Origin of the sequence: Chryseobacterium sp. CFS15 (assembly GCF_031118795.1) — a bacterium.
GTDB classification, from domain to species: Bacteria; Bacteroidota; Bacteroidia; order Flavobacteriales; family Weeksellaceae; genus Chryseobacterium; species Chryseobacterium indoltheticum.
In genome coordinates this window covers 57,672-115,342 of sequence record NZ_JAVHYL010000003.1, presented here as the reverse complement: position 1 = coordinate 115,342, position 57,671 = coordinate 57,672, and the positions used below count along the sequence as shown (strand labels likewise).

At 33.2% G+C, this 57,671-nt stretch carries 49 protein-coding genes and 1 pseudogene (2 of these 50 cut by a window edge); 21 read left to right on the top strand and 29 right to left on the bottom strand.

Annotated features, from left to right (window positions below):
* On the top strand, window positions 1-309 hold the 3' portion of the coding sequence (locus tag OH814_RS05690; RefSeq protein WP_308827477.1) for a site-specific integrase. 945 nt of this gene lie to the left of the window's left edge; the window shows 309 of its 1,254 coding nt (coding positions 946-1,254); the start codon falls outside the window, past its left edge; the stop codon is at window positions 307-309.
* A gap of 360 nt (window positions 310-669) precedes the next feature.
* Here OH814_RS05690 and OH814_RS05685 read toward each other — a convergent pair whose 3' ends face one another.
* Window positions 670-939: a helix-turn-helix domain-containing protein gene (locus OH814_RS05685; protein ID WP_308827476.1), complete on the bottom strand. Its 270-nt coding sequence runs from the start codon at window positions 937-939 to the stop codon at window positions 670-672.
* Between the two features lie 381 nt (window positions 940-1,320).
* Between OH814_RS05685 and OH814_RS05680 the strand changes: the two genes are divergently transcribed.
* The 3 genes from OH814_RS05680 (at window position 1,321) to OH814_RS05670 (ending at window position 3,333) form a co-directional block, all read left to right on the top strand.
* Entirely contained in the window at window positions 1,321-1,707 is a 387-nt protein-coding gene (locus OH814_RS05680; protein ID WP_308827475.1) for a single-stranded DNA-binding protein, read from the top strand.
* Window positions 1,708-1,749: 42 nt separating this feature from the next.
* Window positions 1,750-2,823, top strand: coding sequence for a DUF932 domain-containing protein (locus OH814_RS05675; protein ID WP_308827474.1), 1,074 nt, complete (start codon window positions 1,750-1,752; stop codon window positions 2,821-2,823).
* 66 nt (window positions 2,824-2,889) lie between these two features.
* Window positions 2,890-3,333, top strand: coding sequence for a JAB domain-containing protein (locus OH814_RS05670; RefSeq protein WP_308827473.1), 444 nt, complete (start codon window positions 2,890-2,892; stop codon window positions 3,331-3,333).
* Between the two features lie 262 nt (window positions 3,334-3,595).
* Here OH814_RS05670 and OH814_RS05665 read toward each other — a convergent pair whose 3' ends face one another.
* The 11 genes from OH814_RS05665 to OH814_RS05615 all read right to left on the bottom strand — a co-directional run bounded on the left by OH814_RS05665 (window position 3,596) and on the right by OH814_RS05615 (window position 12,562).
* Window positions 3,596-4,051: a DUF3872 domain-containing protein gene (locus tag OH814_RS05665; protein ID WP_374990555.1), complete on the bottom strand. Its 456-nt coding sequence runs from the start codon at window positions 4,049-4,051 to the stop codon at window positions 3,596-3,598.
* A 14-nt stretch (window positions 4,052-4,065) separates the two neighbouring features.
* Complete coding sequence (locus OH814_RS05660) at window positions 4,066-4,557, bottom strand: conjugal transfer protein TraO (protein WP_308827472.1); 492 nt, start codon at window positions 4,555-4,557, stop codon at window positions 4,066-4,068.
* Window positions 4,558-4,621: 64 nt separating this feature from the next.
* Window positions 4,622-5,521, bottom strand: a complete 900-nt coding sequence (traN, locus tag OH814_RS05655; RefSeq protein WP_308827471.1) for a conjugative transposon protein TraN — start codon at window positions 5,519-5,521, stop codon at window positions 4,622-4,624.
* Window positions 5,522-5,542: 21 nt separating this feature from the next.
* A complete protein-coding gene (gene traM, locus OH814_RS05650; RefSeq protein WP_308827470.1) occupies window positions 5,543-6,835 on the bottom strand; it encodes a conjugative transposon protein TraM in 1,293 nt (430 codons plus the stop codon).
* Window positions 6,832-7,110 carry a hypothetical protein gene (locus OH814_RS05645; RefSeq protein ID WP_159478896.1) on the bottom strand — a complete coding sequence of 93 codons (279 nt, stop codon included), beginning with the start codon at window positions 7,108-7,110 and terminating at the stop codon, window positions 6,832-6,834. Before OH814_RS05645 ends, traM begins: the two co-directional genes overlap by 4 nt.
* A gap of 10 nt (window positions 7,111-7,120) precedes the next feature.
* On the bottom strand, window positions 7,121-7,744 hold the full coding sequence (gene traK / locus OH814_RS05640; protein ID WP_115929551.1) for a conjugative transposon protein TraK: 624 nt from the start codon (window positions 7,742-7,744) through the stop codon (window positions 7,121-7,123).
* Window positions 7,745-7,759: 15 nt separating this feature from the next.
* Window positions 7,760-8,752 (bottom strand): conjugative transposon protein TraJ, encoded by a 993-nt coding sequence (gene traJ, locus OH814_RS05635; RefSeq protein ID WP_072960872.1) that lies wholly within the window; start codon window positions 8,750-8,752, stop codon window positions 7,760-7,762.
* Window position 8,753: 1 nt separating this feature from the next.
* Window positions 8,754-9,386, bottom strand: coding sequence for a DUF4141 domain-containing protein (locus OH814_RS05630; RefSeq protein ID WP_115929550.1), 633 nt, complete (start codon window positions 9,384-9,386; stop codon window positions 8,754-8,756).
* A 20-nt stretch (window positions 9,387-9,406) separates the two neighbouring features.
* Window positions 9,407-11,917, bottom strand: coding sequence for a TraG family conjugative transposon ATPase (locus tag OH814_RS05625; protein ID WP_308827468.1), 2,511 nt, complete (start codon window positions 11,915-11,917; stop codon window positions 9,407-9,409).
* The gene (locus OH814_RS05620) at window positions 11,914-12,246 is read right to left on the bottom strand and encodes a DUF4133 domain-containing protein (RefSeq protein WP_308827467.1); all 333 of its coding nucleotides are present in this window, start codon (window positions 12,244-12,246) and stop codon (window positions 11,914-11,916) included. Before OH814_RS05620 ends, OH814_RS05625 begins: the two co-directional genes overlap by 4 nt.
* A gap of 10 nt (window positions 12,247-12,256) precedes the next feature.
* Window positions 12,257-12,562 carry a DUF4134 domain-containing protein gene (locus tag OH814_RS05615; RefSeq protein ID WP_159478904.1) on the bottom strand — a complete coding sequence of 102 codons (306 nt, stop codon included), beginning with the start codon at window positions 12,560-12,562 and terminating at the stop codon, window positions 12,257-12,259.
* Between the two features lie 167 nt (window positions 12,563-12,729).
* Here OH814_RS05615 and OH814_RS05610 point away from each other — a divergent pair, with 167 nt between their 5' ends.
* Window positions 12,730-13,596 carry a DUF4238 domain-containing protein gene (locus tag OH814_RS05610; RefSeq protein ID WP_308827466.1) on the top strand — a complete coding sequence of 289 codons (867 nt, stop codon included), beginning with the start codon at window positions 12,730-12,732 and terminating at the stop codon, window positions 13,594-13,596.
* 26 nt (window positions 13,597-13,622) lie between these two features.
* On the opposite strand, the gene OH814_RS05605 is transcribed toward OH814_RS05610, so the two are convergent.
* From OH814_RS05605 to OH814_RS05595, 3 genes are read right to left on the bottom strand one after another with little or no spacing between them, the layout of a single operon-like run.
* A complete protein-coding gene (locus OH814_RS05605) occupies window positions 13,623-14,255 on the bottom strand; it encodes a conjugal transfer protein TraD (RefSeq protein ID WP_308827465.1) in 633 nt (210 codons plus the stop codon).
* Between the two features lie 2 nt (window positions 14,256-14,257).
* Entirely contained in the window at window positions 14,258-14,656 is a 399-nt protein-coding gene (locus OH814_RS05600) for a DUF3408 domain-containing protein (RefSeq protein WP_308827464.1), read from the bottom strand.
* Window positions 14,657-14,666: 10 nt separating this feature from the next.
* Window positions 14,667-15,434 carry a ParA family protein gene (locus tag OH814_RS05595; RefSeq protein ID WP_308827463.1) on the bottom strand — a complete coding sequence of 256 codons (768 nt, stop codon included), beginning with the start codon at window positions 15,432-15,434 and terminating at the stop codon, window positions 14,667-14,669.
* A gap of 600 nt (window positions 15,435-16,034) precedes the next feature.
* Here OH814_RS05595 and mobA point away from each other — a divergent pair.
* Together mobA and mobB are read left to right on the top strand one after the other, a co-directional pair.
* Window positions 16,035-16,466 carry a conjugal transfer protein MobA gene (gene mobA, locus OH814_RS05590; RefSeq protein ID WP_308827462.1) on the top strand — a complete coding sequence of 144 codons (432 nt, stop codon included), beginning with the start codon at window positions 16,035-16,037 and terminating at the stop codon, window positions 16,464-16,466.
* A 7-nt stretch (window positions 16,467-16,473) separates the two neighbouring features.
* Complete coding sequence (mobB, locus tag OH814_RS05585) at window positions 16,474-17,757, top strand: conjugal transfer protein MobB (RefSeq protein WP_308827461.1); 1,284 nt, start codon at window positions 16,474-16,476, stop codon at window positions 17,755-17,757.
* A 12-nt stretch (window positions 17,758-17,769) separates the two neighbouring features.
* On the opposite strand, the gene OH814_RS05580 is transcribed toward mobB, so the two are convergent.
* Window positions 17,770-18,777 carry a PDDEXK nuclease domain-containing protein gene (locus tag OH814_RS05580; protein ID WP_308827460.1) on the bottom strand — a complete coding sequence of 336 codons (1,008 nt, stop codon included), beginning with the start codon at window positions 18,775-18,777 and terminating at the stop codon, window positions 17,770-17,772.
* Window positions 18,778-18,956: 179 nt separating this feature from the next.
* On the opposite strand from OH814_RS05580, the gene mobC reads away from it, so the two are divergent.
* Complete coding sequence (gene mobC, locus OH814_RS05575; RefSeq protein ID WP_308827459.1) at window positions 18,957-20,954, top strand: conjugal transfer protein MobC; 1,998 nt, start codon at window positions 18,957-18,959, stop codon at window positions 20,952-20,954.
* Between the two features lie 169 nt (window positions 20,955-21,123).
* Here mobC and OH814_RS05570 read toward each other — a convergent pair whose 3' ends face one another.
* From OH814_RS05570 to OH814_RS05555, 4 genes are all read right to left on the bottom strand, one after another.
* Window positions 21,124-23,193 carry a DNA topoisomerase gene (locus tag OH814_RS05570; protein ID WP_308827458.1) on the bottom strand — a complete coding sequence of 690 codons (2,070 nt, stop codon included), beginning with the start codon at window positions 23,191-23,193 and terminating at the stop codon, window positions 21,124-21,126.
* A 23-nt stretch (window positions 23,194-23,216) separates the two neighbouring features.
* Complete coding sequence (locus OH814_RS05565; RefSeq protein WP_374990560.1) at window positions 23,217-24,611, bottom strand: DUF3945 domain-containing protein; 1,395 nt, start codon at window positions 24,609-24,611, stop codon at window positions 23,217-23,219.
* Window positions 24,612-24,706: 95 nt separating this feature from the next.
* Window positions 24,707-25,321, bottom strand: coding sequence for an alpha-ketoglutarate-dependent dioxygenase AlkB (locus tag OH814_RS05560; RefSeq protein ID WP_308827456.1), 615 nt, complete (start codon window positions 25,319-25,321; stop codon window positions 24,707-24,709).
* A gap of 95 nt (window positions 25,322-25,416) precedes the next feature.
* Window positions 25,417-26,199 (bottom strand): LexA family transcriptional regulator, encoded by a 783-nt coding sequence (locus OH814_RS05555; RefSeq protein ID WP_308827455.1) that lies wholly within the window; start codon window positions 26,197-26,199, stop codon window positions 25,417-25,419.
* Window positions 26,200-26,260: 61 nt separating this feature from the next.
* On the opposite strand from OH814_RS05555, the gene dinB reads away from it, so the two are divergent.
* The 4 genes from dinB to OH814_RS05535 all read left to right on the top strand — a co-directional run bounded on the left by dinB (window position 26,261) and on the right by OH814_RS05535 (window position 32,369).
* A complete protein-coding gene (gene dinB / locus OH814_RS05550; protein WP_308827454.1) occupies window positions 26,261-27,403 on the top strand; it encodes a DNA polymerase IV in 1,143 nt (380 codons plus the stop codon).
* 12 nt (window positions 27,404-27,415) lie between these two features.
* Window positions 27,416-30,490, top strand: coding sequence for a DNA polymerase III subunit alpha (locus tag OH814_RS05545; RefSeq protein WP_308827453.1), 3,075 nt, complete (start codon window positions 27,416-27,418; stop codon window positions 30,488-30,490).
* 91 nt (window positions 30,491-30,581) lie between these two features.
* Window positions 30,582-31,190 carry a hypothetical protein gene (locus tag OH814_RS05540; RefSeq protein WP_308827452.1) on the top strand — a complete coding sequence of 203 codons (609 nt, stop codon included), beginning with the start codon at window positions 30,582-30,584 and terminating at the stop codon, window positions 31,188-31,190.
* A gap of 18 nt (window positions 31,191-31,208) precedes the next feature.
* Window positions 31,209-32,369, top strand: a complete 1,161-nt coding sequence (locus OH814_RS05535; RefSeq protein WP_308827451.1) for a hypothetical protein — start codon at window positions 31,209-31,211, stop codon at window positions 32,367-32,369.
* A 39-nt stretch (window positions 32,370-32,408) separates the two neighbouring features.
* Here OH814_RS05535 and OH814_RS05530 read toward each other — a convergent pair.
* Window positions 32,409-32,506, bottom strand: a pseudogene (locus tag OH814_RS05530).
* Window positions 32,507-33,310, bottom strand: coding sequence for a hypothetical protein (locus OH814_RS05525; protein WP_308827450.1), 804 nt, complete (start codon window positions 33,308-33,310; stop codon window positions 32,507-32,509).
* Window positions 33,311-33,510: 200 nt separating this feature from the next.
* On the opposite strand from OH814_RS05525, the gene OH814_RS05520 reads away from it, so the two are divergent.
* A complete protein-coding gene (locus OH814_RS05520; RefSeq protein WP_308827449.1) occupies window positions 33,511-34,770 on the top strand; it encodes an exodeoxyribonuclease VII large subunit in 1,260 nt (419 codons plus the stop codon).
* 232 nt (window positions 34,771-35,002) lie between these two features.
* On the opposite strand, the gene OH814_RS05515 is transcribed toward OH814_RS05520, so the two are convergent.
* Window positions 35,003-36,829: an NERD domain-containing protein/DEAD/DEAH box helicase gene (locus tag OH814_RS05515; RefSeq protein WP_308827448.1), complete on the bottom strand. Its 1,827-nt coding sequence runs from the start codon at window positions 36,827-36,829 to the stop codon at window positions 35,003-35,005.
* A 188-nt stretch (window positions 36,830-37,017) separates the two neighbouring features.
* Here OH814_RS05515 and OH814_RS05510 point away from each other — a divergent pair, with 188 nt between their 5' ends.
* Genes OH814_RS05510 through OH814_RS05490 form a run of 5 tightly spaced genes read left to right on the top strand, consistent with a single transcriptional unit; the run spans window position 37,018 to window position 45,413 of the window.
* On the top strand, window positions 37,018-40,890 hold the full coding sequence (locus OH814_RS05510) for an AAA domain-containing protein (RefSeq protein ID WP_308827447.1): 3,873 nt from the start codon (window positions 37,018-37,020) through the stop codon (window positions 40,888-40,890).
* The gene (locus OH814_RS05505; RefSeq protein WP_308827446.1) at window positions 40,891-42,255 is read left to right on the top strand and encodes a hypothetical protein; all 1,365 of its coding nucleotides are present in this window, start codon (window positions 40,891-40,893) and stop codon (window positions 42,253-42,255) included.
* 5 nt (window positions 42,256-42,260) lie between these two features.
* Window positions 42,261-43,724 carry a phospholipase D-like domain-containing protein gene (locus OH814_RS05500; protein WP_308827445.1) on the top strand — a complete coding sequence of 488 codons (1,464 nt, stop codon included), beginning with the start codon at window positions 42,261-42,263 and terminating at the stop codon, window positions 43,722-43,724.
* A complete protein-coding gene (locus OH814_RS05495; RefSeq protein ID WP_308827444.1) occupies window positions 43,717-44,298 on the top strand; it encodes a hypothetical protein in 582 nt (193 codons plus the stop codon). Before OH814_RS05500 ends, OH814_RS05495 begins: the two co-directional genes overlap by 8 nt.
* A complete protein-coding gene (locus tag OH814_RS05490; protein WP_308827443.1) occupies window positions 44,298-45,413 on the top strand; it encodes a Card1-like endonuclease domain-containing protein in 1,116 nt (371 codons plus the stop codon). The genes OH814_RS05495 and OH814_RS05490 overlap by 1 nt, the downstream gene beginning before the upstream one ends.
* 13 nt (window positions 45,414-45,426) lie before the next feature.
* Here OH814_RS05490 and OH814_RS05485 read toward each other — a convergent pair whose 3' ends face one another.
* From OH814_RS05485 to OH814_RS05465, 5 genes are all read right to left on the bottom strand, one after another.
* Complete coding sequence (locus OH814_RS05485) at window positions 45,427-48,777, bottom strand: DEAD/DEAH box helicase family protein (RefSeq protein WP_308827442.1); 3,351 nt, start codon at window positions 48,775-48,777, stop codon at window positions 45,427-45,429.
* The gene (locus tag OH814_RS05480) at window positions 48,767-50,626 is read right to left on the bottom strand and encodes a hypothetical protein (RefSeq protein ID WP_308827441.1); all 1,860 of its coding nucleotides are present in this window, start codon (window positions 50,624-50,626) and stop codon (window positions 48,767-48,769) included. The genes OH814_RS05485 and OH814_RS05480 overlap by 11 nt, the downstream gene beginning before the upstream one ends.
* 7 nt (window positions 50,627-50,633) lie before the next feature.
* Window positions 50,634-51,908 carry a DUF6361 family protein gene (locus OH814_RS05475; RefSeq protein ID WP_308827440.1) on the bottom strand — a complete coding sequence of 425 codons (1,275 nt, stop codon included), beginning with the start codon at window positions 51,906-51,908 and terminating at the stop codon, window positions 50,634-50,636.
* An 11-nt stretch (window positions 51,909-51,919) separates the two neighbouring features.
* Window positions 51,920-52,615, bottom strand: coding sequence for a hypothetical protein (locus OH814_RS05470; RefSeq protein ID WP_308827439.1), 696 nt, complete (start codon window positions 52,613-52,615; stop codon window positions 51,920-51,922).
* Window positions 52,616-52,700: 85 nt separating this feature from the next.
* Window positions 52,701-53,393, bottom strand: coding sequence for a hypothetical protein (locus tag OH814_RS05465; RefSeq protein WP_308827438.1), 693 nt, complete (start codon window positions 53,391-53,393; stop codon window positions 52,701-52,703).
* Between the two features lie 181 nt (window positions 53,394-53,574).
* On the opposite strand from OH814_RS05465, the gene OH814_RS05460 reads away from it, so the two are divergent.
* On the top strand, window positions 53,575-54,852 hold the full coding sequence (locus OH814_RS05460; RefSeq protein ID WP_308827437.1) for a DUF3945 domain-containing protein: 1,278 nt from the start codon (window positions 53,575-53,577) through the stop codon (window positions 54,850-54,852).
* Window positions 54,853-54,893: 41 nt separating this feature from the next.
* Here OH814_RS05460 and OH814_RS05455 read toward each other — a convergent pair whose 3' ends face one another.
* Window positions 54,894-55,775, bottom strand: coding sequence for a hypothetical protein (locus tag OH814_RS05455; RefSeq protein WP_308827436.1), 882 nt, complete (start codon window positions 55,773-55,775; stop codon window positions 54,894-54,896).
* Window positions 55,776-56,053: 278 nt separating this feature from the next.
* On the opposite strand from OH814_RS05455, the gene OH814_RS05450 reads away from it, so the two are divergent.
* Both OH814_RS05450 and OH814_RS05445 read left to right on the top strand, forming a co-directional pair.
* The gene (locus tag OH814_RS05450; protein WP_308827435.1) at window positions 56,054-57,115 is read left to right on the top strand and encodes a hypothetical protein; all 1,062 of its coding nucleotides are present in this window, start codon (window positions 56,054-56,056) and stop codon (window positions 57,113-57,115) included.
* Window positions 57,115-57,671 carry the 5' end (the start) of a hypothetical protein gene (locus tag OH814_RS05445; protein WP_308827434.1) on the top strand. The gene runs 976 nt beyond the window's last position, so 557 of the gene's 1,533 nt are visible here — the first part of the coding sequence; its start codon is at window positions 57,115-57,117; its stop codon lies beyond the right edge, outside the window. The genes OH814_RS05450 and OH814_RS05445 overlap by 1 nt, the downstream gene beginning before the upstream one ends.

Below are 57,671 nucleotides of genomic sequence, written 5' to 3'. Positions count from 1 at the left end.
GAAACAAATCTGGTCCTTCCTGTTAAATCAAATCAAAAAATGAACGAATACCTAAAAGAAATTGCATCGATTTGCGAAATTGAGGGAGATTTAAATACCCATAGAGCACGCAGAACATTTGGTAGCACAGTGACCTTGAAAAATGGTGTTCCAATTCATGTTGTAAAGGAAATGATGGGACATCATTCAGTTACGCAAACTGAAGATTATGCGATTACAACCCAAGAAATGATTAACAGAGAAATGCAAATTTTAAAAGAAAAATTTAAGGCTGAAAAAAATGTAAAGGATTATAAAGATAATGAGTAGGAGATAATGCCTAAACGAAAGAGAGCTTAATAGTTAAAGCTCTCTTTTTATTTGCTGAATTAGTCAACATCGAACTTAGTCAAGATTGCATCCGTATATAACTTCTGATTTTTGGATGATAGGAAGGATAATAAATGATATAACCAATTGCCTGTAATTCTTTAAAATATTTATGATATGTGGGTAGAGTTAAGATGTGTGATTTCTTCATAAGTATACTTCTGCTGACTCTAATGGTTTTTGTCTCGTTTTGATCTATACCTAATTGCATAATTGCCATAAGAAGAACAAGATGCCATACATTTAGTCTTTTGTCCTCCGAAATTCTTTTCAAAAATGTTTTCCAATACTTATCCATTATCATTCTGTTTTAAATAATAGTTCTAAATCTTTTTTGTTGTAGTAATAAGAGCCCAGTATTTTTTTATACCTGATTTTTCCTCCAATACGAAGATTTTGCAAGGTTGCAGGTGATATTGCAAGTAGTTTCCGAATTGCCTTACTTCTAAGCCAATCCCATTCATTTTCATTTTTATCTACGGTCTTACTGTTTTCTGCAAATATTTTATGTAATTCATCAAACAATTCTTTTTTAAATCCTATTAAATCATCTTTTGTTAAATATTCCATGTTATTGATATTATTTAATAAAATTATTTCTAACAGTTCGTAAGTACAGAATATTTCACTTTCAAGGGGTACTTTGGCTGCTCCTGTCTGATTGTTTAGTTGAAACGTTTACATTTTTCATAATCAACCGGTAAAAAGGCAGCTAAGGTATTGTTGACAGCCATTTCCTGTTGCCAGCAAAAGACTACGGCATAAACGGTTTCCTCCCTAAAGGTACCCTCCAATTATTCCGTTTCCTTTTGCTCTTGTTCATTGCCAACACTTCATATCTGCTTTCTTTTTTCCGGTTTTCTTTTGAAAAATATTCAGCGAAGCCCTGAGAGGCTTTAGAGATTGGAAGAGAGAAGAAACGACTTCAATGTATAATCAAAAAAAACAGTTATGAACATTATCGGAAGACTGACAAAGGATGCGGAAGTGCGCAACGTGTCAAATGAGAAACAGGTAGTCAATTTTTCAATTGCAACCAATGACAGCTATCGCAACAAAAAAGGTGAAAGAATTGAACAAACCACTTTTTTCGACTGTAGCTATTGGATCTCTATTAAAGTTGCTGAACTTCTAACTAAAGGAACTTTAGTTGAATTAATAGGACGAGTTTATACTCGGGCTTGGATAGGAAAAGATGGCGAAGCTCATGCAGGACTGAACTTTCACACTTCTGAGATTAAACTGCACAGCAGTGCTAAAAAATGGAAAAGTGAAAAAAAAGATCAGGACGGAGAATCAAAATGCAGTAAAAAGGATAAAGAAGACCTTCCATTCTAACATTATTACTTAATACTTTTTTAACATTAAAATATTATTATCATGGCACATAATTTAAATTTCAACAACAGAACAGGAAAATATTCATTTTTCAGCGTAAAGGAAAAAGCATGGCATAACTTGGGGCAGATTGTTGAAGAACATCCAACAAGTGAGGAGGCAATAAAATTTGCTGGTCTAGATTATGACGTAGAAAAATCTCCACTTTTTACCAAAGGTTCAGGAATTATTGATAATGCAAACGGAATAGAAATATCAAATACAGAGTTAGAAGTTCTCAACTACTATGCAAATATCCGAACGGATAATAATACAGTTTTGGGAGTGGTGGGTAAAGACTATCAAATTGTACAAAATCGCGAAGCTTTCACATTTTTTGATGCTATCGTAGGCGGTGGAGATGGTATTTTATACGAGACTGCCGGAGCATTGGGAAACGGTGAACGCATATTTATAACGGCAAAACTACCTCATTATATAAGAGTGGGAAATGGAGACGATATTACAGAAAAATATATTTTTCTTACTACTTCACATGATGGAAGTGGAAGTATAACAGCCGCATTTACTCCTGTACGAATTGTTTGCCAAAACACCTTAAATGCTTCTCTTAAAAATATGAGTAATGTAGTACGGATAAGACATACTGCAGGAGCAAAGCAAAGATTAGAAGATGCTCACAAAGTCATGGGATTAGCTAACAAATTAAGTAATGAACTGGAAAATACATTTAATCATTGGTCAAAAATTACGGTTGGTGACGAGCAGATCAAAAAATTAATTCAGTTGGCATTATGTCCCAATAAAGAAACCTTAAATCATTTACAACAAGGAAATTTTGATGAAATATCAACAGTTTTTAAAAATACAGTTGATGATGCATTTGCATATGCAATGATCAGCGAAAGCCAGCAAATGGATACTACAAAAGGGACTTTATTCGGGGCTTATAATGCGGTAACAGGGTACTTTCAAAATGTCCGAACTTATAAAAGTGATGAAGCTAAATTGCAATCCATTGTTTTAGGTGGAACAGCACAATCTAAATCTCAGAAAGCTTTTGAACTCTGTGAAACTTTTGCTCGTTTGGGTTCTGATTCACTAATAATGAATTAGCTGTGAACTATCTAATCTATTCTAAGCACGGGAAATCAAAGTCTCAGCCGTGTATGAGCAAAAATTATGAATTATAATATTGTCAATGAAATAAAGTTAACATATACCAGGAAAGGAAATTGCGAAAAAACGATTCTAACCTCACGTGACGCAGTGCAGGTATTTCGCCAATATTTTGATTCTGATGAAATAGATTATAGAGAATCTTTTTTCGCTTTATATTTAAATCAAAGTAGTAAGGTTTTAGGAATAAGAAAGATTTCTGAATCCGGAATTTCTTCAACTATAGTGGATATTCGGATAATTATGCAAACAGCCCTTCTCTGTAATGCTTCATCTATAATTGTAGCACACAATCATCCATCTGGGAATTTAAAACCTTCTAATGAAGATTTAAAAATTACAAAGAATATTAAAAATGCATCCGAATTCTTAAATATTAAATTACTAGATCATTGCATTTTAACATCGACAGATTATCTGTCATTTGCCGATAACGGATATTTATAAAATTTCTAACTAATAAAATAAACGACAATATTGAATTGTCGTTTATTTAAAATTTTCGGCGAAAAGACAATTCCTTCCTGTAGTCGGAAACGTCTTTTCGCAAGCCATTAATAGTAACCTTTTTGAAAAAATTTAAGTGAGAAAATTTTTTCAAAAAGGTTACTATTATTTTGCGAGGCTATTTGTTATAGCCTGTAATTGGCGGAAAAATAAAAGGCTATTTCTGATGAAATAGCCTAATACATTATACATTGAATTCTATCTATACAGTTCCTGCATTTTGAGGACTAAACTGTATGGTCAGCTTTTCATTACCCATATTGTCTGAAATCCAAATATCAAAACTTTGAGATACTGTTGATTCAGAAGTATAATATAACCTAAATTCCTTTTCAGCCAGGAGATATGAATCATTAGGTAAGAAAGGAGGTTCATTGAATAAACGTAATGTACCCTTCCCATCTGACTGAAAATATCTGAAGAAATACTCAGTTTCACTGTAGTTTCCAAAAGGAATAATGCGACATCTGATCTCCACAGTTTCTCCGTTAGCAATGTATTTTGAAACAGGCATTATCTGCACTTCAAAAGGAAAATTTTTCTGTACCTGTAATTCATCTTCTGAACAAGAGGAAAAACAAAGTTCGACTGCAAATAAGGTTGCCATAAGATACAGAGCAGCAATAAAATGTTTTTTAATATTGATTAAATTTTTCATAGTAGTTTTTTATTTTATAAGTTAATTTTGAATCCAAGACCAACGCTAGGTCTTATTTTTTCAAGTGAAGTATTCCATACTATTTTTGCTTTATAAAAGCCCGTTAAAACAATGCGATCTGACAGATAGGTTTCAATACTCAGTCTTGCACTTCCCCCATACACCAATGATGATTCATTCAAGAGTAAGGCTCCGTCATACAGTAGTGTTTCGCCTTTATTAATATTCTCATATCCTCCGGTGGCAGAAATTGTGGAATTGATTAAAAAGCTTTTTGTCCGGTCAGCAATCAAATTAAAACTATAACCGACTTCAAGACTGTAGTTTTCAACAGGGACGTCAGCCGTTTTATAGGAAATAATCTGTCTGCTGTATTCAAAGGAATAAATCGAATGGTTCCCTTTTTTTGAATAGATAATAAAATCGGTATTGAAGAAATAATTTCCGGATGACTTTTTCAACAGTAATCCTGTATTGATTCCGATACTTTTTTGCTTCGGTAACATTCTTTGTGCTTTGACTGCGTAAAAACATAAAAACACTGTTATTAACGATAATAAACTCTTCATGTTAGTTTAGTTTTAATTGAATATCATTGACCACTTTGGCACTGATCAAATCTGAATTTTCTATCTGAATCTTCTGATGTCGTCCGCCATCTTTTTCCATCAATTCAATCTCTAATATCTGATCTTCTAAAAGCGTAAACTGGTCCATGAGATAAAGAAATTCACCGTCGGATTGGTAGTTGACTGTAGAGTCACGAGAATAAGTCCGGATAGGAGATAATACCTTATCCTGAACGACAGTTCTTTTTAGATTCTTTTTGTCGGTAATTTTGAAAGTGGCAAAATCAACGTCAAAAGAAACATTGCTTTTGTTTTTAATTTGAAAAATAAAATAAAACTTTCCTTCGTGTACATACAGAGATTTTAACAGAAACTGAATTCCAAAGCTTTTTGAACCAATGTGCCTTACTGTTCTTTTGGGAAGTTGGTACAAGGTTTTTATCAATAGTTCAGTCAATGATGAAGATTCTCCCTTAAGTTCTTCAAACAGGACATCTGTAGAGTATTCTTTTTCCTGATTTCGCTGTAATTTCAGAAGGTCATAATTCAGAGTGTCTGGATAAGAACTGTAAAAAACATCAAAATTGTAAAATTTACCATCCTCAGTAATGACCGAAAAGTTTGTTTCTTCCTCGAAATCTCTTACTGAGGATTTTATTCTGAGAACATTCGCTACATCTTCCGCTTTATTGGCAATCAAATTTTCGCTTCCCAGATCCACGTATCGTATGGGAGATGGAAATAATAAATGTGTTGTTTTATTGTAGGTAACTTCCATCTTGTAAGGTTCCAGTTTGGCCTGAGAAAGCGATGCGAAACCTGAATTTTCCTGAGCTGCTAATCTGCAGATACCGAAGAGTATCAACAGAACCGAGAAAAATATATTAAGTCGTATTTTCATTAATTTTAATTTAAAGGTTAATTATTTTTTTGAAACTAAAAGCACCTGATGCCCTGCCTTAACAGTAACTTTAGGCTGTCTTACTTTCTTTTGAAAGTATCCTGAAACTCCCTGAACCAAACCTCTGGTGAGATCGGCAGCAACCTGTTGTCCTGCCGATTGGGTCATCATAATATTGGTGCCGGAATTCTGGCTCATGTTGGATGCTATATCCTTAATAGCGGTCAGTTCTGACGAGTAGGGAATGTAAAGCCCCAACTGCCCATCATTATCATGAATATTAATCTCGACAGGGGTTATAGTGCCTTTGTATTCAATGCTTGAAATTGCGAGTAACAGTCTTCCTCCCTGAAACTTTCCTGCTGCTTTTAACACAGTACCTGAAGGAATGGTTGTCTTTCCAAGGAGCAAACATTGTGTTAGTCGTAAGGGCACCATACTTTCATTTACCAATGTCATGGTTTCATGTATTACTGCATGGATACTGTTGTTATTTTGGGATACAGTATTTTCCTGTTCATTCTGTAACCCCGCAAATCGATTATGACTGATGGATGCTGAAAACGTACTGTCTGAAGGTTCTCGATACAAACTGGATACGACGTTGCGTTTTTGAAGCTGTACTGCCGTTATTTTAACTTTGTTTTCTTCAGGCTTTGCCTCAGAGGTTTTCTTTGGTTCAGATTCTTCTTGCTGTTTTGGCGCAGGTAGATATTTTGCAGCCATCTGATAAGACTTTTCCATCAATTCTAACTGATCATTAATTCCTACAGTACTTGGAACTGCATCCTTATGTGAAATTTCATTCTTAAGCCTGTTAATTTCCCTTTTTAATTGGGTAACCTCATGGTCGTCTTTGCTGTAAAATGAGCTTAATGTTTGTTGTGCATTACGGTAGCTGTTTAAAGCATTCTGATCTGCGTTCGTATTGTTATAAGATTCTGGAGATAGAGCGGTCAGCTGATTCGAGCCGTTTGATTCACTCCAATAATTTGAGAGGCTTGTCATAGCATTTCTTTTTTCTTCATTTTTCTGCTCCAACAATTCTAGCTCATACGCCTTCTGCTTATCTGCTTGTAATTTGTCATCCGTGGCTTGTGGCACTTCAGCATTTAAACCTACCTCTTGATTAGTTGTTTTATCATCTTTTGGTTTAAAAACCAGATACAAGGATCCCATACAAACAATGAACATTAAAAAGTAGATGATCGGCTTTTTAAATTTTTCCCACCCTGGCTTACGATCCAAAGGTTCATTTTCGTCTGAGGAAGGTATACTTCCTTCAGTGATTCTGATTTGACTTGTCTCTTTCATGGGGATGTTTTATGGGGTGAATAATTAGCTGGGTTTTCAAGCGGCTGATGTTGCATCTTTATCTCCTTTGGAATGTTATTGATATGTCCAACTGAAAGAATGGTTCGACTTTTTGAATCTTTTGACCATAGATGAATAACCGTTAAAATCGTCATTATCGCATACCCTGCAAAAAATATCTTGGTCAAAGAGCGTTGTCGTTTGGTAGATAAGGATTTCCATTTCCGTTCTGCTTTTTTAACGAATTCCTCTATTTTTAATCTTATTTTTTTCATATAACTGTTTTTATCGGTTAACAGTTTCAACATCTTTGTTCTCAATGACATTGAATTTTTCAATCGTAAACCCCTGAGGGTTGCTGTCTGACCTGACGGAATTGACCAGTTGACAATTCGTTACAAGATTTCGGATCGTTAAATTACTTGCGCGGATAATGAATTGCTTCCCATAAGTCTTTACAGCATAGGGATAGTTGTTAAAATCTGCTACTACACTGTCAATTTCAACGCGCTGTTGAATATTTCCGCTGATGATCCTGTTGTAATACCCTTTCTCAGAGAGATCCTTATAGTAATTGAATGCAGATTGGTCGGCCATATTAAAAGCTCTTTTTACATTGCTCTCAATAGCACTTTTATCAGGAGCTACTGTAAAAAAGAGTTCGTGAAAACGTCTTACATGTTCTCTGGCTTCTACAGGTCTGTTGATAGACATATCCTGGGATAGGGCAACCATCAGTGATTTACCATTGTCAAGGACATATATCTTTTGTCTTTGTTCTTCTGCAAAACTGTACGATTTGTACACAACAATGCCGACAACTCCAAAACAAAGGATGGCAAAAACAAAGGTGAACAATCTGATTTGCTTAAAACTGTTCTCTATATTTCTTAAGGTTTTAAATTCCATTTTTTTGTTTTTTGATTATTTAAGGAGTTGTCCTGAAATATTACCTGCCGCTGCGCCAGCAGTAGCACCCGCAACATTTCCTGACTTTTGTGCCATCTGGGTAACATTACGCATAAAGTTTCCGGCTCCGCCCGCCTGAATGATCCAGCCTGTAACGGTAGGCACAGTGAAATAGCCAATGATTCCAATGATCATGTAGATAATGTAGACCGTATTGGAAGTATCTGGAATAAAGTTGGGATCTGCCAGCATTTCAATATCCCTTTCTATAATAAGGGATTGAATCTTTGCCAGGATAGCACTGAACATATCAGCCACCGGTAACCATAGGTATACACTGATGTATCTGGTCAGCCATTGGGTAAGCGTAGACTGAAAACCATCCCAAACCGATATGGCAAATGCAATAGGACCAAGGATCGAAAGCACAATGAGAAAGAAAGTTCTGATTGTATCAATCACCAATGCCGCTGCCTGAAAGAGTATTTCCAGAAACTCTCTGAAACCATCTCTGATATCTTTTTTAATGGCAAACATTTCCCGCTCTATATACATTCCAGACATCGTCACCAAATCAGAAGGTGACCATCCCAGTTCTTCCAATTTTTTGTCAAATTCTTCATCAGAAATGAGATATGCCATTTCAGGATTTCGAAGCATAGCCTCCCTTTCCAGCAGATCTTTTTTCTGCTGGAGTTCATTAAGATCTAATACCTGACCCTCCAGCATGGAGTGGCTGCCCTGAACGACCGGACTTAATACTCCGTTGATGCTGCCCAAGACAATTGTTGAAAAGAACATAATGCAGATTCCGATGGCAAATGGTCTGAGCATAGGAAACAGATCAATCGGTTCGGCACGGCTTAATGCCTGCCAGACCTTTACGGCCACATAAAATAATGCTCCCAGCCCTGCAACTCCTTTTGCAACTGCTGCCATGTCAGCACACATCGGCATCATCTCTTCATACACAGAACGAAGCACCTCATGTAAATTAGTAGGTTCCATCTTACCAGTATTTTTGGTTAACAGTACCATACAGGTTGAGAACTCTCTGCGCGTTGTTCTGCTTTTTGGCTCTCAGATAACTGACAGAGATATTCTTATTGGTGTAATATCTTACCAGATTATGATAATCTTTCACCTCTTTATATACTCTGTCAATAATTTCCATTCTTTCCTTATCATTCAATGATAGATTGGTAGAAGTGACAATCTGTTTTAGTTCTTTAAGCAGTTCAGTGCTTTCGTTCAATAGTGTTGAATAGCCGTTAGCGATAGCGGTCAACTCCTGAGCATTGAAATTGGGATCATTCAGCATCTTTCCAAAATTATTGACATACATTTCGGAAACATCACCCACCAATAAAACAGTCTGCTGAACTTTACGGGCATCTTTTACTAAATTGTTTACTGCTTTCAGTTTGTCATAATATTCCTTACCCTGCTCATACACCTTTTTAACTTCATTGAAGTTCTTAACTACATTCGAAACAGTCGATGAGGTCTGTACAATTTCATTGGCGGAGTTGAGTATTCCTGAAGCCAGATTAGCAGGATCCGTAACCACAAATTGCGCTTTTGCAAATGATGTTATAGCTAATACAATAACCATAACTGTTGTAATGATTGAATTTTTCATTGTTGTAAAATTTTAATGATTTAAGTTTCTTTTGTATTCGATTTGATTCTCTTAAGAGAAATCCTCTTGATGGCATGCTCTACATTGCCATCAAGTTCAGAAGCCAATTGCATGACTTCCATTTTCTCCGTTTCTTCTGTGGTATAGGCCAGATATTCTTCTGTGGAAACTTCCGTGGCATATACAGCAGAGTGCGTTCCTCCTAATCCGATCCAGACTTCTTTATACAGCCTTTTCGGATCATTATTCATATTGATGGAAAGAACCTGTGCTTTTTCTTTGTCTGTAAGACCCAGCATAGACTGAATATCATCAAACTTGTTCATGTATTTCCGCTGATCCAAAAGGATCTTACAGTCTGAATTGTTGATGATGCTTTCCTTAACAATAGGAGACTGAATGATGTCATCCACCTCCTGTGTAACAACAATGGCTTCTCCAAAGAATTTTCTTACAGTTTTGAAGAGATATTTGATGTATTCAGCCATTCCTTCTTTAGCAATTGCCTTCCAGGCTTCTTCAATCAGGATCAGTTTTCTGATTCCTTTCAGTCTTCGCATTTTGTTAATGAAAACTTCCATGATGATAATGGTTACAATGGGAAAAAGGATTTTATGATCCTTGATCGCATCAATTTCAAAAACGATAAATCGCTTAGAAAGAAGATCTAATTGCTTTTCTGAATTCAATAAGTAATCATATTCTCCGCCTTTATAATAAGGCTCTAAAACATTCAGAAAGTTGGCAATATCAAAGTCTTTTTCCCTGACTTTTTTTTGCTCTAATACTTTTTGATAATCATTTTTTACATACTCGTAAAAGCCATTAAATGAAGGGAACTGCTCATTATTTTTGATTCGATCAATATAGCCGCTGACTGCATTTGATAAAGCAACTTCTTCGGAGCGGGTTGGCGGTTCATCATCTCTTTTCCATAGTGTGAGAATAAGTGTTTTGATGCTTTCCCGTTTTTCTATATCAAAAACTCCATCATCAGTATAGAATGGATTGAAAGCAATCGGATTGTCTTCTGTATAAGTAAAGTAAACTCCATCTTCATCCTTTGTTTTACCTTTGATCAGTTCGCATAACCCCTGATAGGAATTTCCGGTATCAACTAACAGAACATGGGCTCCCTGCTCATAATACTGTCTCACCATATGGTTGGTGAAAAAAGACTTCCCACTCCCCGAAGGTCCCAAAATGAACTTGTTTCGATTGGTAATGATTCCCTGTTTCATCGGAAGATCTGAAATATCCAGATGGATAGGTTTTCCCGTCAATCGGTCTGCCATCTTTATCCCAAAAGGTGAAGGGGAATCCTGATAATTGGTTTCTTCAGTGAAAAAACATAAGGCAGGTTCTATAAACGTGTAGAAACTTTCTTCACTTGGAAAATCTCCTGCATTCCCGGGAATTCCTGCCCAGTACAATGTTGCAGTATCTGTTGTGTTGTGACGGGGCTTGCATTCCATCAATGCCAAAGCGCTGCCGGTATCATTTTTTAATTGTTTGAGCTCCGCAGGACTGTCAGACCAACACATCACATTGAAATGGGCGCGAATAGACTGTAATCCGAAAGAGTGCGCTTCATTGAGATACTTTTCAATCCATTCTTTATTGATCTGATTGGCTCTGCTGTATCTTGCCAGAGAATGCATATTCCTGGCAGACTTTTCAAACTTAGTAAGATTGTCTTCACTATTGTCAATAAATAAATACTGATTGTAGATGTGATTGCAGCTGAGTAGCAGTCCAACCGGAGATGCAAATGAGAGTAAGCAGTCACTTCTGTCAGTACTTAACTTTTCGTATCTGCTGTGCGAAGAAACTGTACCCGGAAGATCATCCGTATCCGAAAGAGTGTGCATGCTGATGCGGTTGTTACCTATACGCATTTCTTCTGCTCCTAAGTTGAGGTCTTGGAGAGATGGATTAATTTCTCTCGACAGAGTCAGATACTGTTCTAACAATCCAGATTGTTTTTCTGTTCCTGTAATTTCATCAGCGGTCATCTTTTCTAAGAAAATAGATCCACTGTCGTTCATAATCCTTTCAAACTGATCAACCGCTTCCATGAATCTGCTGATCACTTCTTTATCCCTGATCTCTTTTGGAATCAAAACTCCTTTACAAAATGATGAGAAATTACTCTGCGTTCTCATCCTTTCCTTTGTAGTTTTGGTAAGAAACAGATAGCAATAATGATTCAGGAAAGGTCTTTCGTTAAAGTGCCTTTCAAAAGACTTGGATAGAAAACTTTGATCGTCATTAGATAAATCGGGACGGTAATTTTCCTTGATAAACCAATCCTGTTTGTGAACGATGCTGTAATCAGGTAATGTCTTTATGGCTTTAAACCAAGCCGAATGGATAGCTTCATACTCAGCTGACGCTACCGTAAACAGTTCCGGAAGACTTACCTTGAAACAAACCGTAACATCAGCATCTTTTGAAATAATGCAGTTCTCTTCTACACCTAGCAGTGGAAATCTGCTTTCCAGCGTTGTCGCTTTGGATTGATTTCTCATGCTATAGTTTTTTTAGAGTGTACCTTGATATACCTGAAAATGGATTTTCGGCTGATAATGTACCTTGGATGCTTCTTTTTTGCTCCCAATTTCATTAATCCATGTTCTCCATACTTTCTGTTGAGAGAAAAGGTCTTCCAAATGAGAAGACCAGAAGTAGTTCCTCCAAGAAGTAAGCAGATATAGGTATTGACACCAGCCATATACATGATCATGATGAATACGAGTATTCCTAATAATCCTCCTGCAAAAATGAACAGGTACTGTGCTTTCAATCCTTTGAACTCAACCGTTCTTCCTATTCCCTTGTTGATATGATACGTAACCATAACTGATGTTTTAAAGGAAGAATGAACGGAGGATGGTAGCTGCAACAATTAAGAATATACACGCTCCAAACCAGCTGGCAGCAGTTTTACTGGTATCAGGGTCACCACTGCTGAATTTGTTGTAAACCTTGACCCCGCCAATTAAGCCCACTACCGCACCAATAGCATAAATCAGTTTCGTTGCAGGGTCAAAATAGGAAGTAACCATTTGAGTGGCTTCATTGATTCCGGCAGAACCATTTCCCTGAGCATTCGTACTCAGTCCGATTAACAGAAGCAATGCTGTTAACACGATTTTTTTTCTTTGTCTTTTCATAATGAATAGATTTTTTATGATTATGAAAACCCGTGCTTTACGGGTTCTGAGACAAAGGTGTTTGGTATGGGATTGCCACCTGGGAATTTGGTGTTTTCAGGAATTGTTTGGCTCTATAATGCTTTATAAAGAATATTTTGATTACTTTCAAAAAATAGTACTTAACCATGAAAGAACAATCAAAGAGACATCACTACATACCCAAATTCCTGAGTAAGAATTTTAGTGATGAAAACAATATGTTGTGGGTATATAACAAAGAATCCAAAAGAATTATCAGTAAGATGCAAAGTCCTAAAGCTATTTTCTTTGAAGATGGCAGGAATCTTTTTGATATAAATGGGAGTAAGGGGGATAATATCGAAAGGATGTATGAAGAAGTAGATACTTTACTGTCTAAAACTTTAACAAAAATTTTAAAAAGTCAGCAGATGAGTGGTAGGGAACTTACATGGATGATTTATTTGGCTAATTTAACAAAGTGGAGAGTTCCAAAAGTTGATGATATTGCTAAAAATCTTGTTAAAGATATTCCTATCGAACAATTGGGTTTAGCAATACGTCCAATTGATTCAAGTAAGGAAATAACACAAGAAGTTATAAATAATTTAAATAAGAAAGAGATCATTCAGGAAACAAAACGAATTCTTCTGTCAATACAGCCCATTTCAAATGAAGAAAGTTTAGATGAGATCCATAAGAATTGCTTTATCACTTTTTATGATAAGTTTCCCTCTCTGATAGGAGATTGTCCTATTATTGAAGAAGACAATACAAACTATAAAACTATGGGAAACTTTATATTTCCATTGAGTGATAGTGCTACTTTAGTTTGTAAAAAAGATGCGAAAAAAGAAATAAAAAGCGATTTCTTCTATCTCTGGAAAGATTTGAACATTTTTCATTTATCACAAAAATATGTTGCTTGTAAAAATAGTGAACAATTAGAAAAAATGGAAAAATTGTATAGAATAATGGCAGAGAAAGGTCAACTTCATTTTTTACAAAGAGCTGTTTTTGATGAAATAGTTTAGTGCTGTCATAAAGAAAATAGGGAACTTCAAATGAATTTCCCTATTTCAAAATCATTGAGATCACTTTTCCGCACATCGGAAGAACCGGATATTCGTTCATTTTCAAAAGAATTATCTAATAGTATTGCTATTTTATGGGAATCATTTTCCATAGAATTCTCAAGTAAGATATATAATTCGGTTCCATAAGTTTTCTGAATGATCGCTGCTGCTGTTTCCTTTTGAGATGCGGTAAAACTATTTTGTTTTACAAACATCTCCACAGTGCTTAGTTCTTCAAAGGTAACCCCTTGGGCACAACTGTTATCCTCACCAATTATTCTATATTTTTTCCATTCTTCTTCCTCTTCAATAAAATCAGGTTCACTATTAAAGGCATATTCCGGCTCTTCCTGCGGATTTAATAGACTGATATTTTCACTGATATCATATTCTATGTCTAAATTAGAGGGATCAAAACCAAGTTCAATTTCTTGTCTTTCAGAGGAAGTCATTGTCATAGAATGGAGTGAGGTTTTTGCTTCACCCATAATATTGGGTTGCTTTTTATTATTTGCCTGTCTTTCAGTTTTATGAGAATGGTATTGTTTTCGGATAATTTTGTCATGGAGTAATAGCAGAATTATGGTCAGGAGACAAATAATGATGAGAGTTTCCATAGTTATAAAATGGGTTTAAAGTGATTGTTAAAGTAATCAGTAATTTCGTTTCCGTATTCCAAAAAATGCTGTTCTAGAATATTGTCGATATAGGAATAGAGGGTTGTCCTTTCTTCTCTGGTGAGCTGTACAATTCGCAATAATCTTTCATGGTACTCTGGACGTATGTAGACCACTTTACCATTACGTCCTGAAGGAAAGCGATTCGTTAAAAAGATCTCTTCATAGTTCAGTTTTTTAGAAGAATTGGTTTTGGTTTTTTCTTTAGATTTTTGAACGGCTTGTTTGGTTACATGATTTTGTTCATCAAGAGCGGTTTGTTCACCACTGATGACCTGCATTAAATATTCTTCATCAACGGTAGTCTTTTCTAAATCTTTGTTGTCATTGTTTGTAGCCATCTTTCGGGTTTTATAAGTTTGTGATTCTTAGAAATTCTTCAACAAACAGATCCATTCTTGTCGCTTTTAAAAGCGGATAGTCTGCTGGTAAAAGTGTTGATCTGAAAATACTGTTTCCAATATGGTCGGATTCCTTGCGAAATCGTTTACTATCCATGATTCGCGTTTCGATTATATTCATCTGAAGAGTCGCAATTGCTTTTTCGTAGATTTCATATAACCCTGTCTTTTCCCGTCCATCAATCTGATTCCAGAATAACCACAACTCCTGTTGTGGAAGATCATGCTCACCGGAAGGAAGAGCCATAAAAGCTTTGGTAAATCCTAACGTACTTTCTACGACCAAACGGTCAGCAGTCATTGGGGCAAAAATAAAATTCATGGATTTCAAGGTTGTCAGAACCCCTTTGGTATTGGCGGTACCAGGCAGATCGTAAAAAATAATATCTGGAACTACAGTAGTTTGTTTAATATATCGGGTAGATTCTTCTATTGCATTTTCTGCCTTACAGCGTATAATCGGATATGCTTTCTTATTGATCAGTTGGAATTGTTTCATAGCAGCTTTCTTATGGTAGTCGTTGAGCATAATTGCTTTTTTATCACGTTCTCTCATATTGCTTAGACTGTATTGTGGAAAATCACAATCCATGACTAAAACATTATATCCCAAGCGATAATGTAATACGCTGGCAAGTAATATGGTAATCGTCGATTTTCCCACACCTCCTTTTTGAGTGGAGAAACTTACTTTTAAAGTTTTTTTTGTTGCTTTCATGATGCATATGTTTATTGTTGTTTTGTAATTTTTCTTGGTAAGAATCTGTATAGGTTGATTTATATGTAGGCGTACTCCTGTATTATCTTAAAAATCTAAAGATGTATACATTTACATCAATTTTACTGCTCATCTTTACAATTGTTTTGTCGAGAATATGCCTCGCTTTGAATATTTGTAACTGCTTTTCTGCTTTTATAGTTTTAAAACTTTACATTTTTATGATTTAGCCGTTTCATCCTCAACTTTATATTTTGCTGTAAAGGAAAGAGTCTTCAAAACCAGTGCGGATTTTCAGGTAATTAATAGTGTTATTTGGCATCAATTGGAAGGGAGTAATATTGTATATATCTGCTAGCTTCTATTTACCTTGTTGTATTGATTTTTAGTAAGAGTTTGTTGTTTAGTACAACATCTGAAAGATGTGGATCGGTTGTTACAAAAGTTTTTGTAGTGCAGTAAATATAGTGTTCACCTGAACACGGCAAGTTGTGTTTTGAGTGCCTCATAACTGTTTTTTGTGCCTCAAAACAACTTGCCCTGCCGGGAGCTTTGAAACACTCTCCGAAGTCGAGGTTTATAAACTTTAAATGGATATCTATGAATGATCAGAAAAATAATAAGAGAGGTAAAGGAGGGCGAAAGCCAAAGATAAACCCTTGTAATCACCGGTATGTTTTTAGGCTGGATGATGAAGACAATAGCAAATTTCTGTCTTTGTTTGAAGCCTCTGGAATAGACAATAAAGCTAAATTTATAACGTCCGTATTATTTTCTAAAGAAATAAAAACTGTAAAAATTGATAAGGGGAGCGTTGATTTTTACATGAGACTGACTTCCTTTTATTCGCAGTTTAGAGCAGTGGGTGTGAATTACAATCAGGTGGTTAAGTTATTATATACTCATTTTACCGAAAAAAAAGCCGCAGCATTTTTGTATCAGCTGGAGAAACACACTGTTGAACTTTCGGTTTTATGTCGGAAAATTATCGAATTGGCTAATGAATTTACTAACAAAAATATAGAAAAATGATGGCTCAATGATTGCAAAAATTGGCAGAAGCAGTAATTTATATGGTGCCTTAGCCTATAATCATCATAAGGTTGAAAAGGGATTAGGACAAATTTTGTTGATGAATAAAATGGTAGAATCTCCAGATGGGACGTATACAATACCCCAATTATTGAAATCTTTCGATCCTTATCTGGCTGCCAATGTAAAGACGGAAAAGCATACCTTACATATATCGCTTAATCCCGATCCGAATGACAAGGTCAGCGATAAGGATTTTATGAAGATGGCAGAAGAGTATATGAATGAAATGGGGTACGGAGAACAGCCCTACATGGTGTTTAAACATCATGATATCGACCGTACTCATATTCATATTGTCTCAGTATGTGTTGATGAAAATGGCAGGAAAATATCAGATCAATTTGAGAAAAGGCGGTCAATGAATATATGCAGACAACTCGAAAATACCTATAATTTATGGTCAGTTACAGAAGGGCAGAAGGTGAAAAATAACATGGTTTTCAAACCGATTGATTATCAGACCGGAAATGTTAAACATCAAATTGCTTCTGTGATCCGGAATATTGCGGATGTATATTCCTTTAAAACACTTGGAGAGTACAATGCTCTGCTTTCATTGTTCAATATAGCAGTTGAAAAAATTGAAGGTGAATTGCATGGAAAGCCGCAGCGAGGTTTGGTATATTTTGCATTGGATAAAAACAAAAATAAAATTGGAAATCCATTAAAAGCTTCACGGATTGGAAAAGCGGCACAGTTGTCTGCAATGGAATCTCACTTTTTAAAAAGTAAAGAATCTACTCTTCAATCGAATAAAACAGAAATAAAGGGCTGGATTGATAATGCCCTCAAAGTGAGTATTCATGAAAAAAGTTTTGTTGAGAAATTAAGATCTGTAGGCATTAATACGGTAATCCGAAGAAATGAAACCGGACGTATTTATGGAATGACATTTATCGATCACAACTCCAAAACAGTATGGAATGGTTCAAATTTGGGAAAAGAATATTCCGCTGCTGTTTTTAATGATTTATGGAAGGATCAGGAGTATTTAAAAAGACCCTCTAATGAAAAGAAGGCAGAAACGGAATCACTCCCAGTAAATCAGATTTTACCTCGTCAGCTACATCCTCTATTTGAGTTTTTAAATGATAATAATGATTATATATATGATATTGGATTAATGGATTCATTTCCCGGACTGTTACCAACAGTGCAGGGAGAGGACTATGAAGAACAGGTTTTTTCACAGCAAATGCGGAAGCGGAAAAAAAGAAGAAAAAGATAGTCTGATGATTTCTTAACCTTCTTTTTGCATAATAGCTTGTATTTTTTGCTGCAATTCCTTTTTGTCAGGTAAATACAATTGGTATTTGGAAACAAATATTTTATTAGATATACCACCCGTTGCATATTCGACCAATACTTCATCTTTTTCGGCGGAAAGGATAATTCCTATGGGCTCGTTATCATCCACTACATTTTCTTCAGATTTAAAGTAATTCAGGTATAAATTCATTTGCCCTATATCATTGTGCTCGACCTGTTTTATTTTTAAATCAATCAACACAAAACACTTTAGGATACGATGATAGAATACGAGATCAATATAAAAATGACGGTTACGAAGTGATATTTTATACTGTCTTCCTACAAATGTAAAACCTTTCCCCAGTTCTAAAAGAAACATCTGCAGGTTGTCAATAATCTTCTGTTCCAATGCTTTTTCGGTCACACGATGACTTTGAGGTAATTTAAGAAAGTCCAGTACATAAGGATCTTTTATAGCCTCTGTGGAATCGGTTATGATGTGACCTTTTTCAGCCAGTTGCAACACTCCCTTTTTATCTTTGCTCAATGCCAGCCTTTCAAAAAGGGAAGAGTTGATCTGCCTTTCCAGTTCGCGATAACCCCAATTTTCCAGTACTGCCTGTTTTTCATAAAACTTTCTTGCCGTATCATCGGAAATTCCCAACAAAGTAACCAGATGAGTCCAGCTTAATTTGGCAGGCACTGCCTGCCATTTTTGATAGGTCAAATAAAATCTGCGCATATCCAAAATATTACGCCTGCCAAATCCTTTTCCATAACGCAGCCTCAGATCTTTTGAAAGCGTTGCCAGTAAATTACTTCCGTATTCCGCACGTTCTTCACCATGTTGCTCGTATTCCACGATATGCCTGCCAATTTCCCAGTTGGCTTTCACCAGTTCAGTGTTAACTGCCTTAACCGCATTTTGTCTTGCAATCTCAATAGCGGATCCGATACTGTCCAGTAATTCAGTGTATGTTGATTGTACAGGTTTCATTGATATTTTGTTATAGGACAAATGTAAAAAAATCCTTGGTCAACAACTGCTATGATTCATGAGAAAGTAAGCTTCAGTACGGTGCCAAACGCTTCCTTATAACGCCTGACACTGCCAGTGTAGAAAGCACACTTCTCTCACTAGGTAAATTCATCATCCTAACTCTAAAAATAAATGATATGCAGGGTGAAGATGATCTACGGGGCTTAGCTAAAATTATGGCTTTTATGCGTGCCGTCAGTATTTTAATAGTACTGATGCATTATTACTGGTATTGTTATTCCTTTTTTCATGAAAAAGGATGGACATTGGAAGTCATTAACAGAATACTGCAGAATTTCCAAAAAACGGCAGGCTTGTTTTCTCATAGTCTCTATACAAAAGTTTTTACCATGGTATTACTCTCTTTAAGCTGTCTGGGAACAAAAGGAGTAAAAGACGAGAAGATAACCTGGTCTCAGATTATCAGTTTTATGGCAGTCGGAACGTTACTGTTTTTCTTCAATACTATTTTGCTGAGATGGGGTGGAGTAGGTATTCTTTTATATATGCTTTCAATGTTAGTAGGATATATCCTCCTAATGGTGTCAGGGGTATGGATGAGCCGCTTGTTAAAACATAACCTGATGGATGATGTATTCAATAATGAGAATGAAAGTTTTATGCAGGAAACCCAATTGATGGAAAATGAATATTCTGTCAATCTTCCCACTAAATTCTATTACAGAGGGAAATGGAATCAGGGTTGGATTAATATTGTCAATCCATTCAGAGCAACCATTGTATTGGGAACTCCAGGATCAGGAAAGTCATATGCTATCGTCAATAATTATATCAAACAGCAGATCGAAAAGGGGTTTTCCATGTATATCTATGATTTTAAGTTTGATGATCTTTCAACAATTGCTTATAATCATGTATTGAAACACCAGGATAAATACAAAGTAAAACCGAAGTTTTATGTTATTAATTTTGATGATCCCCGAAGAAGCCATCGGTGTAATCCTTTAAATCCTGATTTTATGACGGATATTTCAGATGCCTATGAAGCAGCCTATACCATCATGCTCAATTTAAACAGAACCTGGATTCAAAAGCAAGGAGACTTCTTCGTGGAATCTCCCATTATTCTTTTAGCTGCTATTATCTGGTTTCTGAAAATATATGAAAAGGGTAAATACTGCACTTTTCCTCATGCCATTGAACTACTCAATAAAAAATACTCTGATGTTTTCACTATCCTAACTTCTTATACTGATCTTGAGAATTATCTTTCCCCTTTCATGGACGCGTGGCAAGGCGGCGCACAAGACCAGCTTCAGGGACAGATCGCCTCTGCTAAGATTCCTTTATCACGAATGATATCTCCTCAGCTATACTGGGTCATGACCGGAGATGATTTTTCATTGGATATTAACAATCCGAAAGAACCGAAAATATTATGTGTAGGGAATAACCCGGATCGGCAGAATATCTATTCGGCAGCATTGGGGTTGTACAATTCCAGAATCGTAAAACTCATCAATAAAAAAGGACAACTAAAGAGTTCAGTGATTATTGATGAATTGCCTACGATTTATTTTCGGGGATTGGATAATCTGATTGCAACCGCAAGAAGTAATAAGGTAGCTGTCTGTCTGGGGTTTCAGGATTTCTCCCAGTTGACAAGAGATTATGGGGATAAAGAAAGTAAAGTGATTCAGAATACAGTGGGGAATATATTCAGTGGTCAGGTTGTGGGAGATACTGCTAAAAATCTTTCGGAACGATTTGGAAAAGTCCTGCAGAAAAGACAAAGTATGACCATCAACAGAAACGATACATCCACTTCTATATCTACGCAACTGGATAGTTTGATACCGGCTTCTAAAATTTCAACTTTAAGTCAGGGAATGTTTGTAGGGGCTGTATCTGATAATTTTGATGAAAGGATTGAACAGAAAATGTTTCATGCAGAAATAGTAGTGGATCATGAGAAAGTAGTTGAAGAGACTAAATCTTATCAGCGGATACCAGAGATTTTATCATTTGTAGATGAAAAAGGAAAAGACCGATTCACATCAATTATTGAAGAGAATTACAGAAATGTTAAGCAGGATGTTATGAGGATCATTGAAAATGAAATTGAGCGTATAAAAACTCACCCTGAGCTACAGCATTTAATACCAAAAGAATAAAGTAAAAATCCCCGGAGACCGGGGATAAAAACTAATAACCATGAAAACTCAAATTAAACATGAGAATCGGGTGCAAATTTACTGTAAATAAGTTTTTTTTCCGATTCACATCATCTATGAGTTGTATTATAAATAAAGTTTGCTTCGTTTAAAGGGGAGAATTAACCTATCAATTTCTTTCAAATTCAAATGAACTTTCAATTTTGTCATTTAGGATGATATGAGCATTAAAAGTTTTTCCTGACTTACTTTTCATTCCCTTTATTAATGAAGTTCTACCGGTGTTAACAAGGCTTTTTATATCATTCAATGAGATTTGTATACCGCAAATATTTCTAAACTGCAACCAACTGCAATGAATATCAGAACATTTCACAATATGATCATGAATAATCAAATATTGCGTTTTACATTTTGGACATATAATATTGGGAAGATGAGGTTGTTCAATGTTGATCTGTAGTAATTCCTCAGTAACAGATTTTGTGTAGCTTTCGATTTGTTTTTGAAATTCAGCAGCCTTGGATTCATTATTTTCTATACGCTGCATTTCTAATTCCCATTCTGCTGTTAAAGAAACATCGGCTATTTTCTTATCTTTTATCAGGCTATGAACATGTAGACCTTTATCAGTTGGGATGATTGATTTTTTATCTCTTGTGATGTAACCCCGATGAATTAACGTCTCAATAATAGATGCCCTTGTTGCAGGTGTGCCAATACCTATATTTTTTAATATTTTCCGCTGTTCTGTTTTTTCAATATCTTTTCCTGCATTTTCCATTGCAGACAATAAGGTTCCTTCAGTATAAAGGCTTGGAGCCTGGGTTTTCTTTTCGATGATCGTAATCCCTTTAATTTTGAGTTCTGCACCTTCCCTGATTTCAGGTAACTCTTCTATCGGGTCAAAATCATCTGAAAAAATACCGGTAATATTACACCAACCTTTTTGTAAGATTTTACATCCCTGAGCTACAAAATCGAAATGAAGCACCTGTAAACCAACATCTGTAATTTCTTTGATACAAGGCTGTGAAACAGCCTCCAGTAATCGAAAAGCGATCAGTTCGTAAATAGCATTCTCTTTTGCCGTAAGTGCTGAGGGAATTTTCTCAGTAGTGAGCAGTCCATGATGATCAGTAACTTTCATATCATTCGCAATTCTTCTGCTGAAATTTCCCCAAGGAAGTGAACCTGCTGCATTTTTATATGGCTCCTTTTCCTGAAGGATTCTGATGAGATCAGGTATTTCCGGCCATAGATCTTCCGGGATGTATTGACTTCCCGTGCGAGGATAAGTAATAAATTTATTCTCATAGAGACTCTGAGCAATATTCAGCGTTTCCTCTGCACTGAAATTTAATCTCTTGTTTGCTTCTTTTTGCAGACCTGTCAAATCAAACAGGAGAGGAGATTGCTCTTTTACTGTTTTTACATCAATAGAGGTAATCGTTGCTGTTGTCGGGTTTCTTTCCAAAGATTTTACAATATCTTCAGCTTGTTTTCTTTCTGTGAATTTTAGTTTTCCAAGACTCTTAAATTCTATATAATCTTTTTGATGCCGCAACTCAATCTGCCAGTATTTCTGACTGATGAAGTTTTTGTGTTCATGATAACGTTTGCAGATTATATCTAATGTCGGAGTCTGAACCCTGCCTAAGGAATATAATCCGCTACCTGCAGCTATAGTCAATGCCTGAGTGGTATTAATCCCTAATAACCAGTCAGCTCTGCTTCTGCATTGACCCGCATGAAATAAGCCATCATACTGACCTCCGGGCTTTAAATTTTGAAAACCACTTTTAATGGCTTTTTCTGTTAAGGAACTGATCCATATTCTTTCAAACGGTTTTTTGCAATTCAGATATTCATAGATATACCTAAAGATAAGTTCTCCTTCTCTTCCTGCATCTGTAGCGACAATAATACGGTCACATGCAGCGAATAACTTTTCAATGATTTTCAATTGTTTGGATGCTCCTGGGTCCACGATAAACTGCTTGCCCTTTTTTACTTTTCTGATGGTTAATTTGAATGGTTCGGGTAAAATAGGTAAAGCCTGTTTATTAAAGCTTGAAATACCATAATCTTCAGGCATCGCCAATGCCAGTAAATGACCAAAAGACCAGGTAACGGCATAGCCATTACCTGTTATATATCCATTTTTCTTTTCAGTTGCTCCCAAGACCATTGCTATTTCTCTGGCAACACTGGGCTTTTCTGCTAATATTACTTTCATATCGATCGTTATTAAAGCTTACATCAGACGCCACGTTTTCTTGTACGAGACTGAGGTTTATCTTGTTTTGCCTGCTGATTTTTATCTTTAGGGGTTTGTTGTCCTTTTTGTAACGGTTCTTTTAAGTTCTTAGTCGCTTCATTGGTTTTACCTTCTGAATTAACTGCAGTTTGTGTTTTGTGTCCTTCCGTAGGTTTTGCCTGTTCTCCCGCTTTATTTGGATTTTGAAATGAAAAATCCACTTTTCCTGTCTCTTGATTTAGGGTAATATATCCCTGATAAGGCTGGCCTTTTTTATCCAGAAGTCCATCCAGATAGATGGTTTGTCCACCTTTAAATTTCTCATACTGTTCATCACTTAAGTCTTTGCCTCTGAATGTTCTTGAAGTTTCCGAATGAGATTGTTGCTGACGCTCTTTATGATCGAACAGAAATTCCACATATTTTTTATCCGCATTAAACTGAACATGTGCATTAAAGGGCTCTCCTTTGGTAGAAATCATACCTTCCAGATATAATGCCTTACCTTCTATCAAAGTTTGCTTTTGCTCTTCATTTAATTTGATACCTTTAATCTCTTCGGGAATTTTAATATTTTCAACTTTATAAGCAACCAGTTCATTTGTGAGACGGTCTCTGCTGATAACGGAAGGAATAATTTCATCAGTCTTTGGATTAATAAGTTCCACAACACGTCCCATATTCCCGTTTTCCTTTAAATTTTTTTTGTCTTCTGCAGTAAATTCATGACCTAAGAACTTAAAATTAAAATTGGGTTCTTTTCTGATTCCATGAATATTGATGACTACATCTCCGGCATCGTTGGTATTCAATGAAAGCCTGGCATCCATTCTGGTAAGGGCTGTTCCAAGATTGATGGTAACAGGAACAAGTCCGTTGGTTTTAAATCCTTTTAACATAGGATCTAAAGCATTTGCTTTTTCTAATTTTTCTTGAGTTAAGCCGAATTTTGACATCATATTCCAGTCGATTTGATCAGCCGAATACTGATATTCTTTTTCTGATAAAGGGTTTGTACTCATCGTATTGGTATTTGGGGTTAATATTTTGTAAGTGTTTAGAAATTCTTCACCCTCAGTACTGGGGTGGGTAAGGTGATGCTGGATCTGTTTTCCTATATTTTCTGATTCTTTAAGTGGCGATTTAAAAAAGTTGAATAAAGTCGGATTTTTAAGTTGACTCAAAAAATTGGAGAAAAAGTTGGAGAATAAATCACCCTGTTTATCAATCTTTAGAAATTGATTCTGATTCTTCTTGGTGTTGGGTACTGTTTTCAGATCTCCTTTATCGTCTATTGTTTTCACAGCTTCAATCTTATTGGTTTTGGGATTGAAAACCAATAGAATATTGATTAAAGAAGGATCCGGATGTTGAGTGTTTTGAATGTCTTCCATGATGCTAAATATTTAATTTAACATCGAAGTTAGCGGACTAAGCTCGTTAAGAAAATAGGTTGGAATGAAGTGGAAGCCTTTGGCTGTAAAAGGTTGTATCAGATATTGTTAATTAATCTGAAAGTAAGATTGATGCGCTCTTTCATAGGAATGACTGATTTAGCAATTCGATGCTCCCAGTTTTCCTGAAGATCACCTTTCATAATAAGCAGCGAACCATGAGGAAGCGGCAGACTGTATTTACTCTGATGGTGGTCTTTCTTTCTGAAATCGAAATTTCGGGTTTGTCCCAAGCTGATTGAAGCAATGACTGGTCGCTTCCCATATCTGCTTTCTTTGTCCCTATGCCATGCAACAGAATCATTGTTATCTCTGTAAAGGTTCAATAATACACCATTAAATCTGTATCCGAACTCATTTTCAATTCTTTCTTTTAACGAAAGTAGTTCAGGAGCCCATGGATTGGTTTTTGATGAGTTATTATCTGCTGTTTGATAAGATTTATTGTCATCACCGTACCAAGCCGTCAGTCTTGGAGTCAAAACTGTTTTATCATACATTTTTTGAGTACGCTGTTCCCAGGGAGTATTCTCTAATAGTACTGCTTTAAGTGTATCAGCCTCTTCCGCACTTAAAAAATGCTCTCTGTATTCCAAAAGATCTTTTGGAAATTCATAAAATTCTTCTGCATCAAATAAACTGAGCTGGCTCATTGTCAATTTTTAATAAAATTTTTATTTTTACAAGATCCCGATTCATCGGGGTTTTTTTTCATCATTTGTGTTTTTGCTTCCCTTCGGGGAAGTTTTTATTTTGTTTTCATATTAAGAAGCCTGTTTTCTAGATTACTGATACTCCGCTTAGCATCATCGACCAGATTTTTCAGACTCTCCTCATCAGGCAGATAATGCGGTTTGTAATCCTGGGGTAAAATTCCTCTGACATACCGCCATATTTCTACAACATCTTTAAGAAGAATATCATATGGCTCATAAAACATATTATCCGCAGCAACAGTAATTGTTCTGGAAGTTCGTTTAACAAAAGTTTTATAGGTGATTCCCTCAGTTGTAACAAAAATATATTCTTTTTTAGCTTTGAGATCTTCAGGTCTTTCCACATATTCCCCAATAATAATTGACTGATCTGCAAAAGGAGGCATAGAATCTCCATCCGCAAGAAAAGCTCTGAACTTGCCATTTTTCAGAAATGGAAGCTGCATCTTCTGAAGGCTTTCCATATATTCAGGGTCGCTGTATCCGTTCAAATAACCCATAGAAGCTTTTTGAGGAACAATTTCAATAAAATTATTACCATTTGAATCTACTACAACAGGAAGAATGATTTTATTACCCGGAAGCTTAACAATATCATCTAAAGGATATTTACGAATATCAATACTGACCAGTAAATCAATACTGACTTTATGATACTTTGAAATCCTTAATAAGATTTCAATCGGTGGTTCAGAGCGACCATCTTCGTACTTCGCATACCGTTCACGGGTAATGGTAAGGTCAGCTGAAATCTTTGCCTGAGAGATTTTTTTCTGATCTCTCAGAAACCTGATGTTTTCTGAAAAAAATGACATTGGTATAATTTATACCAGCAAATATATAAATTTTGAGACAAATAGTATCTAATTTTGTTGCATGAATCGTTCGATAGTACATATGGATTTGGATACTTTTTTCGTCTCTTGCGAGCGGAAAAAGAATTCAGAATTGGTTGGAAGACCGATCATCATTGGAGGTGGTGACCGTGGAGTGGTGGCATCCTGCTCATATGAAACACGATTCTTTGGCGTACGATCAGCTATGCCTATCAAGATGGCTTTACGCTTATGCCCTGAAGCAATGGTTATCAAAGGTGATATGGATATGTATCTTACGATGTCCCAATTAGTCACCGAAGTAATCAGAGATAAAGTTCCGGTAATGGAAAAAGCAAGTATTGATGAGTTCTATCTTGATCTCTCAGGAATGGATAAGTTTTTTGGCTGCTATAAATGGACTCAGGAAGTGGCACAGGCAGTTACAGACAACACAGGACTTCCCATCAGTTTTGCACTCTCTACCAATAAAACTGTGGCTAAAATAGGAACCGGGGAATCTAAACCTGTCGGAAAACTGGAGGTTAAAGAAAAAGATGTTCAGCCTTTTCTGAATCCTTTATCTATTAAGAAGATTCCAATGGTAGGCAATGAGACATTTCAGTTACTGTCAAGATTAGGAGTCCGTACCATTGAAACGCTTTCCCAGACCCCGCCTGATGTATTGCAGCAACTGATTGGCAAAAACGGAACAGTGCTCTGGAAAAAAGCCAATGGGATTGATGAAACGCCCGTCATGCAATATTCTGAAAGAAAGTCCATTTCTACGGAAGATACCTTTTCACAGGATACCATTGATGTGTTTGCTGTGAGAAGCATTCTTTCAGGAATGGTGGAAAAACTATGCTATCAGTTGAGAGAAGAGAAATGGCTTACTTCCACAGTGGTAGTAAAAATCCGATATTCCAACTTTGATACGGAAACAAAGCAATGCAGAATCCCGCATACTTCAGCTGATCACACCTTACTCAAATATGTACTTGAACTGTTCAATAAACTCTATACCAGAAGAATCAGGATCAGAATGGTGGGTGTAAAATTTACCAACCTGGTTCATGGATGCCACCAGATGAATCTTTTTGAAGATACTGAGGAACAGATCTCACTCTATCAGGCAATGGACAAAATTAAAAACAGGTTTGGTACGACCAGTGTATGCAGGGCTTCAGGTTTAATACGTTAAAAATTTTAGGTTATGTTTCTCAATTGTCATTCTTTTCACAGCTTACGCTATGGAACCATTCCTATTCAGGATCTTGTTCAGCAGGCTGCTGAGCATAATGTAAGATGTTTAGCATTAACGGATATCAATACTGTTACCGGAATCTATGATTTCTATAAGATTTGTAAGGAAAAAGGGATCAAGCCTATTGTAGGAATGGAAGTCAGGGTAGATCATGAATTATACTATATCTGCCTCGCCAAAAATGCTAAAGGAATCGGAGAAGTTAATAAACTCCTCACCAATTACAATTGTGATCATGTACAGATTCCAAAGATCAATCCTGATCTGCCTGACAATATCATCCTTTATCCTCTGCATAATCTGCCGGAAAAATTATATGATAATGAATTCATCGGTATTCGATATGAGGAACTTAATCTGCTGATCAAACCTAAACTGAAAAAGCTGATTCCTAAAATGGTTATTCTTCATCCCGTAACATTTAAAACAAAACAGGAATATAACCTGCACAGGATATTGCGGGCCATTGACAACAATACATTGTTATCAAAGCTTAATGAATCAGATGTATGTAAGGCTACAGAAACTTTTGTTGATAAAAAAGAACTGTTGCAGAAATATATTCATTATCCTCAGATTATCGAGAATACCAAATCAGTAATAGGTTCCTGCAGTTTTGATTTTGATTTTTCGACTCCTAAAAACAAGAAGTATTATACGGATTCAAAACAAAATGACATTCAACTGCTGAGAAAATTAGCTTATGAAGGTTTGGTAAAAAAGTACTCAATGAATCATACAGAAGCTAAACAAAGACTGGAAAAGGAATTGGCAGTCATTGACCAGTTGAATTTCTGTGCGTACTTTTTGATTACCTGGGATATTATCCAATACAGTAATAAAATGGGATTTATGCATGTAGGAAGGGGGAGTGGAGCTAACTCTATTGTTAGTTATTGCATTGGTATTACCGCTATCTGTCCGTTGGAACTTGACTTGTATTTTGAACGGTTTTTGAATCTGAACCGCAAGACTCCCCCTGACTTTGATATTGACTGGAGCTGGCAGAGAAGGGATATTATTCTGGAATATATTTTTAAAAAGTATGGAAAAGATTATGTCGCTTTTTGCGGAACCAATGTTGAGTTTAAATACCGTTCTATTTTCCGGGAAGTAGGAAAAGCATTCGGACTTCCGAAAGAAGAACTGGATGCCCTGGCGACAAAACCCTTGAATCAGCATGATGATAATTCAGTATTCAGGGTGGTTCATAAATATGGAAGATTGTTAGAGAAATTTCCCAATCAGAGAAGCATGCACTCATGTGGAATCTTGATATCAGAAGAACCTATTACCAATTATTCTGCATTGGAAATGCCCCCTAAAGGATTTCCGATTGTGCAGTTCGATATGCATACTGCTGAAGATATCGGACTGGAAAAATTTGATATTCTCTCACAACGGGGGTTGGGAACTATTAATGATACCGTACAACTGATTGAAGAAAAAAGAGGAATTACTATAGATATAGAAAATACAACACTTTCTAAAGATGAGGTGAAATGCAATGAATTTCTGAGTATCGGAAAAACTATCGGATGTTTTTATATCGAATCGCCCGCCATGCGGGGATTGCTGAGAAGGCTGAAATGTGATAATTATAAAGTGCTCGTGGCAGCTTCATCGATTATTCGCCCGGGTGTAGCGCAAAGCGGAATGATGAAAGAGTATATTTTCAGACATAATAATCCCACTCAGTTTGAATACTTTCATGAGGTTTTTAAGCAGGAGCTGGGTGAAACCTACGGCATTATGGTATACCAGGAAGATGTCATTAAAATTGCCTTACACTTCGGAGGACTGCCTGCCTCCGATGGTGATGTTCTTCGCAGGGCAATGAGTGGTAAGGGGCGTTCTTTGGCGGCGCTTCAGAAAGTGAAAGATCATTTTTTTGAATCCTGCAGAGCAAAAGGACATTCTGAACAGCTGTCTAAAGAGGTATATCGCCAGATAGAATCTTTTGCCGGATACTCCTTTTGTAAAGCACATTCCGCATCTTATGCTGTTGAAAGCTATCAAAGCTTATTCCTTAAAGTCTATTATCCTATCGAGTTCATGGTGTGTGCCATCAATAACGGAGGTGGCTTTTACAGAACGGAGGTATATGTGCATGAAGCTAGGATGTCGGGGGCTACCATTAATAACCCCTGTGTTAATCTCAGTGAATGGCAAACCACCGTATATGGAACTGATGTCTATCTGGGACTGATGCATATCGAAAAACTGGAAGAAAGACTGGCTCAGTTGATTCCTGAAGAAAGAAAAAAGAATGGGGAATATCGATCCTTAGAGAATTTTGTCAAGAGAATTCCTATAGGCATCGAAACATTGCAGATCCTGATTTTTATCGGTGCATTCCGGTTTACAGGAAAACAAAAACATGAGCTGCTTATTGAAGCAAGATTTTTATTAGGGAATAATAAAGTGGTTTACCGGCAGCCTACCTTACTGGATGAACCACAAAAAAGTTATCACCTTCCTAAGATTGAAAGAAATAAGTTTGAAGATGCTTTTGATGAAATAGAAATTCTGGGTTTTCCGGTTTCCTTTTCTCCTTTTGATCTTCTGCAGACAAAATACCGTGGATCAGTCATGGCTAAGAATCTCATACAATGCCATAAGAAACAGGTGAAAATGCTGGCTTATCTGATTTCGAGAAAACATGTTCCTATCAAAAATAAACGGGAAGGAAATAAAAGGGATGAAATGTTTTTTGGAACCTGGATTGATGCAGAAGGGGAGTATTTTGATACCGCTCATTTTCCGGATTCTCTCAAACAATATCCTTTTCAGGGAGGAGGATGTTATCTGCTGTTGGGAACTGTAGAAGTCGATTTCCATTTTCCCACTGTTACCATTCATAAAATGGCAAAAATGCCCTTCATTCCAGATCCCAGATATTCAATGGATCAGGAAAAATCTCAGGAAACACAAAGGAATCTTAGAGAGGACGTTAGTATGACCTTTAGAAAGCCTTATCCACAGGAACATGAGATTGGGTTGCCGAGGGAAAAGATGAGGTAAATCAAGTCCTTTTTTTGTATTTTAGTAACTATCAAAAATAATCTAATAATATTTTTATCAACGGTATTACGCCATTAAATACTTTAATTTTATGATCACAATAACTAATGACCAAATAGCCACTATTGAAAATAATAGAGAATGGTGTGAAAATATACATTTTAACGATTTTTTGCTGGCACTTATCAGGGTAGATCCTAAATATTTACTCTGGCAGTATGGAATAAAAGAGCAGATGTGTGAACGAGTATTTGCTTATGAACTTTATCATCAATGGAGAATTGTTGCTGAAAAATATCAATATGAAAATTTGATAATTAATGGAGAAATTAGAAAGGATGGGTCTATTTACAGAGAGAATATAAATATTGTATATCCGGATCTTATTTTACATGAACAGCAGAACAATATGAATCAACAGATTTTAGCTTGTGAAATTAAAACAATGAGAGCAGTAGAATCAAGAGGTGGTTCAAGTAAAGTAAAAAAAGACCTTATTAAACTTGATAATTATATTGAAGATTTGAACTATCAAATATGCGTATTTATTCAAATTAAAGATAATATTGATATTTCTCAAAAGGTAATTAAATATTTAAAGACAAAGAAAAATGAATTTGTAAACCTATCTAAAATTTATTATATCATTAAAGAGGATGATTATATTTCCTATGAATCTTTGGAAAATTTATTAGCATAATAATTACAATGTGATACAATGAGCGGAACAGAAAAAACAAAATCAGAAAGTCAATTGTCTTTAATTAATCAAAATGTCTTTTTTAAAGAATTTACATTCAGTAACAATGACTTTAAAAGTAATGACAATTCTGAACAGGAACTTGCTGATAATGTGGTTTGGTTAGATGAATACTGCTTTATTTTTCAGATTAAAGAAATGAACCAGACTTCTTCTAATTATGAAAATTGGTTTAAAAATAAAGTCATGAATAAAGCAGTGAAACAAATAAAAAATACATTGCATTATTTTGATGTCCATGATTCTATAATCATTGAAAATGAGAGAGGTCATAAAATGAATGTTAAAGCCGCTAATGAAGTCAAGGATATAAAAAAGATTATTATTTATTCTGCTAATATTGATTTTCCAGAAACTCTACGGTATCAAAAATTTTATGAAAGTTCAGGCGCAGGAAATATTCATCTTTTTCATATAGAAGACTATTTTTATATTTGTAAATATCTAATTACTCCTACTGAAATATCTGAATACCTAAATTTTAGGGAAGATTTTTTGGAATTTCATAAACTCGCTATTCATCGTCTACCTGAACAATACCTCTTAGGTCATTTTTTTGAAACTCTTAATGTAGATCATTTTAATGCAGAGTATATTGATAATGTACAGAAATATAAAAAAGAAGAGGATTTTGATATATCAGGATTAATTGAAAACTTTAAACAAGCTGTTATTAGTTCAACTTCATACGCTGATATCCATTACTATCCCATCATTAAAGCTATCGCAAAATTGCACAGATCTGAATTGATTGAATTCAAAAAGCGACTTTCTCTAGCTATGGAGAAATGTGAAAAGTTTGAATTTATAACCCCTTATAAAATGTATTCAGAGAGAACAGATTGTGCTTTTGTATTTATTCCTATACACTCTATAAATTTTCAACATGCAATTACCGCTTTAAAGAATTATACATATGCCATAAAACAAGATTGTAGATCTCAAAAAGCTTTAGGAGTGGTAATTTACAGGAATCCAGACAATTTAGAGAAGATAGACACAGGATGGTATTTCCTTGATGAAACGTGGACTTTCGATCCCGTAATGGACAAAAAACTCAAAGAAAATTATCCGTTTAGAGAATCAATTAATAAGAAAACTAAAAATCCTTACAAATGAGGAATTTAGGTATTAATCGTAGATTATATTAAAAAATTGTAGGTATTGCAGGAATCGAACCTGCGTCTCTTAAAATCATTTTTGAATTATATTTCCAAAAATGGCTTTAAGCGTCTTAACCAACAGACCTAATACCTTTAAATATGAGTAAAGATAGACTTTAAAAATGACTTATCATAATCATCTTCCTTTACGAATGCATATTCATTTAGAAGATATATTTCAAGTCGTTTAATTATTTCGGATTCATTTTCATATTTTTTGAATCTTTTTAAAGAAATTGCAAGTTTATCAGGATCAGGATAACAGAGTGAACTTATCCTTAATGCTAATTCTTTGCAAATTTGAGTGAATAAAAAGTAATCTTCAAAATCTACTTCATTAAGTTCTTTCGGACTATTGTTAATACGGTACTTGGCATAAAGTTCTTCATTAGAATGTACATTTGCTTTTTCCCATTTATTTTTAATTTCGTTTATTGAAACCGTCTTTTTGTGTGAAAAATAAATTCTTAACAAGTGATAATACTCAAAAATATCTATTAAATAAAATTGTATATAGTCTACATTATTAAATCTACCTTTAGATTTAAAATAGTTTATAATCTGATTTAGCTTTGTAGTCTCCGTATTGAAGTTGATCGATTCACCATCTGTAAGTAACTTATATTCCTCTTTCATCTCATAAAGAAATGCTTCGAATAAGTGATATACTCCAGATATATAACCTAAAATAGATTGGTTGTAGCTGGGGTTACTTGAGTCCAACGAAACCCAAATATTGTGCTCCTTACATTTCTCTTCCAAAAATTGTTCGGGACTTTCAGCATTATTTAAATTTTTTAGAAAATCTTTAATTGCAATTTCAGATAATTCCACAACATAATCCATTCTGCCTAACTCCGCTAATAGATTTTTATAAGCCTTATATTTAAATTGCATTGTAATTCTTTCTTGGATAATAATTTTTGATTTTGTCTAAACATTCAAATATAATAAATTATCTGACTATTACTGTTTGTTGGATTTCATTATTTATAATTGTAGGTACATATTCTTTTATTAATTCATAACTTTTCTTTTTATGCTTTTTTTACTTTATATAATAACTTTGTAAAATAAATTTCAGTATCACCATTATTATGCAGTCTGAGGAAACAACATTTCAAATCTATTCGCCATCCTCTGTTTTGGGATTATTTAGCAATGCTTTAAAGATTAACGCAACAATTAATCTTATTTACCTTAAAGGTAGATATGCATATGGTGGAGGTAAGGCCTATGGTAATTATTATTACGATAATTTATTTTCGGAATCGGATAATATTTCAATAGGAGTTAGAATTTCAGCATTATTAAGAACAAAGATTGTTAATAATGAGGTGTATATTTTACGTGGGTATATTGAAAAAAGTATAAAAAACTCTTCTGTTGAGTTAAGGTTTGTGGTAGATGAAATCATACAACAAGAAGAGAAAGCAATCTCGGAAGAAGAGTTACAACGGTATGAACTTATACAGGAAAAACTGGAAAAAGGATCAACGGATCTGGAAACGGTAATCAGAAATAAAATCCTAAAAGAAGAACCTATCAGAATTGCGAATATTTATGGTAATAATGCAATTGTTCAAAGAGACTTTGCTGAAGGACTTGATGTTTCGCAGAAATATTTTCAGATTTCTGACTATACCTGCAGCATTACTTCTTCGACATCCATTGCAGAAAAACTGAAGGAAGTCTCTAAATCTGAGTATGATATTATTGCGTTAGTCAGAGGAGGAGGGGATCGCCAAAGCATGGAGACCTTTAATGATATTACATTATCAAAACTCTTTATTAATTTACCGGCAGTGTCGGTGACGGCTATTGGACATACTGTGGATGAGACCCTTTTGGATAAACTCGCTGATAAGCGTTTTCATTTACCTCATGATTATGGAGCGGGTCTACACGCTATTGTAGAGAAGCTATTACATGAAAAGTCCAATTCAAGAGCGTTGCTTATTGATGAGGTTAAAAAAGATGTCAGCAAGCAATTTACTGAGCAAGTGAAAACATTGTCCGAGCAACTTGCTAAGAAAACGGAGGAATTTCAAAAACTACAGGAGATTTCTTCTAAGCAACTTCTTGATACACAGAAAAATTTCACTGAACAGCAAAAACAAAGACAGCTGGAGATGGATAATTATAAAAAAGAAATATCTGCACTGTACGAAAAGAATTTGCAATCTGTTATTAATGAGAAGACTGCATCTTTGAAAGCAGGAATGGAATCTTTACAGAAAGAAAATTCCAGACTAACTACAGAAGTTCAGCAAAGCAAAGGGGATTATTCCAAGATTATTATTGCTGTGATTATTTCGTTAATTGTTGGTTTTGTATTGGCTACTCTTTTTAAATAATTTTTTCCTTGGTGAGTAAAACGCCTAAGTGAAAAAGTGTTTTTGCCTGGTACTGTTTCCGGAGAGCACTTAATCTTTTTTCGATTAAACTTTCACTGATTATGATGGAGTGGTGGGTGCTTAGTTGTTCGCTGATTTCTGTGACCTTATAGCCTTCTGATAGATATTTTATGATGAGTAAATCTCTGTTTTCCATTGTTTAAAAATAGAAAAAAAAACCTTAATCAAGTAATTAACTAATAACTTCTTTAAAGAATTGATCATATCGTTTATTGCCGGTGTTAATTATAATTAAATTTTGCCTGCAACGTGTAATTGCAGTATATATAAGTTCATCAGTAGTAAATTTTTGTTGGTCTAAATTTTCGTTTTCAATAATTAAAATTAACGTAGTAATTTCCCATCCTTTAAAACTATGAATTGTAGACAGTTTTGTTGTTCCAGAGTTCATCCAGAAATTAAATTTTTTGTGACGTCGGACAATTTCTATTTCTTTTTTTAGCTTAGCTTCATCAATCTTGCCCTCGTGGGTAAAGTCATTTCTAAGTTTTTCATAGACTTCACTAGTTTCAAACATTGTATTAGTTTTTTTTCTAAATTTTTGTCTAATCTCCTTATCAATCATACGTAAAATTTCAACTTTAGCTGATTGAAAACAAATATCATTGTCATGACTGTCTGTTTCTGAAATAACTGTTGAATAAACTTCCATAATCGCAGAAATATCATCAGTTTCAAAATAATGATATTTTATCATAGACTGATCAAATAAGCTTTTTTGAACAATTATTTCATCATAATCATATTTTTCTGAGAAGAATGAACGTTGAAATGTAGTTGCTAAGTTGGCGATATCTGTGCTTACACGAAAAGAAGTTTTTAAAATATTCCATTGTCCTGGAATGCTGGTGTAAGGTTTCTTTTCATCTAAGTCTCTTTGATAAATATTCTGTTTTTCATCACCAAAGACAACAAATTCGCCTTCTGGTGCTAAAAACATTTTAAGGTTTCTAATCCAGTCTTTATGGTAGTCCTGAATCTCATCAATAATTATTGTTTGAAACATCTTTTTCTCCAAATTGCTTGTATGTTCCTCTCCAGTCTGAAGAAAATTAACATTATTATTATGAGCTTTCAAAAACTGATGGTAATGTAATATTGTAAAATTTCTCCATTCAAAATTTTCTCTAATATCACTTATTTTATCATGAATATAGTTACGTAATGAAATATTAAAAGTAAGTATTAAAATTTCACCTTTATGTCTTAAATGAGCGTTTACGGCTCTTTTAGCTAAGGCGAAAGTTTTTCCACTACCGGCGACACCTTTAATTTTTTGTTGATGTGCTTTCTTACTTTCAATAATTCTCTTTTGTTCCTCAGTATAAATTATTTCTTTTCCTTGCTCAATTGTATGCTCTGGTGGTTTAAGATATCTTTTGAAACTTTTGTAAAGATCATTGTCAAATAGATATGATCTTTTATTGAGCCTTCTGTTAGAAAGTATGGAATCAAAATTAGTCTTTGTCAAACTGTCAAAACCTAAAAGATCAAAATAAGATAAAAATTTATGAAATTTTATATTGTCATTATTTTTATTAGTGAAGAAAGTATCTATTTCAATTTTTGAGGCTTTATGAAAATAAACACAACATGTTACAACAGATAAGAATTTTGGGTTTTTAATACGTTTCTCCAGCAATGTATCAATATGTAAATTGTAAAGATTTTCTTTATATTCAAATACTTGTTGAAGTGGTGATTTAATGATTTGCCTATTTAGTGTAACGTTGTTGATTACGTTTTTTAGTTGCCAGTGATTTTTTTCAGTAAGTTGATAACTGCTCAAGTCCCAGTCTTTAACTTCAACAATCATAACACCAGAATTTTCTCGGACTATTATAATATCTGGATTGTCACCATTCAGATATGGTTGAAAAAATACTTCATAGGTATCATCAAGGACAGAACTTAGAAAATGTAAAAGATGTCTTTCTCCTGAAGTAGGTTTTACTTTCAACTGGTCTATTTGTTCTAATGAAGGAGAAATTCTTGCCATAATTCTAATTTTTAGCTAATAGTACCATATCATTTTTTTGAAACATTATAAAAATAGAAAAAAGTATCTTACAATTTAAATCATAAAGATTTTATTTGTATTTTTCTCATATAATTGGGAAAAATTATTATCTTTAAATATCTGATCAAAAATATATTTGATTAGAAACCAGTAAAACTAATAAAGAATTGAAAACAGATTTAACAATAGATTCTATTGAGAAAGGGCATGTAGTTCAAGTTCGGATTAAGAAAAAGATTGAACCTTCACAAATTTTCACCTATTTTATTGATAACTATAGCGGTCGATTGTCCTTATTCGACTTGGATTGGAGTATACCGTTAGCAATAAACCGCTTTAAGAATCTTAAAGAGGATGAGGATATTCAGGCTGTAGTTATTTTTATAGATCACAAGAATAAAATTGTTGAGTTAAGTTTAAAGTTTATTACTGAAAATATTTCTAGTCAAATAGGTTGGGATAGAATTGTTGTCGGGAATGAATACAGAGCTAAAGTGATAGAAAAACTTTATGATTTTTGTTTATTAAAAATTCACAATAAGTTTTATGGATTAATGAAAATCGAATATCTTGAAAGCGGAACACAAAGCCTAAAGGTTATCGTAACAAACAAGGAAGACTTCAACAATCTTTTATACGTTGTTCCTGCATCGGAAGATATAGAAATATTAAATAAAGCGGATACATCTGATTACCAAAAATTATATTTTGTGGAAGAAGAACTAAAGTCATATAATTCGTTTAAAAGTTCGATGTATGCTGACTTTACAACCGATGAAGAAATAGGAGAGTTAAAAAAAGGATTTAAGATTTTGAAGGACTTATTCTCAAAAGAAATAATTTTTGAAAAAATCTTATACTTACAATTTGAGGCTAATACGGAAAGCTATGATTCTGACTTTATCAATCATGCTGTTCCTTATTACGCAAATGATGTTATTGATGAGCATCTTAGGTATCAAGCGGCCTTAAATAAATTGTCAGAGCAAAATTATTGGATAAGAATCAATGAACGGCATCCTAGGTTTGAATTTACGGTCTTTAATGAAGAGGTGAGTATGTATGGAGAAATACTTGTAGATAATAAAGTGAATGATGCAGCTTTTAAAATCAATAAATTTTCTATTGGCTCACGCTACGCAAAGTCTTTGCAAAGTAAGAAAGAAGGTGCTTCAAAAAACTCTTTTTTACTTGGAAGCAAAATTACAATTTTGCCACCTTTAGCATCTGTACCTCTTGATTATAAACAATACGATATTGCAGAACGGCTTGTTCAAAAAAATAGATGTTTTGACATTATTAATAAGCTAAAATTAAACAATAGCATATTATTACTGCAAGAGGCAAAAACTTTAGATATTAATGATAAATTTCTTGAATATCAGATTAAAAAAGCAGAGAGTTTAAAACCACAAAGTATTTCAATTTCTCGTTTTGAACGAGTTCATAATGATGAAAATGGACTTGCTATAAAAATTTCTCAGGAATTTGCGGATTATTTCAATACAGAGAATAGCGTTTCTGTTGTTATCAAGGTAGGGGAACGTATATCCTTCAAAGCTAGATTATCCTTTCACAACGATTATTGTATATTAAAATTCAATGATCAAATTGATACGAGAACTCTAGAAAATGGATTCAGCATTGATCAAATTATATCTAAAAATCAAATTAATCTTCAGCGTGAAATAATTAATGACTTTCGTAATAATAAAATAAAAATTCAACACTTTGAAAAAGTACTATTAAGTAAAGGCAATATTCAAGTTCCCACTCTTAGTAATGTAGTTTTTAGTAACCCTCAACTAAAAAATACTGAAATTCAAAACCCTAAAAATGGGCAGATAACTGCTGTAAGAAAAGCTGTTGGAAATAAAAATATTTTTTTGATTCAAGGCCCACCTGGAACTGGCAAAACTACAGTTATTACAGAAATAATTGAGCAGCTTGTGAGAAAAGGTGAAAAAGTATTAGTATCAGGTCAGAATCATGTAGCAGTAGATAATGTTTTGGAAAAAGTTTCTGAAAATAAAAATTTAAACTTGCTAAGAATTGGTAGCATAGAAAAAATTGATCCTAAGTTTTCCCAATACAGCGTTGATAATATTATTCAAGCCTACATGGATGAATATAAGTTGTTTTTAACTAATCAAAGTAAGGTCTTAAAAGAAGCTTTAAATCTAAGGAGTGAATTTCTGTCGGAAGATCAAATCAGAGCCCGTTTAAATGTTTTTATAAATGATTTTTCAGTAGTTTACACCAAACTTCGAAATACTTTTAATGATAGACATTTTAAATTAACTCAAGGTATAAAATCACTGACAGATGATGAACTATTTAAATCAACACAAGTGTTTAATAGTTGGCGTGAAAGAGATTCTCAATTGGTAGATATTTTGGTTAAGCCTATTGTATACAAAGATGTTAATGTAGTTTTTGCCACTTGTATCGGTGTCAAAGGAGATCCTGTCTTCCAAGAAAATGATTTTAAATTTGAGACTGTTATTATTGATGAAGCAGGAAAAGCAAATATTACTGAAACTTTAGTTCCACTTGAACTAGGTAGAAAAGCAATTCTTGTTGGAGATCAGAAACAGTTACCTCCTTATTTGGATGGAAGTTATCTTGATGTTAATGATAAAGAAAGTTTTCCAAATCATACTCTTAATCAGAAGAAAAATTCTTCTGAAAAAATTTATGATATTGAGGATATTAAGCGTGCAACTACAACTTCTTTTTTTGAGTTCTTGATTGATAGGGTTAAAACTAATGAATTTCCTTCTGAAAATGTTGTTTTATTGAATTATCAGCATCGTATGCACCCACATATTGGAGAGTTTGTTTCAAGTTCATTCTATAATAATGAGGTTTTAATGGGTGAGAAAACGACTTTACAGAAAATGCAGATGGATTTTCCATTTAATAAAGAAATTGTTTTCTTCGATACTTCGAATTTTCAAGATTCTTTTGAGAAAAAAGATAAGCAATCTGTTATAAATTTAACAGAAGCACTATATATTGTAAATTTTATATTGCCAGGTTTAGTAAATAATTCAGCTGATATGTCAAAGGTTGCTGTTGTTGCACCATATAAATCGCAGGTTTCACTAATTAAAAATAGTATTAAAGAAAGTGATAATCCACTATTTAGTAACGTAGATGTTGCAACTTTAGATTCTTTTCAAGGTAAGGAATATGATATTATCATCTTTAGTTTTACAAGAGCAGCAGATCATAATAATCCTGAAATAATTAATGGAAAGAAAATATATACTAAAGTAGGGTTTTTGGATGATGCTCGTAGATTAAATGTTGCTTTTAGTAGAGCTAAAAAGAAATTAATTTTTGTAGGTAACTCAAAAACTTTGACTGATTCTAGGTCTCATTATGATTTTCTATTTAATTATACTGATTTATTTAAAAATCTTCTAAGAGTTGCTAAAGATAAAACAAAAGGGAACTTCATTAGAAATGGTGATGTATCCTTCCAACAAAGGGATAATGGTGCTAGTGGCTTGAATCCTGCTACTGCCGATGATTTTGAGAAAATGCAATTAAAGTATAAAGTAGGTGATGTTGCAAATGCTAAATTCAAAAATAAAATTTATAAAAATGAAAAAGTACTTATGTTTTTCACTATTGATGGTTTTGATACTGCATTGTTTGAAGATCAAATGGAATCTGGATTTTTACAAAATAATGCAAATCTTGAAGTAGGCCAGACATATGATTTGAAAATTCACAGATTTAATAATAGAAACAGACAGATATCTTTATCAACATTGAATTACTTTTCAACAAATACTGAAGATATAGTATTTAAAAGTAAAGTCGCACAAATTAATAAAAGCAAAAATCAAAAAGGGAAGGTGGTAGAGAGCCTAGATTTTGGCTATATCATTCAACTGGAAAATGGATTGCAAGGTTTATTACATAATAAACAAAATAAATTCAATATCAAATTGAACCATAATGATATTGCGTATGTAAAAGTACATAATATTGATTTTCAAAGAAAAAAAATAAATTTTGCATTTTAGATGATACCACTGAAGATTGATTACGAAAAACTTTACCAGGAATTAGAAAACCAAGGAAAAAAGTTAACAGGATTGTTTGAACTCCAGTACCCAATTTATTGTGTGCATGCAACGATTGCTGATATAACTCCTGATCCACTTGATTACTTAGATGTTTTTATAATAGACATTATTAGAACAAACAACAAACTTTCAACTGCAACAATTGGTTCTTTTTTAGGAGTTTCAAAAAGCATTATTGAAATGAGAATAAACATTTTAAAAGGAGAAAGTTTAGTAGAGGAAAACGAGTCAGGATTGCAAGTGTCTGATTTAGGATATAATGTTTTTGTCAAAAAAGTAGCTGAACGTATACATATAATTTCATATGACTTTTATATTGATGGGATAACACATGAGCCACTGAACAAACAATTCTATAGAGCATATAGATCTAAATTTATTTCTGAAAATGATAAAGTACTGAGAACAAATAAATTTGGTGAATCATTTATTGAATGCGACATGAAGCCCGATTTAGTACATACACCATTTAATAAAGAAAGGATTATAGAAAAATTAAAGAATATATCCATGGATGCTCGTGATGAATTCGCTATTCCGATAGGTTTTAAGGACATAACAGATTTATCTTACACAAAATTATCATTTCAAATATTAGTTGCAGCGAGTATTGCTGAAAATGGTGTAGTAAAAGAAGTGATAGACGGATTTGCAAACCAAAGTTATATTGTAGGTAGGTCTTATTATGATGATGTTAGGCAATATATTACCAACTTTGAAGACAATATTAAGAGTAAAGTTCAAAATCTTGTATTCAAAGTTCATGAACGAAATTTAGGTTATAATGCAGAACAAAAAGTTGATTATATATTGAGTTCGAACTGGAGAGAAATTGATAGATACCCCAATCATGAAGGTGATATTTTTCAATTTGATTTTGAAGGGATCAAACATATTTTAAGCAAAAAACTAAAAACAGTCTTAGATACTGAAGAAGATATAGAATTTTCAAAAGGTATTATTGAATTTCAGATTAGCAAGAAGACTTTACAAAAATCAACAGACAGAAAATCTATTATTAGCAATTTGCTTCGCGGCCGTGATTATTTATTTGATTTAATGTTTAAAAATTTTAATGTTCAATTACTTTATATCTATTACTCACCCGCTGACGAAATCGTTGAGAAAATATTAGAAATAAGTTCTATTATAAAAGCTACAAGTTTTGATGATATTTCGGAAAAAAGGCTTCTTGAAAGATGTTCTGAATGTCCACTTTCTCTTAGACAAATATTAATTCTTGGCGGACATAATGACATTTTAGAAAAATTTGATATGGAGAAAAATATGATTTTAATTTAAAAATAATGGATTATAATTTAACACTTGAAGATGAGTTGAGAAGTGGTTTTTTTATAGCCAATTCCAGATACAATTTTAAGCGAATTAACAAGAAATATAATCATCTCTTTTTAGTTGACGAAGAAGAGAGAGGTTTGAGAGATGAGATTTTTACAATTATCCAAAACGCCCAAACTACTTTAAAAATTTGTACATTTATCATAACCGATGAAGAAATTGTTAATGAGATACTTCATAAAGTGAATCAGTCAAACATTGCCATATTTATTATTACACAATTGGATATGGGTAAAATAAAAAACAGACAATTACGTAGAAGTACTCAAGATGATGATGATTTGTTTAATACTGTAGATGTAAATAATCACCTCTCTAATGTGAAAAAGTTAGTTGATGCTGGTGTACACGTGAGAGCTGCTAGTAATGTTCATGCAAAATTTATCATTGCAGACAGAACTAACGGAATGATTATGAGTTCAAATTTTACTACATATTCACTTACCTTAAATGTGGAGTCTGGAGTTTACATTGATCGTGTGGCATCTGCAGAATTGGATCAATTGTTTGACGCCATTTATCAAGTTGGTACTTCTTACAATACATTTTCTACAATAAATAAGAAGAACAAGATATTTACATCGGAAAATGAACTTGATATAAACTCTAAACATTTACCTAAAAGTGAATCGAATTTGAGATATACATATAATAAATTAAATAATTCGCTTTATGAAGAAATTGTAAACATTGTTACAAATGCTGATGAATATGTATTTATTTCGTCATATTCTATAATTGCTTTGGATAGATTACCTGAATTTTTATCCGCAGTTACACATGCCATTGAAAGAGGTGTTTGGATAGGAGTATTTTGTCGCGGAATGAATAATCGTCTCGATCATTTAGAATCTTGTAGATTATTAAAAAGTTTGGGTTGCCATATTATGGCTGATTTGTATAATCATTCTAAAGGGGTTTTATCAGAGAAAAATGGTATGTTGTTTACAGCCAATATCGATGGTAAATATGGCCTTATTGATGGTTTTGAGGTTGGATATGTATTAAGTGAACAGCAGCAAGAAGAATTTTTGGATTTTCATAAGTATTTAATGGATAATAATATTTATCTCTTTAAAACTGATGTAAAACGTAAAATAATCTTTGAAACATTTAAGTTTTATGAGCAACTTAGAAGTCATAGAACCCCCTTTGATTCTAATGATCTCGAATTTTTGATTAAACCAGCTCATAAAGATAGTTTTAAAGAGATATCTGAATCTTTACTTTTTTTAGGAAAAAAAAATGATAATGGATTAACTAAATATATTCTCATTGTAGATCACACTTGTTACGAGTGCCACTTTTCAAATAATAAAATTACACCGCTCAGAACAATTAATTACCCATATGAAATTGAAAAATATTTTATTAAATATTCTAATCTTAAAGTAAGCTACATCAATGAATAATTTTGAAAACGATTTAACACAATGGAATAGTCTTGCCATGGCGGGCGAGTTTGACAAAGCACAAAAGCTTTACTATGACGAACTATTTGAGACAATTATAGAAAAATTTGTTACAAAACATGAAGGTTCGTTACAAAGAGGAGGGGTGCTTTTTTCAATGTTAGGTTTCTCTCCTGAGCCTATTATCTTATCTGCTCGTTTGATTCAACCTGATAGTCATGTTATATTTACTACAAATAATAAAGAGTCAAATAACAGTGGGGATATTATTGAAAGATTTTTAGAGCATAGTTATGCTATTACCTATCTGGAAAATGAAGATTTTAATATTGTTTATAGTGCATTAAAAGAAACTGTTATTCAAAATCCTAAATCCCAGATTGTTATCGATATTACTGGAGGTAAGAAATCAATGGTTGCTGCAGCCGCAATTTTCGGAAAAGACTTTGGTTGTAATGTGATCTATGTTGATTTTGAACATTACATCAAAGAACTGCGAAAACCCTTACCTGGGTCGGAAATAATGAAATTAGTTTATAGCCCAAATATTAATCAACCCGAAATCTTTTTGTAATGAAACATCATATATGTTTAGTAGGTGGACAAATATTGCCACTTTATATGGGAATTGTGGAAAGTAATCCAGATACAATACATTTTTTTTACACTAATGAAACAGAAAATAATGTTAAAATTTTAAAAAGTTTTTTTAAAGAAAAGAAAACTGAATCATACAAATGTAGCGAATCAAATTACACACTTTTTTTACGGGAACTTAATGATTTGCTTAGTAAAATATCTAATAATGAGAATGTGGATTTTAATATCACAGGTGGAACTAAGATTATGGCTCTAGCAGCCTACGATATGATCCGGGAACGAAAAAGCACGGCTTATTATTATAACCAGGACTTATCATATTATGAAGTGCCATCTTTCAAACTTAAAAATGTAAATAATTCTATTAAAATAGTTGATTTTATAAGATTGAGTAATAATTCAATATCATCTTCAACATCTATTTTGGATTATAGCACTGCCGACTTTATGATGGCAAAAAGCATATTTAACTTTAGTAATACAAATTCTAAGCAATTTAATCAAATTCAAAAATACTTTAAGAATCTATTTAATGACTCTGACGAAATACCAATAAAAGGAGATGAAGAAGTTAATGATAATCTTTTTGTCACATGGGATCGAAATTTATTGGAAGTGAATGACTGCTCATCATTACTTTTGGAGGTTACAGGTAATAATATTAAAGATTTGTTTTTTAAGGCAGGCTGGTGGGAACTTGTAACCGCTGCTGCTGTAAAAGATTGGAGTCTTCAGAAAGAGATAGTTATGAATGTTGTTTTCCCCTTCAAAGGCGATACATCTGAAAGTAAAAATGAAATTGATATTTTAATCAATACTGGCCGCAAATTAATTTTTGTTGAATGTAAATCCGGAATTATCAATCAAGCTGATTTGAACAAAATGAAGGCTGTTCGCGAAATCTATGGCGGGCGAATTGCTAAAAGTTTACTGGTATCTAAGTTCAAACCCACAGATAGAATTTTAGAAAAATGCAGTGAACTTGATATAGAAATTTTTTATTATTATGATAAAACTACTAGGGGCACTAATAGTTTAAGTTCAATTCACAAGAAACTTGATGAAATAAATAAAAAATCCTCTATTTAGGATTTTTTATTTACTAATCATTAATAATTGTTGGACAGAGGTTAATTAGAAATTTAATCAGGTTTTCTCTATACTGTTCATTACTGCTATTTTCGCCTAACATGTACACTAATTCTTCCTGGCGAGGCTGACCAAAGGTAAGCCTGTAATTAACCAATACATTTTTAATATAATTTAGTTTGTCAAGATCTCTACTGTAAGGATATAAAGGAATGATGGTTTCAATAGAATTAACGTTATCTTTGTCAGGATAATACCAATACGGAATTAAATCACATTTTCCAAGTTTTTTAGCTTCAACGGTAGTATAGATTATTTTCCAAATATTATCATTATTCAAAATCTGTAGCTTTTGTATGTCCAGAGATGCAATCATTTTATTCCGGATGTTAAATCCTTTATATCTCTTTATTCTACCTTCTCTTTGTTCTAAATCAATAGGGTTATGCGGAAGATTCCAATGAATTATTTTATTACAGTAATAATGAAAATCTAGGCCTTCCTGACCTATCGATGTTGATGTCAGTACAAAAGGTCTGAAAGGAGAATTAAATGCTTCTCTAATTTTAATAGTTCTATTTGCACTTTTATTATCTGTCTTTCCCTCCATACCAAAAGGCATTGCATAATGAACACGCATTTTTAAGTCTTTATTACTATCGGAAAGGGATTCAAAAGTTTTCACGTCTAATGATGAAGTTGATACAGATAAAATATCAGCAATGAAAATAGCAATATCCCTACTGTTGTAGAGCCCACCTGAATCATGTAGTTGATAGAAAAATTCGTCGAGCATTGCCTGAATATTCCCATTGATACAGTAATCAAGAACATTATTATAATAACCAGTTGTTCTGAAAAACTGCTTTATTATCGAAATGCTTTCAGGTTTATTAAACAACGTACGGAAGCTGTTAGCTACGAAATGAGAAGCATTTATTAATCTTTTTTCTTCAGGGAAAAGTCGATAAAATGCTCGGTATGAACAGATCGCAGGTGATCCTAAACTCATATTTGCAAGGTACTCTGCCAACTGGTCTAAATCATCATTGCTCAACTTAGCAAGTTTGTTTTCAATTGTGTCTTTTTCAAAGTTTTCTTTAAACTGCAAAAAAATATAATTTTTCTCATTGCTTTGATCGTCATTCAGATGATCTAATTCTACTCCTATTTTTTCTGGATTACTAAACCAATTAGAGGATTCATCATGGTGTAGTCTTTTATCTAAAAATAACAGGGAATACCATTTCCAGTCGTTCTTATCTCCATTTTCAATTCCAACTGTTTGAATGTCTAGTTTTTTTAATTCTTTTATAATTTGTTTTTTTAATTCTTTAATCAGCATTTGATCGGATAAACCCTTTTGCAAAAATTTCATCGGATCGATCAATTTGGCCAAACTAATGCAAGGGTACGTCAATGAATAGTTCATCAGGCTACTGTGGCTTTCATTATTTCTATATACTAATAGAGGATAAGGGTATCGTTTTGAATCAGTTTTTGATCTCAATTGACTTTCTTCTTTATGGCGTGCTTCTTTGATCAGAAAATCTCCAACAGAAAGTCTTTCAGCCTCATAAGAAACTAATGTAGAAATCATTCTCGGTACTAGTTTCCATGCCGAAAAGATTAAGGTTTTGGAAAATACATTATTATTGGTTTTAGATAAGGGCCTGTAAGGTAAAGTATTTACATTATAATAGGGTAAGGTAGGAGGTAGCCAGAGGTATTTATATCCCTCATTTCTTAAGTCCTGATACAAAAGCCTTAGTTTTGGATTAGGCTCCAATTGAGATTTTTCAGGGATTAATGGCTTATATTCGATAATCTTATCTTTGCTAATAAAAGCATTCTTAGCCTTTACAACGGTTTTTTTTAAAGCTCCATGTTGATTGAATTTTTGCTGTAAAACCTTGAAATGTTGATATTCGGATAAAAAAGAGAGAGGATAAGGGGCTGACTTTACATACTCCGTAGGAACATTTAATTTGGCACCATATTTTTCATTAAGCTCTTTGACAATCTGATCAATTAAGATAAAATCATACAGGTCTGATTCGTTAACAGGAAGTATTTTAACGTCATTTTCTTTATTTCTATCAAACTTTTCAACTAAATTTCTTTCTGTTCGTGATATTGCATTTTTGTAAATAACCTCAATTTGATTTTTAATTGTAAGTAATTCAGAATCAAGTTTAGTAATTTTTTCAACACTTTTCAATCCTTCAAAATATTTGTGATTGAGCTGATCCAAATGTTTCCAGTCTTCCTTTGAGTAATTAGGAAATAAGAACGTTAGTACACTTTTAAATTCTTGATAATGATCTTCTCCATGCAATTGCTCAAACTTTGTTGCATAGGCTTTATATGGAGTGGCGGATAATAACAAAAGTTTTACATTAGGAATATCAAAAATTTCCTTTGCAAGTTGTATACCTGGATTCTCTACATCATATTTGGAATCTATAATTTGCTTAAATCGTTGAAATTCATCCAAAATAAACAGGTCTGCTTTTAAGTATTGTTTACATGCACTAGCTAAACGAAGACGTATTTCTCCAATAATTTTGTTAACAATCTGTGAATTTGGAATGTAACTACTGGTATTGGAACTTCTTTTATTTTCCGGAATAATGCATTGTAAAATTTCGAGTAAATTCAGTGAGGTATGATTTTCAATATTATGATTGATTTTTTTATAAGCTTTTTGAATTTCTTGTAAAAAAATCGGCTGAACATCATATTGTAAACAGGTTAGGAATTCTTGATTAATATCAGATCTTATTTTCCTCTTTTGATTTGAAATATCATTTTCCCAATTCTTACTACTCACCGTTGCTCTCAAAAACCATTTAAGTGCTGTCTTACGTTTTCGGAAATAACTTGTAGTAGACAATATTCTGTAAATTAAAATTCTCTCGTCTTTTTTTCCTGCTTTGCTGTTGGTATCAAATGATGTGCTGGGAGTTAAGGCTTTTATTTTGAGACGAAATTTATTTGCATTCTTTATATCCTCGAAAGCAAGCGATGTTAAACGGTCATCCTCATCAGAGAAATCCAAGACCTCACCGCTGTCGAAATCTGCAGTTCCTGCAAAGGGGACTAGCTTAGCAATGTTTTGTTTAGCTAGCGCTTTGTTTGAGCAGATATATATGACTTTAAAGTCATTATTTTTATCAAATGCCTCTAAGTAAAGCTTAGCGATAATACCTTTTGCAACGATAGTTTTACCAAGTCCCACTTCATCAGCAATTAGAAAACGATGATTACCTTGTCTATAACTCTCTAATGCTTTTTCGACAGTTTTTAATTGAAAATCTTTTAACTTGTCTATTGTGTTAGATATTGCTTGTTTAATTTCCATCGTCTAGGACTTTTTTAAATGTATCAAGTAAACCCATTAAATTTTCATCTATTAATGTTTGATCTTCTAACTGTTCATCTCTCATAGTGTCCATCAATAAAATGACTTGTTGCAGAGAATCTCTATCTCTGCTTAATGCATACAATAATTTTTCATATAAAGGTACCGTACTGGAAATTCTAGAGTTAATAATAGCTGATGGAATAGATTTCCTTTCAGAATCGTTTAGATCAATTTGCGCTAAATTTAAAATTTCTTCTTTTGAAAGTAAATATGATAAGTACTTCATCAATCTGTCTTTATTTCCAATAATGAAACTTAATATTTTTTTTAAACGCTCATCTGGTAAAATAATATCAAATGAACGGACAAAAGATTGAATTAATCGTGAATCAATATAGATTTCGAAAATTAAAAATGGAGTTAATTCTCTTAAATTGAATCCTGTAAATTCGTATTTTTTCTGATTTTTTGCTAGGGTCAAAACATCATTTTTATTAGAGCTTAATAATCTAAATTTTATATTCGATGCTAATGATTCTCTAAGTAATTCTGTACCTATGGTAATAAAAATATTGTATGTATTATCTTTATTAATAGAAAAATTACCTGATATTTTTAATGAGGAAAGTTCATGATTAATTTTTCTGATCTGTTGTTCTGAAATATAATCTTCAATCTCATCAAGTTCTAAAGTACTGTGGTCATAAGGAATAAAAATACCTTCATTTGATTTCTCTGTTTTTATAAGAATTGATCTTAAGTTATCGACAGATGTCAGTTGTTTTTTAGACCCACTTATTTTAGTTAAAAATTCGATATTCCTCTCATGTGCTGGACAAGTACAATTTGCAGATCCAATAAACCAATTTACTTCAACCTTATTCTGACTAACATAAAGTTTTGCATGCAAATTTTGTCCTAAATCAAAATTTTCCTGCGCTTCGTCATCTGACATTAATGATGCATCATTTGTATTTTGCTCCTCTGACATTTCATCAACACGGATACTTTTTTCTAGATTTGGATTAAATTGATAGATATTTTTATTCACCAAAATACTTGGAGGAAGTTTTGAGAACGCAGTGGAAGAGGAAAAAAAATCAACTTGCTTCGCTTTTTTTAAATAGGAATTAAATGTGGTTTTGTCTAAGAATGGACTTATGACAAGTAATTTATCGAATGGGTTGTCTACGTTCGTTAGTGGGTGATTATTGCCTTTTATAATTGGGAAAAATTCTAAAGTTTTACCTGCTAAGTCATTTTCGAAATTTAGATATAAAATATCTTTCTTGATATATTCGGGAATTTCGGTGCCGGATTTTTTTTCTAGATAATCAATAAAATCAAATAGAGGCTTGTTTGAGTTAACTTTCTTTTTTCCTACTTCAGCATTTAATAGTATAGCAGTATCCCAATCCTGACTAAAAGTTAGATTTCTGCTTGTGCAAATAAATTTGTATTTCCTTTCATTTTTATTCTTTTTGTGTACATATCTTATCAGCCATATTTTAGGATGAAATGATTCATTATACCTCTCTGTGGAAATTTCGAAAATACTTTTTTCCCAATAGGCCAGTAAATTACTGTAGTATGCAGGAGTTTTAATTTTACCACTTTGACAAAAGATCATGGCCTTTTTCGGAACTTGTGTTATCGTTGCCAATAGCTCGTTTGTGATGTTTTTATCAGTAATAAGATCTTTTCCAGTAAATAAAGATACAGGCAAAAATAGTAATGCTTCTAAATCTAATGAATAAGTTGTTGCTATGACAAAATCAAAATTATAATCAGGTTCGGGTCTGATACCTTCTCCAAAATTAATACGGTCTTTATGAGGATCTAACATAATATTATTATAATGCTTTTTGAATATCTTGAAACAAGGTCCTTACATTATAAAACCTGTATTGAAATTTCGTTAGACTAATGCGTTTATTAGGGAGTATATCACTGTTATATTGTTTGGTCTGCTGTAATCTTGATTTTCTTCCTTTATTTTGGTACTCTCTACTTTTTAAGAGGGTAACTAAAGGGGTTAATTCTATATTTGGTTGATTGCTAGTAGCTTGTATGAGTTTCCAAAATTCTATAATAAATAATTCTGAAGACTGAATTCTTCTATTAGATAACTTAAAAATATTCTCAAGATCAAAAGAAGATTTATCAATGATTTTATTGTCTAACTGAAGAATCAGTGCTCTAGCTTCTGCTTCAAAGGCTTTTTTATATTCATTTGGATGAAATTTTTTCTGCAAGATATCATCATATAGTAAATGGGCAATCTCAACGATTAAAGCAAAGTTATATGCAGTTTTTAGATTGGTTTTTAGCGATTCTGCGATATCAAGTTCTAAGGCTTTAACGACAAATGCTTGAAAATCTTCACAAGTAAATAGTAATTTCAATAAATTATCATTCGTTACGAAAGATGGAATTAAAGATTTTTGTAAGAGCGGATTTTTAAAATGTACAAATTGGCTTTTTAAAAAATCAGCTTCAGTTGTACTAAGATTTATGGATATATTGTCTGCATCATCCCAATTAATCGCTGGAGCTGGTACATGAATACCAAATATACTATCTTCCCAGTTCATTGTATCATCTCTGTTCTCATCATCTTGCACAATAGACCTCGCTGTAGTTTGATGTTTTTCAATATTACTTAGATAATTTTTTAATGACAATTGGCTATTACTCAAATCTTGACTATTAATGCAACCAAAAGTATTAAGCCCAGTCCAATAAATCTCGGAAGGATTACGCTTAACTCGTTTATTTTCAGATAGTGTAACTCCGATAATGCGTGTGTTCTTTTGGCCAACGTACTTATTTCTTAACAAGTTTTTAATCTTATGTTCTTCATCCTGTAAATAGCTTAGTAATGTACTCTTTGCATTTTTATTTTTTGGATAACGAATATAACCCAGTAGAATATAAGGGACAATAAAAAAGTATTTGGCTCTTGTTTGAATGGTCGAAATACCAGGAAAAAGAAGATCTGAAATATTATCTCTTAAATATCCAACTCCGAGTTCATCTAATTGTCCTTCGGGACGAATTCTTTCAATAATTTGTTTTACCCGTTCTCTGTCTCGTGTGCTAAAATCTATCCAACCTATTTGTGTCATGTTTTTACTTTTTATTGTGTCCTGATTATAGGTGCACGTTTCGTTGCTTCCTGATCAGCATCTTTAATTAATTTTACAGAATCTTCGATATAGAATGTTTTTAGGGTTTTATTATTCGTGATATCCAGCTCTTTTATTGATGTATCGAGTAGATACAATTGTACCAATTCTTTATTTTTTGATAGATCAAGGTTGACCAGTGGTTTACATCCGTCAAGATTAAGCGTGTGGAGGGCTGGAAATTTTCTGGTGTCGAAGTCAGTAAATAAATTATCTTGTAAATAAATGTATTTTATGTTTTTAGAGTTTAACTGAATTTTGGTTAATCCCAATCTGAAAGCATAAATACCTTTCAAATTAACCAAACCTTTTAAATTTAGAACTCCAATTTTAGTGTTGTCACCTATATATAGATTTTCAAGCTTTGTAAGTTTGTTTACAGTAGAAAAATCTGAAATATTATTCTTGCGCAGATTAAGTTCATTCAAATTCTGAAAGTGTTCAAGACCGCTTAAATCGAAAATATTCTTTTCATCGAGTTTTAGTTCGGTTACGGTGTTTATTTCTGAAACTTCTAATTTTCCGTTATTGTTTTCATCGAACTGCTTTAAGAGAGCCGTTTTGAGGTTGTTGTCTTTAATGGAAATTTCTTGTGCAGCAATGTTGATGGATAGAATGACTGCAAATGTTGATATAATTTTAAGCATTTTTGAAATGTATGTTATAAAAGTAGGATCGATAATTTATAAGAACCTTAATTGAATTCTACAATGATTTATACCTATAATAATTCTATTTATTATTGTTAAAGTTGTCAAATAATTCCTGTAATGTAAATACTTCATGCTTAGCTAAAAAATTTTCTTTAATTATAATGTATAATTTCGAGTAAGATTTTGGAAGATATAACCTCTCTTTAATATATTGATCTATATATTTCAAAATAGTATCTTTTCGAGTGTGGATGCAGAGAAACACAGCATTTTGAAAATTATACTTGTTTAAATAAATGGTTAATTTAAAGAAATCCCAAAGAAATCTTTTATAAGGCAATTCTCTTTCGGTTTTTACTTCAGCGATGAGACGTTGATTGTCAGGGTTCGTATCACCCTGATTTTTATGGATAAAGAAATCAGGAATTAAGTTTAACTCTTCAATTAAATCAGCCTCTTTATCTAAAATCATTTCAATCTTATAAGCAGCCTCTTCGATTTCCACGTCTTTATACTCGGAAAAAATAAATTTTTTAGGAATTTGAAAATGCCTTGTTAATTCGTCAGGTTCTAAGATTTCTTTTTTGTAGCTGAGTATAGCGTATTGTTCGTTTAGTTTAGTAACAAAATTATTTTCGTATGTTGTCGATCGTTTACTATCAATAGTAAGCGTATCATTTTGGAAAGTAACTTTAGTCGTTTGATAGTCAATTTCTTTAATATTTTCTAATGCCTTTAGAAAATTATTAATAGCTGGGTTATTAGTTTTCATTTTTTGTTATCTATCTCAAATCTACAAAAGTTTACAGAAAGCTATATCATAATATGTAGAAATAAAAATAATAAAACTTTAAAAGAAATTACCCCCTGAATGCCAAACTATACATCTTTCAATTAATTAATCGATTGCTATTAAAGAACTTCCTAGTTTGAGTTTCTAATGATACAGTGTTATGAAAACAAATAATGGTAAGGAATCTACTGAAAAAATTAAAGTTCAGGATACACTACTTGCTCTTCACCACCAAACCAATACCATTGGAATAGTGCAAGGAGTTGATTTGAATGGAGAGCTAATAGTTGATGTCTCCAAGGAGTCTTATAAAAATGGGTTGCGTTTTGATCGGGGAGATGACCGTTTTCTCGAGATATACAGTACATTCTATCATCAGCTAAAAAATCCGGATGAGTTTTCATTTTTTAAAGTGACTGAATTTGAAGCCGAGCAGACTGTAAAAGATTTACAGCATTATATTGATACCGCTTCTGATGATGAAAAAGAAAAACTGAATGAATACTCCGTTTCTATAGATAAAGTGGAGGCGCAGAAAGAATATATTGCTAGAACTCAGAAAGAACGTTATCAATATGATGTCGAGCAGGTCGATTGGAAAATGATGTCTCAGATTGGATTGACCAAAGAAAAGCTGGAAAGTATGGGAGCATTGGAATCTTTGCTTAAGGGATATAAAACATCAATGCTTATCCCGGTGAAGATTGACCTTGGAACAGTTGTCGTTATACTGGATGCGCGCTTGTCTTTAAAGGTTAATGAGGTCGGAAAGCTTGAAACTCGGATTCATCCTATTAGGAAGGAATGTGATTTTACAAAACCTTTCTTTGGGCATCAGTTCAGCCAAGGGGATCAAAAAAAATTACTGGAAATTGGGAATATGGGACGGGTGGTGGAGTTGATACATCCTATAACTGGAGAGGTAATTCCTTCTTTGGTCAGCAGAGATAAGCTGACCAATGACTTAGTGCCGCTTAGAGTTGATTTGGTAAGAATTCCTTTGGTGATAAAAGGGGTGACACTGGATGAGTTACAGAAGAAGACGCTAAAAGAGGGAAAGCCATTGTATATTGAAAATATGCTTTCCAGGAGAGGCACACTTTTTAACGCAACGGTTCAGTTTAATACAGATAAAAGGTATGTTGAGTTTTTATTTCCTCGTAATATTAGTAATTTGAATTTAGATTCAAATCTTAGTTTTAAAAAAGATGTTCCGGCTACTTTTAGAGGGAAAAAATTGAGATCGTGGCAGGTAGAGAAATTGAATAAAGGGGAGGTAGCATATATTGATGGGCTCGTGGATCGGAAAGGGAAAAAATATCAGGGGTATTTGAGATTTGATAAAAGGGTGGGAAAGTTTGAGTTTTCTTTTAAGAATGTGTGGAGGGAAAATTTAAAAAACAAGAAATCTGGTATACGTCGAGGTTTGAATTTATAAAAATTTTCTTTTGGTTATATAACTGTATTCTAATACTTACATTAATTGAACTTTTCAAGATTATCTGATTTTGCAACAGTTTTGGCTTTGCCTTTAACCATAGTCTCGGTAACATAAATCAGTTGTCCTTTTTTGTGGGTGTAATAATCTGATTTCAATAACCTAAAGTATCCTTTTCTGAAATGAGGAGTCTTCGAAATTTGAGCTTCGTTAAGATCACAAATATTCTCTGATATTTTGAAAATTACATTTTTATCTGATCTATCTTCACCCCTGGGATAAGAAATTTTTGGAACACCATCTGTAATGCATTCTGGAAAACACTTCATATAGGCAATCGTATTGACTGCAAGTCTGAACATCTTAGACAATGTAATAGATTGTACATCCTGCTTTTTATTTAGATCAGCATAGAATTTGTCTGACAAACGTCCGTTATTTATTCCATGAGAAAAATACAATTCTAAAGTATTATCATCAAATAAGCTCAGCGCAAAAGCAAAACCATTTTTCTCATTTGGTATATGTAAACCAAATGAATAATTAACACAGTTTGCCTTAGTCTTCACTTTAGTATAGATGATTTCCCTTTTTTCACCATTATCATAAAGATACTTTCTAATTCCATCTAAATCTGAAAGGGGAGTACTTTCAAGAAAATCTTGTAAATACTTTTCTAAGAAGAAAATATGCAGTAGTTCCCCTTTGGAATCTTCTCTCCATAGTTCTAAACCGGATACTATTAAATCCTTACTTTGTATGTCTTGGTCTACCGTAGAAGCAGAGTTTAAAATGTTGTACCTCAGTAATGCAAAAATATTGTCATTCGAAAATTTAGGGTACAATTTTTTTGTTTTTCGATAAAGCTCATCCCAATAATATTTTAGAGGGACACTGTATCCTATTTTTTTACCCTTATCCATATTTTTTCCTTTGATCAACTTTAAGCAATTTTCTATATAAACCAAAAATAGTAATTTCTATTTATAATGCAATCTTGTTTTAGAATATGAAAAAACAGTAGGAAAGTTCTGGATTTATGATTTCTTTAAATACTATATGCTGAATTTCAAAGACAATTATTTGTTAATTTTATATTTACGGGAATCCATATTTTTCACAAATGTATTTTTGATATATTTGAATTATCTTAAAACTTTATAATAGCATAAGCTAATAACCCTCTAAAAACTAAAGTCATATGATAGACAGCAATAATTCATCGGAAGAAGAACATATTCCAGAACGTGATCTTCAAATTCACAATACGTCAGCGTTTATTTTAGATATTGAGAAAAAAGAACTTTCACAGTTAGAGGTTGCAGAAAGTGATGAAGATTATTTACGCTTCGTACACGGAATCGTACATGAAGTTTCGACTCAAGATGGTCGTCAGTTTATCGTTAATAGTGAGCATACTGAAGTTTTAAGTATTATTAATGGAATCTTGGACGGAACTCAAGAATTTGAGGAGGTCAAAGTTATTGCAGAAAGACTGTTGAGAGTTGAAATTGATGCTCAAGAACAGATTGCAAAATTGGGGAAACAATTACATGAGGGATTATTGATTATTTCTTATATAACTGACCGGGGAACAGAAAAAATTATTATTTGTAAAGCGGAAACCCTGTCTTACATTGAAAGAACAACTTTTACACAGCAAGATGGCTTTCCTATCAAGAAAAAGATTTTTAAATCAGCCCAAATTGTTTTTGATGAATCTCATGAAATTACAGACATATTAATCAATGATATTAATGATACCATTCCTAAGTATTGGTGGGATGGGTTTTTGGAGTTATCAAAGAAGTATGATGATGAGGAAAATACCAAAAGAGCCTTTACAATGATCGATTCAAAAGTCTTGACAAAGATCAAAAAAGAATCTAATCCTGATTACTGGAATCTCAGAAGTACTACAATCCACTATTTTCGATCAAATGATGAGTTTGATATTGACGATTATATTGAAAAATGTTTCAATCGTTATACTCCTGAGTTTGAAGATCTGGACTTAAATAAGTTTAAAGATACAATACGGGAGCTGCCAAGAAAACAGAACTTTGATACTCGATTTAGTCTAGTTAGAAAAGCAATAACCGCTAAGGTTAAATCAACGATTAAGCTTGAGGAAAACATAGATCTTGTGCTTAAAGGAGAAGTGCATTCCGGAACTATTGAAGGCTTTGTGAATGGTAATCAAGAGAAAGGAATTTTTATAAAAACGTCTAAAGGCTATGAAGAATTTAAAAAACCTTCATGATGAGCTATAAGAATTTCATAGAATTATTTGGTAACCCTTCAGCTATTGTATCTGAGAGTGAGAACTTCAAAACTTTAGAATTGGAGTATGAGTTTTCAAGTATCAACTTGCCAAAGGAAGAAAATTTTAGATACTTTTTTAACAGAATAAGGGCCGAAGATAAATGTGAGATTTTCTTTTCTATTGATGATGGAGAAGCTATTGCTATTACAAAAGATGCTGACTTTACGTCAGATTTAGAAAATGTAAAAATACTTTTTTCAGGACATGAGGAAGGTGAAATTGTAAATCTGAAAATAAATATTTATAAAGAAAACGACGGAAACAGTTTTTACTTTTACTCCAGAGACTGTTTCTTTAACTATATTCAATCATTTGATACATATGGTTTGGCAAGTTTTTTTTCTAGTGATTTTTTTGATCACAATTCAAAAATAAATATTGTTATCAGAGATTTTGTGGGAACTTTAAGCAGTGATAAAATTACCATCGCTACTTCATATGATCCACAAATTGAGGAATTCGAAAGCAGAGAAAAACGATTTAACAACATCAT

Excerpts from the sequence above, each read along its gene's own strand:
- OH814_RS05515 (WP_308827448.1), bottom strand. The coding sequence starts at position 36,829 with ATGGCAAGAATTTCTCCTTCATTAGAACAAATAGACCAGTTGAAAGTA.
- OH814_RS05660 (WP_308827472.1), bottom strand. The coding sequence starts at position 4,557 with ATGTTACCGAAGCAAAAAAGTATCGGAATCAATACAGGATTACTGTTG.
- OH814_RS05535 (WP_308827451.1), top strand. The coding sequence starts at position 31,209 with ATGAGCGGAACAGAAAAAACAAAATCAGAAAGTCAATTGTCTTTAATT.
- OH814_RS05665 (WP_374990555.1), bottom strand. The coding sequence starts at position 4,051 with ATGAAAAATTTAATCAATATTAAAAAACATTTTATTGCTGCTCTGTAT.
- OH814_RS05555 (WP_308827455.1), bottom strand. The coding sequence starts at position 26,199 with ATGTCATTTTTTTCAGAAAACATCAGGTTTCTGAGAGATCAGAAAAAA.
- OH814_RS05670 (WP_308827473.1), top strand. The coding sequence starts at position 2,890 with ATGAATTATAATATTGTCAATGAAATAAAGTTAACATATACCAGGAAA.
- OH814_RS05465 (WP_308827438.1), bottom strand. The coding sequence starts at position 53,393 with ATGAAAACTAATAACCCAGCTATTAATAATTTTCTAAAGGCATTAGAA.
- OH814_RS05480 (WP_308827441.1), bottom strand. The coding sequence starts at position 50,626 with ATGTTAGATCCTCATAAAGACCGTATTAATTTTGGAGAAGGTATCAGA.
- OH814_RS05470 (WP_308827439.1), bottom strand. The coding sequence starts at position 52,615 with ATGCTTAAAATTATATCAACATTTGCAGTCATTCTATCCATCAACATT.
- OH814_RS05680 (WP_308827475.1), top strand. The coding sequence starts at position 1,321 with ATGAACATTATCGGAAGACTGACAAAGGATGCGGAAGTGCGCAACGTG.
- OH814_RS05450 (WP_308827435.1), top strand. The coding sequence starts at position 56,054 with ATGATAGACAGCAATAATTCATCGGAAGAAGAACATATTCCAGAACGT.
- OH814_RS05685 (WP_308827476.1), bottom strand. The coding sequence starts at position 939 with ATGGAATATTTAACAAAAGATGATTTAATAGGATTTAAAAAAGAATTG.
- OH814_RS05620 (WP_308827467.1), bottom strand. The coding sequence starts at position 12,246 with ATGGTTACGTATCATATCAACAAGGGAATAGGAAGAACGGTTGAGTTC.
- OH814_RS05630 (WP_115929550.1), bottom strand. The coding sequence starts at position 9,386 with ATGAAAAATTCAATCATTACAACAGTTATGGTTATTGTATTAGCTATA.
- OH814_RS05580 (WP_308827460.1), bottom strand. The coding sequence starts at position 18,777 with ATGAAACCTGTACAATCAACATACACTGAATTACTGGACAGTATCGGA.
- traN (WP_308827471.1), bottom strand. The coding sequence starts at position 5,521 with ATGAAAATACGACTTAATATATTTTTCTCGGTTCTGTTGATACTCTTC.
- mobA (WP_308827462.1), top strand. The coding sequence starts at position 16,035 with ATGAATGATCAGAAAAATAATAAGAGAGGTAAAGGAGGGCGAAAGCCA.
- OH814_RS05615 (WP_159478904.1), bottom strand. The coding sequence starts at position 12,562 with ATGAAAAGACAAAGAAAAAAAATCGTGTTAACAGCATTGCTTCTGTTA.
- OH814_RS05645 (WP_159478896.1), bottom strand. The coding sequence starts at position 7,110 with ATGAAAAAAATAAGATTAAAAATAGAGGAATTCGTTAAAAAAGCAGAA.
- OH814_RS05475 (WP_308827440.1), bottom strand. The coding sequence starts at position 51,908 with ATGACACAAATAGGTTGGATAGATTTTAGCACACGAGACAGAGAACGG.
- traM (WP_308827470.1), bottom strand. The coding sequence starts at position 6,835 with ATGAAAGAGACAAGTCAAATCAGAATCACTGAAGGAAGTATACCTTCC.
- OH814_RS05560 (WP_308827456.1), bottom strand. The coding sequence starts at position 25,321 with ATGAGCCAGCTCAGTTTATTTGATGCAGAAGAATTTTATGAATTTCCA.
- OH814_RS05545 (WP_308827453.1), top strand. The coding sequence starts at position 27,416 with ATGTTTCTCAATTGTCATTCTTTTCACAGCTTACGCTATGGAACCATT.
- dinB (WP_308827454.1), top strand. The coding sequence starts at position 26,261 with ATGAATCGTTCGATAGTACATATGGATTTGGATACTTTTTTCGTCTCT.
- OH814_RS05500 (WP_308827445.1), top strand. The coding sequence starts at position 42,261 with ATGGATTATAATTTAACACTTGAAGATGAGTTGAGAAGTGGTTTTTTT.
- OH814_RS05490 (WP_308827443.1), top strand. The coding sequence starts at position 44,298 with ATGAAACATCATATATGTTTAGTAGGTGGACAAATATTGCCACTTTAT.
- OH814_RS05675 (WP_308827474.1), top strand. The coding sequence starts at position 1,750 with ATGGCACATAATTTAAATTTCAACAACAGAACAGGAAAATATTCATTT.
- OH814_RS05505 (WP_308827446.1), top strand. The coding sequence starts at position 40,891 with ATGATACCACTGAAGATTGATTACGAAAAACTTTACCAGGAATTAGAA.
- OH814_RS05600 (WP_308827464.1), bottom strand. The coding sequence starts at position 14,656 with ATGGCTACAAACAATGACAACAAAGATTTAGAAAAGACTACCGTTGAT.
- OH814_RS05495 (WP_308827444.1), top strand. The coding sequence starts at position 43,717 with ATGAATAATTTTGAAAACGATTTAACACAATGGAATAGTCTTGCCATG.
- OH814_RS05540 (WP_308827452.1), top strand. The coding sequence starts at position 30,582 with ATGATCACAATAACTAATGACCAAATAGCCACTATTGAAAATAATAGA.
- OH814_RS05570 (WP_308827458.1), bottom strand. The coding sequence starts at position 23,193 with ATGAAAGTAATATTAGCAGAAAAGCCCAGTGTTGCCAGAGAAATAGCA.
- OH814_RS05520 (WP_308827449.1), top strand. The coding sequence starts at position 33,511 with ATGCAGTCTGAGGAAACAACATTTCAAATCTATTCGCCATCCTCTGTT.
- traK (WP_115929551.1), bottom strand. The coding sequence starts at position 7,744 with ATGGAATTTAAAACCTTAAGAAATATAGAGAACAGTTTTAAGCAAATC.
- OH814_RS05595 (WP_308827463.1), bottom strand. The coding sequence starts at position 15,434 with ATGAAAGCAACAAAAAAAACTTTAAAAGTAAGTTTCTCCACTCAAAAA.
- mobB (WP_308827461.1), top strand. The coding sequence starts at position 16,474 with ATGATTGCAAAAATTGGCAGAAGCAGTAATTTATATGGTGCCTTAGCC.
- OH814_RS05625 (WP_308827468.1), bottom strand. The coding sequence starts at position 11,917 with ATGAGAAATCAATCCAAAGCGACAACGCTGGAAAGCAGATTTCCACTG.
- mobC (WP_308827459.1), top strand. The coding sequence starts at position 18,957 with ATGCAGGGTGAAGATGATCTACGGGGCTTAGCTAAAATTATGGCTTTT.
- OH814_RS05605 (WP_308827465.1), bottom strand. The coding sequence starts at position 14,255 with ATGGAAACTCTCATCATTATTTGTCTCCTGACCATAATTCTGCTATTA.
- OH814_RS05485 (WP_308827442.1), bottom strand. The coding sequence starts at position 48,777 with ATGGAAATTAAACAAGCAATATCTAACACAATAGACAAGTTAAAAGAT.
- OH814_RS05610 (WP_308827466.1), top strand. The coding sequence starts at position 12,730 with ATGAAAGAACAATCAAAGAGACATCACTACATACCCAAATTCCTGAGT.
- OH814_RS05455 (WP_308827436.1), bottom strand. The coding sequence starts at position 55,775 with ATGGATAAGGGTAAAAAAATAGGATACAGTGTCCCTCTAAAATATTAT.
- OH814_RS05460 (WP_308827437.1), top strand. The coding sequence starts at position 53,575 with ATGAAAACAAATAATGGTAAGGAATCTACTGAAAAAATTAAAGTTCAG.
- OH814_RS05525 (WP_308827450.1), bottom strand. The coding sequence starts at position 33,310 with ATGCAATTTAAATATAAGGCTTATAAAAATCTATTAGCGGAGTTAGGC.
- traJ (WP_072960872.1), bottom strand. The coding sequence starts at position 8,752 with ATGGAACCTACTAATTTACATGAGGTGCTTCGTTCTGTGTATGAAGAG.